Here is a 54,763-nt window from a genome sequence, read left to right as displayed (position 1 = left end):
TTCCTCAAAGAGTACGAGCTCGGCGAATTGCTCTCCTGCAAGGGCATCGCGGAAGGCGTCGAGAACTCGAACTTCTTCCTGCACACCAGCACGGGCAACTACATTCTCACCCTCTACGAGAAGCGGGTGAGCGAAGCGGACCTGCCATTCTTCATCAACCTGATGGGCCATCTGGCGCGGGCCGGTCTCGCCTGCCCGCAGCCGGTGCGCAACCGCTCAGGCACTGCCCTCGGACGCCTCTGCGGCCGGCCGGCGGCGATCGTCACCTTCCTCGAAGGCGTGTCGTTGAGCCGTCCGAACGCGGAGCATTGCCGGGCGCTCGGCGCGGCGCTGGCCGGCCTCCACGCGGCCGGCCGCGACTTCCCGATGGTGCGCGAGAACAACCTTTCGGTCGGGGCGTGGCGGCCGCTCTTCGTCCAGGCCGAGGCGCAGGCCGATACGGTGGCGCCGGGGCTCGCCGCCCGCACCCGCGTCGATCTCGACTTCCTCGAGGCGTCCTGGCCTCAGGGCCTGCCCGGCGGCGTGATCCACGCCGACCTGTTCACCGACAACGTCTTCTTCATCGGCGACGCGGTGTCGGGCCTGATCGACTTCTACTTTGCCTGCACCGACGCCCTCGCCTACGATCTGGCGATCAGCCTCAACGCGTGGTGTTTCGACGCCGACGGCACCTTCCACCGCGACAAGGCAGGGGCGATGATCGCGGGCTACAACGCGGTGCGGAAGCTGGACTCCGCCGAAATCGGCGCGTTGCCGGTTCTGGCACGGGGCGCGGCGATGCGGTTCATGCTGACCCGGCTCGTGGACTGGCTCAACGTCCCGCCCGGCGCCCTGGTACAGCCCAAGGACCCGCTTGAATACGACCGGCGGCTGAGCTTCCACCGCACCGCGCACGATGCGCGGGACTATGGCTGGCAGGGGTAGTGCGAGAAGCCCTCTCCCGGTCCGGGAGAGGGCTCGGAACGCTCCGTCAGAGCACCTTCAACAGCGCTTCGGCGCCCGACACCTCGGCCTTCGACGGCGTATCCTCGACGTTGAGGATCCGCACGACGCCGTCATCCACCAGCATCGCGTAGCGCTGCGACCGCGGGCCGAGACCGAAGCCGGACCCGTCCATCTCGAGACCGATCGCCTTGGCGAACTCGGCATTGCCGTCGGCCAGGAACTCGATGCCCTCGGCGCCGCTCTGCTGCTGCCACGCGTTGAGCACGAAGATGTCGTTGACCGAGGTCACAGCGATCGCGTCGACGCCCCGGGCCATGATCTCCTCGCGCTTGGCGACGAAGCCCGGCAGGTGGTTGCGGTGGCAGGCCGGTGTGAAGGCGCCGGGCACGCCGACCAGCACGACACGCCGCCCCTTGAACACGTCGTCGGTCGTCTTGGCCTGCGGACCCTCCGGCCCGCTCACCCGGAAGGTGACCTGGGGCAGGTGATCGCCAACCTGAATCGTCATCCGCGCACTCCTCGGGAAAAAGCCATGAACCGTTAGACGCGCGACAGGCACCTGTCGAGGCACCGGCATCCCGCACACGCGTTTGGCTTATGGATCAATGACGGCCGCCGCATTAGCATAGCCCGATGCAGAGACCCGACCCCGCTCTCAAAGACCCGGCCTATCTCGACGGCCAATTCCTCGTGGCCATGCCGGGGATCGGCGACGAGCGATTCGCGCGCTCGGTGATCTATCTCTGCGCCCACTCGGCGGACGGGGCGATGGGCATCATCGTCAACAAGCCCGTGGCGGATCTCAGCATGCCGGATCTGCTGATCCAGCTCGACATCGCCAGCGAGGCCGACGCGATCCGTCTGCGCGAGCGGGTCGGGCACATGCCGGTTTTGATGGGCGGCCCCGTGGATGCCAAGCGCGGTTTCGTGCTGCACACCGCCGACTTTCACATCGATCAATCGACCCTGCAGATCGACGAGGGGGTGTGTCTCACGGCCACGGTGGAAATCCTGCGCGCCATCGCCGACGGACGCGGCCCCTCGAACGCCGTGCTGGCGCTCGGCTATGCCGGCTGGCAGGCGGGCCAGCTCGAGAACGAGATTCTCGCGAACGGCTGGTTGAACTGCCCCGCCGATCCGGAGCTGATCTTCGATCCCGGGCTCGGCACCAAGTACGATCAGGTTCTCAAGGCGATCGGCATCGACCCGGCCATGCTCTCGGCGGAGGCCGGGCGGGCCTGATGCCGGGCCCGGCCCTCCCGCGTTCGGACGGACGCGGTCTCACACCCGCCCGTGAACGAGGTCGTGGATGAAGCCGAGCTTTCGCACCACCGGCGGAGCGAGCACGAACGGGTAGAGGTCGCCTTCGCCCATGGCCCGGCTGACGCTGTTCATGGCGAAGACGAAGGGCAGCCACGCATCGACGATCTGCTCGATCGTGTCGGCACGATAGGGGTCGAAATCGACCCGCGCGGCGAGCTCACCGGCGATATCGGCCTTCGGCTTCACCTGCATGCCGAAGGCACTCGCCATCTCCAGCGTATCGACGATGTGCAGGTAGTGCGCCCAGGTCTCGGCGAAATCTTCCCAGGGGTGGGTCGTGGCGTAGGCTGAGACGAAGGTCTCCTGCCAGTTCGGCGGCGGGCCCTGCTCGTAGTGGCGCTGGAGGGCCGCGCCGTAATCCTGCGAGTCGTCCCCGAACACCGCCCGGCACGGCTCCAGCTTGCCGGGGTCGCGCACGAGGATGTCCCAGTAGTGGTGGCCGACCTCGTGACGGAAATGGCCCAGCAGTGTGCGGTAGGGCTCGCCCATGGACGCACGGCGCTTCTCGCGCTCGGCCGGATCGGCCTCGACCAGGGCGATGGTGATGATCCCGTTCTCGTGGCCGGTCATCACCTTGGGGCCGCTCGCATCCGGCGGATCGGCCAGGAAGTTGAAGATGAGACCGTGCTCGGGATCCTCGGCGCGGGTCTTCAGCGGCAGGTTCCAGCGCAGCAGGGTGTAGAACAGCCGGTGCTTGGCGTGCTCCATCTCGCGCCAGCGCTCCAGGTTCACCGGGTCGTTCACATCCGGCACGATGCCGTTGTGGCGACAGGCGAGGCAGAAGGCGTCGGTCGTGCCCGGAGGCACCATCCAGTTGCAGGTGTCGTGCGCGGCGTTGGTGCAGAGGAAGCTCGGGCGATCGGGCACCGCGAGCGGCGTCCAGGCGTTGTTGTCACCGATCGGTTCCAGGGCCGAAATTCGGCCGAGCTGCGGCAGGTAGGCGAGCCGGTGGCCGCACCGCCCGCAGACGCGGTTCTCGAAGTACAGGACGTTGTCGCAGGATTGGCAGCGGAAGAGTTTCATCGGCTCACGGGGACGTTGACGCCCGTTCCACGATCCGGCTCGGGACCGGTCGGAGAGCGGGTCGCACCGGGCTCGAGGCCCGGAGGCGGGGGGGTCGCGGCCAACCAAGACGCGAACCCTCTCACCGTTCCGTGATCGTCCCGGAATTTGTTCGACCGCCTTCCGCGCGTCGGCGCTGCCGCGTCAGGCGGCCGCCAGTGCCTCGGTGATGGCTGCGAGCGCGGCGTCCGCACCGGCACCGTTCGGACCGCCGGCCTGAGCCATGTCACGGCGCCCGCCACCGCCCTTGCCGCCGAGATGCCCGGCACCGGCGCGCACGAGGTTCACGGCGTCGTAGCGGTCGGTGAGATCCTCGGTGACGCCGACGACGAGACCCGCCTTGCCGTCGGCCGAGACGCCGACGATGGCGACGATCCCGGAGCCGAGGCGGCTCTTGCCCTCGTCGGCCAGACCCTTGAGGTCGCGCATCTCGACGCCCTCGACCACGCGGGCCATCACCTTCACGCCGTTGACCTCGCGGGCCTCGTCGCCGCCGCCCGCCGCACCGCCCATGGCGATCTTCTTCCGCGCGTCGGTCAGCTCCTTCTCCAGCCGGCGACGCTCCTCGATCAGGGCGGAGAGCCGGTCCGGGACGTCGCCCACGGGCGCCTTGAGCAGCCCGGCGAGCTGGTTCAGCGTGCGGCTCTCGGCGGCGCGGTGACGGCGCGCGGCCGTGCCGGTCATCGCCTCGATCCGGCGAACGCCGGCACCGACCGCGCTCTCGCCGATCACGGTGATCTGTCCGATCTCGCCGAGCTGCGAGACGTGGGTGCCGCCGCACAGTTCGATCGAGAAGTTCGGCAGGCGGCCCTCGACCTCGCGGCCGGCGTCATCGACCGGCCGGCCCATGGAGACGACACGGACCTCGTCACCGTACTTCTCGCCGAACAGCGCGCGCGCACCCGACTCGATCGCCTCGTCCACCGCCATCAGCTTGGTCACCACCGGCGCGTTCTGAAGCAGCACCGCGTTGGCGATTTCTTCGACGCGGGAGAGCTCGGCCTCGTCGATCGGCTTCGGGTGGCTGATGTCGAAGCGCAGGCGCTCGGGCGCGACGAGCGAGCCCTTCTGCGCGACGTGATCGCCGAGCACCTGACGCAGGGCCTCGTGCAGCAGGTGGGTGGCCGAATGGTTGGCGCGGATCGCGGCGCGCCGGGCGTGATCGACCTTCATCTCGACCGCCGCGCCGACGGCGAGTGTCCCCTCTTCGACCATGACGTGATGCACGAACAGGTCGCCGAGCTTCTTCTCGGTGTTGGTCACGCGCGCCTTGAGGCCGGGCCCGCAGATCGTGCCGGTATCGCCGACCTGACCGCCGGATTCGCCGTAGAACGGCGTCTGGTTGACGACGGCGATCCCGCTCTCGCCGGCCTTCAGCGCCTCGACCTCGCCGCCCTCGCGCAGGAGCGCGCCGACGACGGCCTCGGCGGCCTCGGCCTCGTAGCCCAGGAATTCGGTGGCGCCGGTGCGCTCCTTGATGCCGAACCAGACGGTCTCGGTGGCGGCCTCGCCCGAGCCCTGCCATGCCGCCCGCGCCGCCTGCTTCTGGCGCTGCATCGCGGCGTCGAAAGCCTGCGTGTCGACGCCGATACCGCGGGCCTTCAGGGCGTCCTGGGTCAGGTCGAGGGGGAAGCCGTAGGTGTCGTAGAGGGTGAAGGCGGTCTCGCCCGACAGGTTCTGGCCTTGGCTCAGATCACGGCTCTCCGCGTCGAGAATCGCGAGGCCGCGCTCCAGCGTCTTGCGGAAGCGGCCTTCCTCCAGCCGCAGGGTCTCGGAGATCAACGCCTCGCTGCGGGCGAGTTCCGGGAACGCCTGACCCATCTCGCGCACCAGGGTGGGCACGAGGCGGTACATCACCGGATCGCGGGCGCCGAGCAGTTCGAGATGGCGCATGGCGCGGCGCATGATCCGGCGCAGCACGTAGCCGCGACCCTCGTTCGAGGGCAGCACGCCGTCGGCGATGAGGAACGAGGTCGAGCGCAGGTGGTCGGCGATGACCCGGTAGGACGCGCGGGTCGCGGGCTCGGGCGCCCGGGACACGGCGTGGGCCACCGCATCGATCAGGGCGCGGAACAGGTCGGTGTCGTAGTTCGAATGGACGCCCTGGAGGATCGCGGCCATCCGCTCCAGTCCCATGCCGGTGTCGATTGAGGGCCGGGGCAGGGGATTGCGCACCCCGGGCTCGACCTGCTCGTACTGCATGAAGACGAGGTTCCAGAATTCGAGGAAGCGGTCGCCGTCCTCGTCCGGGGAACCGGGCGGGCCGCCGGCGAGCGCCGGGCCCTGGTCGATGAAGATCTCCGAGCAGGGGCCGCAGGGGCCGGTATCGCCCATCTGCCAGAAATTGTCGGAGGTGCCGATGCGGATGATCTTGTCGTCGCCGAACCCGGCGATCTTCTTCCAGAGGCCCGCCGCCTCGTCGTCATCGGCATAGACGGTGACGAGCAGCCGCTCCGGCGTCAGCCCAAATTCCTTCGTGATCAGCGTCCAGGCCAGCTCGATCGCATCGGCCTTGAAGTAATCGCCGAAGGAGAAATTGCCGAGCATCTCGAAGAAGGTGTGATGCCGGGCGGTATAGCCGACATTGTCGAGATCGTTGTGCTTGCCGCCCGCCCGAACGCACTTCTGCGACGAGGTCGCCTTGACGTAGGGCCGCTTCTCGACGCCGGTGAAGACGTTCTTGAACTGCACCATGCCGGCGTTCGTGAACATCAGCGTCGGATCGTTCTTCGGCACCAGCGAGGACGAAGGCACGACCGCGTGCCCGGCATCCCGGAAATAGTCCAGGAAGGTCGATCGGATCTCGTTGACGCCGCTCATCGGATAGGCTCGGAAATCAAGTCGCGTCGGGAGCCGGCTGGCAGGCAGCGCGGCAGCATTGTCGGGCCCTCATACGGGCCGAAGCTGTGCAAGTCACGTCGGCTCGTTCCGCCCGAGCGCGGGCGGCTCCGCGATTGGACGTCCGCTCCGCAATTCGGCGAGGTAGCCGCGTAGCAGCGCCACCCGTCGCGGCCGGAAACTGGCCCCGGCCGGACGCGCCTCCCGGATGCGATCCAAGCGGAACATGCGGAACGCCTCGCGCAGGGCGCACCACGCCAGCAGCGTCATCTTGCTGTCGAGGTAGACCACGGAGAGCGGCAGGATCGTCCGCTCGGTGACCGTGCCGTCCTTGTCGCCGTAGCGGAGCCGCAGCGCCTCCTCGCGCCAGCACGCGGATCGGATCGTTTCCATGTCGGGGATCGCGGGAAAACGCGCCTCGGCACGGCGGACCTGCGAGACAGCGTGGAGGAGATGCTGCTCGGCCTCGCTGGGCAGGGTCGCCGCGACCTTCGCCAGCACCGAGGCAGCGGCCTTCTCCAGTGCCGGATCGCCCATGTGGCGCACTTCGGCGAGCCCGAGCACCAGCGCCTCGATCTCGAGCCGGTCGAAGGTCTGCGGCGGCAGGGCGACATCCTCGATCAGCCGGTAGCCGTAGCCCCGCTCGCCCTCGATGCGGGCGCCCGCCGCGCGCAGGCTGTCGATATCGCGATAGAGCGAGCGCAGCGACACGCCTGTCTCCTCCGCGAGGCGCGACGCGGTGACCGGGGACGGCAGGATGCGCATCGCGTGCAGCAGACGGAAAAGGCGATCGGTGCGCGCCATCGCTCAACTGACGGAAACTGACAGGTGACCCTGGCTACAACGTCCCCCGTCACCCCGCCAGCCGGAGACCGTCGATGATCACCCTGTTCCACTCGCCCCGCAGCCGCTCGACCCGTATCGTCGCGCTTCTCCAGGAACTTGACGCCCTGGAGGCGGTCGGCATCGAAATCGTCACCATCCCGCGCATGGACGGCTCGGGCGGCCGCGACCCGCGCAACCCCCATCCGGACGGCAAGGTGCCGCTTCTCGTCCATGACGGCGTACAAGTGTGGGAATCGAGCGCGATCATCGCTTATCTCGCCGATCTGTTCCCGCAAGCAGGGCTGGGCATTCCTGCGGGTGACCCGCAGCGGGGTCCCTACCTGAGCTGGCTTGCTTGGTATGCAGGCGTCGTCGAGCCGGTGCTGACGCTCAAGGCCGTCGGCGTCGATCATCCAGCGCTCGCCCGAACCTTCCGAACCGAGGCCGAGATCGAGGCGCGGCTCTCCGAGGCGTTGACGGACCGGCCTACCTCCTCGGCGACCGCTTCACCGCCGCCGACCTCCTGCTGCACTCGCCCTATGCGTGGTTCGGCAAGCCCGGCAGGCCCGTGATCGACGCGTGGGTGGAGCGCTGCATGGACCGGCCCGGTGCACGCTTCGCGGCGGAGTTCGACGCCCGTCACCCGGCGGACTGATCGCCGGGCTCTGACCCGGGCGGGTTCAACCGAAGAAAAGCCCGCCGCGATTGCTCGCGGCGAGCCTTTCGATGCCGACGGATCGGGCGATGCGCTTACGCCTCGCCCTCGTCCAGATCCTCTGCCGTCGGCTTGGCATTCTCGAGGATGCGGTCGGCGACGAGCCCCGAATTCTGCCGGATCGAGGCTTCGATCTTGTTGGCGATATCCGGATTATCGCGCAGGAAGCCTTTGGCGTTCTCGCGGCCCTGGCCGAGTCGCTGGCTGTCGTAGGAGAACCACGCGCCCGACTTCTCGACGATGCCGGCCTTCACGCCGAGATCGACCAACTCGCCGACCTTCGATACGCCCTCGCCGAACATGATGTCGAACTCGACCTGCTTGAAGGGCGGAGCGACCTTGTTCTTGACGACCTTGACGCGGACTGAGTTTCCGATCGCCTCGTCGCGATCCTTGAGCGTCGAGACGCGGCGGATGTCGAGACGCACCGAGGCGTAGAACTTGAGCGCGTTGCCGCCAGTGGTCGTCTCGGGGCTTCCGTACATCACGCCGATCTTCATGCGGATCTGGTTGATGAAGATCACCATGCAGTTCGAGCGCGAGATCGAGCCGGTCAGCTTGCGCAGCGCCTGGCTCATCAGGCGGGCCTGAAGGCCCGGCTGGCTCTCGCCCATCTCGCCCTCGATCTCGGCACGCGGTGTCAGCGCGGCGACCGAATCGACCACGAGCACGTCGATCGCGCCGGAGCGCACCAGCGTGTCGGTGATTTCGAGCGCCTGCTCACCGGTATCCGGCTGCGAGATCAGCAGGTCGTCGAGGTTGACGCCGAGCTTCCGCGCATAGACCGGGTCGAGGGCGTGCTCCGCATCGACGAAGGCGCAGACGCCGCCCTTCTTCTGGGCCTCGGCAATGGTGTGGAGCGCCAGCGTCGTCTTGCCCGACGATTCCGGGCCGTAGATCTCGATCACCCGGCCGCGCGGCAAGCCGCCGACTCCGAGCGCGATATCGAGGCCCAGCGAGCCGGTCGAGACGGTCTCGACCTCCTGCACCTTGTCGGTCTTGCCGAGGCGCATGATCGAGCCTTTGCCGAACGCGCGCTCGATCTGCGTCAACGCAGCCTCGATCGCCTTCGACTTGTCCTTGTCCGCTGCTGCCATAGTCGAGGATTCCACCATCTTCAGCGCAGGCTGGGCCATCGCTCGGCATCCTTATGCATGGGAGGGGCACGGCGCTCAATCCGCCGGAGCTGATCCATTTCGTACTTGTTTTGTTCTCGTGGCGCAAGGGCCAGGTTCAAGTTCCGTCATGGCCGACACACTGTGTCTCCCCCAGGCACAATACGGGGGAAGCCCGAGCTGAGCGAATGACGCGATTTGATGGATTGGTGCGTAGAGGATATGTCGGCGGAATCGATGCTGAGAGGGAGTGATGAGCGTATCTGAGTCCTCAACGCGTCGCGAACTCTCGTTCCGACCGCGCATTCCGGTCACATATCTGGATGACGCTTTGCCGAAGTATGTGACCGTATTCGCACTGTCGATTGATAAGCGGAAAATAACCTTTGGTGAAAATTATATACTCAGAAATGATGCGATTGGATCGATGATTGATTGAGGAATGCGGATCGGATTGTCTTGTTTGGCGCTCCACCAAAGGCCTTTAGGAACTCATGTGTCTCATAACTGAGGCTCGTTTCTTCTGAGCCGAGCGCGAATACAGGAACCCTCGCTCAACTAAATCGGGTGCACGACAAGGCCGTCTTCATGTCGAGAGACTTCAACGAACTTCGCGAGATTGAACAGCTTCTTCGGGAGGCGGAGGAGCGTTTGGGACCCGATGCGACCTTCCGGCAGCGGACATTGTTGCAGATGAGCCTGTTCGAGCTGCGGCGCGGATTGCGGACGGAGCAGGACAATTCCGAGGAGGCTCCGGCCGGGATCCCGGTCGATAATCCAGGGGAGTGAGTCGATCTCCGCTCGATCGAAGCAGGGGACGTCTCGGCGGCCTCGCGAGACGCTCGAGGCAAGTCGAGCTTCAGAATCCCGGAGCGACCAGCGGGACATCGCCTATTATCCTCCGCTCCGGCCCATCTTTTCGCAGCCGGCCTCCTGCCGGAAGACTGACGGCCGTAGGACTTCGTTTGCGGGAGGCACGAGCCCGCGAAGGCCGTTCGAGGCTGCATCCTTCCGCCTCGACCGCGGGAGCGAAGCCGGGAAGGCCTCGCAGGAGCTCTCCCATCGAGAGCCGACGCCGTAGCCTCCGCGAAAGTCAGCTCGCCATGGTGCGCTTCACCATCTCGACGAGTTGCTTCAGGCTGAAGGGCTTCGGTAGGAAATTGAAGGTTTCGCCCTCGGGCAGATTCTTGCGGAAGGCATCCTCTGCATAGCCGGAAACGAAGATCACCTTCAGGTCGGGATAATGTTTGCGCAGTTCGCGCAGCAAGGTCGGACCGTCCATTTCCGGCATGACGACGTCTGACACCACGACATCGATGCCGTCGGCATGCTCCTCGATCAGGCGCAGGGCCTCGATGCCGGAGGCGGCTTCGAGCACCGTGTAACCGCGAGCCGACAGGGCGCGGGAGTTGACGGCACGAACCGGATCCTCGTCCTCGACCAGAAGGACGGTGCCCTGACCTGTGTGGTCGGTCGCCGGCTTCGGTGGCGGTTCCGGCGCGCGCGGGACGGAAGGCTTGGCATCCGCTTCCGGCTCCGCCGGATTCGCGAGGGTCGTCTCGACCGATGCCGGCTTCGGCTCGGTATCGTCGGGAACGGCAGGCCTTGCCGGGGCGGCCACGTCCCGCTCGGAGACCGTCCGAGGCGGCGGCAGCGGCTCGGGCAGGGGCTCGATACCGGGCTCGTGGCGCGGCAGGTAGATGCGGAAGGTGGTGCCTTCGCCCACCGTCGACTGCACGTCGATGGCGCCGCCCGACTGGTTGACGATGCCGAACACCGTCGAGAGACCAAGCCCAGTGCCCTTGCCGATCTCCTTGGTCGTGAAGAACGGCTCGAAAATCTTCTGGCGCACCTCGGGCGGGATGCCCTCGCCGGTATCGGTCACCTCGATCATCACGTGGTCACCCGCCGGGATGCCGGCCGGCCGCTCGCCTTCCACGGGGCAGTTGGCGGTGCGGATCGTCAGGCTGCCGCCGCCCGGCATCGCGTCGCGGGCATTGACCGCGAGGTTCACGATCACCTGCTCGAACTGGTTCACGTCGGCCTTGATCGGCCAGATTTCACGGCCGTGACGGAAATCGAGCTGCACGCGCTCGCCGAGGAGACGCTTGAGCAGCAGCGTGAGATCGGACAGCGCCTCGCCGACATCCATCACTTCCGGCCGCAGGGTCTGGCGGCGGGAGAAGGCCAGCAGCTGGCGCACCAGGGATGCCGCCCGGTTCGCATTCTGCTTGATCTGCATGATGTCTTGGAAGGCATGGTCCGTCGGCCGGTGGCTGGCGAGCAGCAGGTCCGAGTAGCCGATGATCGCCTGAAGGACGTTGTTGAAGTCGTGCGCGATGCCGCCGGCGAGCTGGCCCACCGTGTCCATCTTCTGGGTCTGGGCGATCTGCTGTTCGAGCTGGCGCTGAGCGGTCGTGTCGAGGGCGTAGAGGATCACCCGCTCCCGGTCGCCGTCGCTTCCGGCCTTGCTGCCCTCGGCGTCCTGACCCTGCGTTCCGTCGGCATCCGCCGGGCTCATCCAGACGCGGGCCGAGCGATCGCCGGGACCGGACAGGCCGACCTCGATCGGTTCGAGACCGCCGAACCCGTTGGCGGCACGGGCCAGCGCCCCCTCCATGGCGCCGCGGTCGCGCTCGAGCACGGCGTCGCGCATCATCGGGTCGGGCGCGTCGCGGCCGGCCTCCGCCGCCGGCTGGCGCGGCATCCCGGCGAACAGGCGCACGAACGAGGCGTTGGCGCGGATCACGCGGCCGTCGCGGTCGAGGGTGGCGATGGCGATCGGGCTGTTGTTGAGGAAGCGCGCCAGTCGCACCTCCGCCGCCCGCTGCGGCTCGTCGGCATCCGAGCCGGCGGAGCGGTTGAGCACGAAGGTGCGCGAAGGGCCGGGCGCCCCGTCCTGCCCATAGGCGACGCGGTGGTAGAGCCGGGTCGGCAGCGGCTGACCGTTCCGACGGCGCAGATCGATGTCGTAGCGGTCGGTGCGCACCTCGCCGGGCAGACCGGGCGCTGTGGTTAGCATGTCGGCGCCGGGCGCGATTTCCAAGAGCTTCAGGCCGCCGGAGCCGACGGTGGCGAGGTCGTAGCCGAGCCAGGAGGCGAGCGTCGCATTCATGTAGACGATCGAGCCGGCGGCATCGATCGACAGGAAGCCGGCCGGCGCATGATCGAGATAGTCGATCGCGTGCTGGAGTTCTTGGAAGACGTTTTCCTGGCGCTCACGCTCGTGGGTGATGTCGCTCACCGTCCAGAGGGCGGCGGACCCGCGATGGCGCTGGATCGGCCGCACCGCGATGCGGTACCAGGCGAAGTCGCGATCCGGCGCGCCGCCCGGCGGCGGCGACATCCGGATCTCTTCCGCATAGGCGCGATCGTCGCGAGAGGCCTGCGCGAGCCGGTAGACCGCCTCCGATACCTCCGGGGCCCCGACGAAAATCCGCTCGATGGAGCGCAGGTTCGAAAAGCTGTCGCCGCCGGCCAGCCGCATATAGGCTTCGTTGGCGTAGATCATCCGGCCATTGTCTTCGACGACGAGCTTGCCCTCGGGCGCGGCGTCGACGATGGCGCGGGTGATGTCGTCGCGCGCGGCCGGGCCGGCGAGCTGCAGCGCGCCGATGGCCAGGGCGAACAGGAAGAACACGCCCGCCATCGCGAGCAGCGCCAGCAGAGCGAGGATGAGCGGCTGCGCCTGCTCGTTGGCGACGAAGGACAGCCCGACCGCGGCGCCGACGAGCAGCCCCGCCAGCATCAGCAGCAGGCCGACCCGACCGGGCCGTTCCGAACGATCGATCGAACCGGACGCCGGCACCGCTGGTCCGCTGACCTCAGCCATCAGGCCCTACCCATCCCTCGCACATGGCCGCCGCACCGAGCCCTGTGGATCGTCAAACGCCGCGCCTCTTGCCGGAGCATTGCCGGACAATGGTGCATAAACCGTGGCGCCTGAACGACTTCGCCGTCCCATGCGGAAGCGGATCGAGCCTCAGGCGGCCCGTCGGCGCAGGCGAAGCACGAAACCAATGACCTCCGCAACTGCGCGATAGTGCTCGGCGGGAATCTCCTGGTCGACCTCCACCGTCGCGTGCAGGGCGCGGGCGAGCGGCGGATTCTCCATCACCGGCACGTCGTGCTCGGCGGCGACCGAACGGATGCGCAGCGCCAGCGAGTCGACACCCTTGGCGACGCAGACGGGGGCGGCCATGCCGGTCTCGTAGCGGAGCGCCACGGCGAAGTGCGTAGGGTTCGTCACCACCACGGTCGCGGTGGGCACGGCGGCCATCATCCGCTTCTTCACCCGGGCCTGGCGCAGCTGACGGATCCGAGCCTTGACCTCGGGGCTGCCCTCGCTCTCCTTGTGCTCCTGCTTCATCTCTTCCTTGGTCATGCGCAGGCGCACGTGCCAGCGGTGACGCTGGTACAGGGCATCGCCGAGCGCGATGGCGGCGTAGGCCGCGAGCATGCCGCCCATCATCTTCAGCGCGAGCGCGAGCGTCCCCTGGAGTGCCGCGCCCGGGTCGAGCTGGGCGAAGGATTCCGCCCGGTCGTGCTCGTTCCAAAGGATCGCCCCCGCGATCGTACCGACCACCGCGATCTTGGCGAGCCCCTTGCCGAAATTGACCCAGGCATCGACGCCGAGCAGGCGCTTGGCGCCGGCCATGGGCGAGATGCGCGCGAATTTCGGCATCAGGCTCTCGGCGGTGAAGATCGGCCGGTGCTGGATCAGGCCGGCGGCGATGGCCGCGAGCATCGCGATGCCGAGCGGCACCGCGAGGGCCTTGGCGCAGACCCATGAGGCGCGCAGGGCGACCCCGAGATAAGTGCCTCCATCCGAGGACAGGCTGCCGGCATGTTCGAGAAAGCCGCGCATGTCGCGGGTCAATCCCTCGGCCACGGGGCGGGCCGAGAGCATCAGGACGAGGGTGAAGGCCGCCAGGATGAAGAAGGTGTTGATCTCGGGGGAGTTCGGAACGTCGCCGCGCTCGATCGCCTGCTCGATGCGCCGCGGCGTCGGGTCTTCGGTCTTGTCCTCGTCGTCGCTCTCGTCGGACACCGGCTCAGGCTCCCGTGTTCCGGATCAGCGCGAGGGCGATCAGCGCGATGGCGATCAGCGCCCGAGGAACGCGCCGAGATAACGGCCGAGATCGTCCAGGAACAGTCCCATGACGAGACCCAGGGCTCCGACGAGCAGCATCATGCCGATCAGCACGGAGGCCGGAACCGCGAGGAAGAACACCTGTAGCTGCGGCATCAGCCGGGAGAGGACGCCGAGCCCGAGATTGAACAGGATGCCGAACACGATGAACGGTCCGGAAATCCTCACTGCCAGGGCGAAGCCGCGGCTGAACGCGTCGAGCGCCAGCTTGGCGGCATCCGCCATGGCCGGGACGCCGCTCGGCGGCAGCAGGAGGTAACTGCGCCCGATCGCTTCCAGGGCGACGTGGTGCAGGTCGGTCGCCATGATGAGGGTGACGCCGAGCAGGGCCAGAAAGTTGCCGAGCGCCGCCTGCTGCCCGCCCATCGTCGGGTCGACGGTCATGGCGTAGGACAGGCCGAGCTGCTGCGAGATCACCACGCCCGCGGTCTGGAGCGCGGCCAGGATCATGCGCACGCACAGGCCCAGCATCAGCCCGATCAGGATCTCGCCGAACAGGAGCCCGATCAGGGCGGGCGATGCCAGGGCGGCGTTGCCCGTCGGCAGCATCGGCCGCACGGTGGGGAACAGCACCAGCGTCACGAGGAGCGCGAGGGCGAGCCGGACGCGGCCGGCGATGAGCTGCTCGCCGAGGCCCGGCATCAGCATGATCAGCGTACCGACCCGGGCGAAGGTGATGAGGAAGGCCGCCGCGAGGCCGGGCAGCAGCAGGTCGAGCGGCGTGGTCATGCCCGCCCATCCTACACGCTCGGCCGTGCCCGCGCTGCGGCTTCATCATCCGCCCGCGGCGATCCGGGCGGCGATCCGCGCCATGTAGGCGGCCATGGCGTCGCCGATGAAGGGGAGCATCAGCAGCATCACCCCGAACACCGCGACGATCTTCGGTACGTAGATCAGCGTCTGCTCCTGAATCTGCGTCAGCGCCTGGAACAGCGAGACGATCAGACCGACGACGAGGGCGACGATCATCAGCGGTCCGGCCACCTTCAGGAAGACGAAGATGCCGTCGCGGGCGATGTCGAGGATGGCGAGGCCGGTCATTGTCTCAAGTTTCTCGCCTGCTCGTCGGGTGTTTGGTGAGGTGTTCTCTCTCCGTTGTCGGGAGAGGGGAGAATCGGAAAAGTATCAGATCGGCATCCTCATGATCTCCTCGTAGGCGGAGATCACGCGGTCGCGCACCGCGACCAGGGTCTGGAGGGCGGTTTCGCTCTCGGCGACGGCGGTGACGACATCCACCACGTTGGCCTTGCCCGCCGCCGCCGAGAGGGCGGCCCGGTCGGCCTGCGCGCCGGACTGGGCGACGCTGTCGAGGCTTTGCTGCAGGAACCCGGTGAAACCGCCCGGGGCCGTCGGCCCCTGGGCGATGCCCTGCGCAGGTTTCGGGATGCCCGGGCGGGCGAGGCCCTGGGCGGCACCGTAGGCGCCGGCGGCGAAGGCGGAGGTCGTCATCGGGGCTACGCCTTCAGGATCTCGAGGGTGCGGGAGATCATCCGCCGCGTGGCGGTCACCATGTTGAGGTTGGCCTCGTAGGAGCGCTGGGCCTCGCGCATGTCCATGTTCTCGATCAGCCCGTTGACGTTGGGCATGCGCACCTCGCCGCGGGCATCCGCGGCCGGGTTGCCGGGGTCGTGCTTGGTGCGGAACGGCGTGGGGTCGCGCCGCACCCGGCCGGCTTCGATGACACTGGCGTTCAACTCGCGGTCGAAGCGGCTCGCGAAGGTCGGGATCTTGCGCCGATAGGGATCACCGCCGGGCGTCTGCGCCGTCGAATCGGCGTTGGCGATGTTCTCGGCGATGATGCGCATCCGGCCGGACTGCGCCTTGAGGCCGGAAGCAGCGATGCCGAGGCTCTTCAGGAAATCCATGACGGTCTCCGTTTACGGATCTCAGCGCTTGCCGACGGCGATCTTCAGGGCGTCGAGGCTCTTCTGGTAGAGCGAGGCGACGAGCTGATAGTCGGCTTGGTTGTCACCGGCCTTCATCATCTCCTCCTCCAGGTTCACCCCGTTGCCGGAGGGGCGGACCTCGAAGCCCTTGAAACGGCGTGGGTCGGCGTTCGGCCCGGCACTGGCCGGCATCCCGATATGCGCGGAATCGGTGCGGGCGAGCCCGTCGCCGCCGACGGAGGCGCCGACGGGGGCAGCGAGGCCGGTGGAGGCGGCCGAAGGCTCAGCCAGGTCGCGCGGGCGAAAACCCGCCATGTCGGCATTGGCGACGTTCTCGGCGAGCAGGGCTTGGCGGGCCTGATGCCAGTGCATCCGGGTGCGCAGCATGCCGAGCAAGGGCAGGTCGGTGAGCGACATGGTGCCTCGGATCCGGTGCGGAAGGCGACGGGACTCGTGAGGAGCCGCACCTCCGGACCCGGCAGAATCTGCCGCCGACATGGTTAAGGAGCCGTTAACCGGGCAAATCCTGCCGGGTGCCCATTCGTCCGCCCCGACGAACGGGGTGAAAAATCGGCGAGTTGCGACGCACCGAGTTGTTAACGAAGTGTCAGCCTTTGTTGCCGGGCGGCTGGGCGGCGGCGATAATCAGGCATTGTATTGCGTGGGGCCGAGATCGCGTCGCCCGCCGGCTCCAGTCACCGCTGGACGCCGCGCACCGACACCGAAGCTCCGACTACGAAAGACGCGGGTCTTGCAAGCGTTCTTCAGTTCCGACGGTCCTCTCGCCCTGCAGTTCCTGGTGATCTTCGTCGTCATCCTGGTGCTGCTCCTGATTGCGGCGCTGCTGTTCATGCGGCTGTCCGGGCGCGGCCTCACCCTTTCGGCGGGGGCGGGCCAGCGCGGCCGCCAGCCGCGGCTCGGCATCGTCGACATCTACGAGCTCGATCGTCAGCGGCAGCTGATCCTGCTGCGGCGGGACAACGTGGAGCATCTGCTTCTCGTCGGCGGTCCCAACGATGTCGTGGTCGAGCGGCACATCCAGCGCGGGGCGGGGAGCCGCTATGCGGCGGAGGGTCACGCGCGTTCGGGCGAGATCGGCGCCGCCGACGCCGGTGGCCTGGAGCCGCCGCGCACCGATCCTTTCTTCGATTCGCCCATGCCTCCGACCTTCGCGATGCCGGAGGTGGTGCCGCCCGCCATCTCCGGCGCTCCGCCCGCCGGCGACCGGGCGCCCCCCCTCGATCCCGGCCTGTTCGAGCCCGAGATCTCGCCTGCCGATGCCCCGGCGCGACCGGTCACGCCGGTCAGCCGCCTGATGCGGCGTACCGCGCCGCCCGTCGTCAGCCCGCGGCCAGAGCCCGCGTCCGAGCGTCCCCCCCGCCCCGAAGGCGCAGCGGCACCGGATTCCGCGCCTGACCCTGCACCGGTCATGGCCAGCCGCGAGCCGAGGGCGGTCGATCCGGCCGTCCTCTCCGACATGGCACGGCAGCTTCAGGTCGCGCTGAAGCGTCCCTCGTCCGCCGTCACGCCGCCGCCCGGAGGCGCCAGCGAAGCACCTCCGCCGCCCGAGCCGGTGACGCCCCGCGCCGATCCGATCGCGGCGGCGATGGCGGGGGCACGGCCGGCCGAACCGGTCCGCCCGTCTCCCGCGACGGCCGTGCCGCCGCCGGCCGTCCCGGTCAGTCCGGAGCCCGCACCGGCCGCCGTGCCGAGCTCGCCCCAATCCGAGCCGAAGCCCGAACCCAGGTCCGAACCGAAGCCGAAGGTGGCCGCCAAGCCCGTTGCCCCGCCCCAATTCGTGGCCCCGTCCCGACCTGAATCCGCCAAGCCGGACCTGCCGAAGCCCGAAGCTGCCAGATCCGAGGCAGCCAGACCCGAGGCGGCCAAAGCTGAGCCGGCCTTATCCCAACCCTCCAGGCCCGAACCGGCGCGGTCCGAGCCGCCGAAGCCGGAAGCGTCGAAGACCGAGGCTTCGGAGGCGGCTGCTCAGGGCCAAAACCCATTCTCGGTCGAGGAGATCGAAGCGGAATTCGCCCGTCTCCTCGGCCGACCGCTCGACAGCAAGACCTGATCGTAGGGTCCCGGTCGGCACGGCGCTCGAGCGAGACCCTGATCCGATCCGATAGGGAAGCGGCGGAATCGAAAGGGCACCGGAGGGGTCATCCGATCGACGACCCCGCCGTCCGATTCCTCCAGACCCCGCCCGATCCTCGCGGTCGGGCCGGAAACAGCCTGTGTCGCGAGATGAGTGAGGCCGGCGAGGCATGGAGGCGCTCGTTGTCGGAGCGGGGGTGGTCGGGCTCGCGATCGCGCGGGCTCTCGCCCTGCGCGGTGCATCGGTCATCCTCGCGGAGGCGTCCGAGGCGATCGGGACCGGCGTCTCCGCGCGCAGCTCGGAGGTGATTCACGGCGGAATGTACTATCCGCCGGGCTCCCTCCGCGCCCATCATTGCGTGGAGGGACGCCACCGTCTCGTCGACTTTTGCGAGAGCCACGGCGTGCCCCACCGCCTCTGTGGCAAACTCATCGTGGCAACGTCCGACGCGGAACGCCCGACGCTCGAAGCGATCTATTCGCGCGGGATCGAGAACGGGGTCGAGGGCCTCGACCTGCTCGAACGCGCCGAAGCCGTCGCGCTCGAGCCGGCCTTGTCCTGCGTAGCCGCGCTTCACTCCCCCGCAACCGGGATCGTCGACAGCCACGCTCTGATGCTCGCCTTCCTCGGGGATGTCGAAGATGCCGGCGGCGTGCTGGCTCTGCGCACTCCGATCGAGGCCGCCGAGCGGCGGGAGGGGCGCTGGCACGTCCGCTTCGGCGGCGCGGCGGCGGGCGACGTGACGGTCGACGGTCTCGTCAACGCGGCCGGCCTCGGCGCGCAATCCCTTGCCCGTCGGATCGAGGGGGCTGTGCCGGGCAGCGTACCCCGGCAGGTCCTGGCCAAGGGCAGCTATTTCGGGTGCGTCGGACGACCGGCCTTCTCGCGGCTGATCTATCCGGCACCGGTCGAGGGCGGCCTGGGCATTCACCTAACCCTGGATCTCGCTGGACGTATGCGGTTCGGACCCGATGTCGAGTGGGTCGACACACCCGACTATAGCGTCGATGCCGCGCGCGCCGATCGCTTCGCGGCACCGATCCGGCGTTACTGGCCCGGCCTGCCGGAGCTAGGCCTGACGCCGGACTATGCCGGCATTCGTCCGAAGCTCACGGGTCCCGGCGAGCCGGCGGCGGACTTCCGCATCGACGGACCAGCCGAGCACGGCCTGCCCGGACTCGTCCAGCTGTTCGGGATCGAGAGCCCGGGCCTGACGTCCTCACTCTCGCTGGCCGAGGCCGTGGCCGATCGGCTGATGGCATGACGCCGGCGCCATGCCCGAGACGATCGTATCAGGCCGGCCCATTCCGATCCCCGTTGCAAGGAGCGGTCTGATGACGAGCCGACACCCACTCGGTCGGGAAGCGTCCTAGGCGGCCCGCATCAGATCGACCGCCGTCTCGTCCGACACCGCGTCGGTGTGAACCTCGAACCGGACCAGCCGCGCCGTGCCGAAGCTCGTCGAGATCGCACAATCCGTGGCGTCGCGACCGCGCGCCATCACGATCCGGCCGATCCGCGGCGTGTTGTGGCGGGCATCGAAAGTGTACCAGCGGCCGCCGAGATAGACCTCGAACCACGCGGAGAAATCCATCGGATCGGGCACGGGTGGAACGCCGATATCGCCGAGATAGCCCGTGCAGTAGCGCGCCGGGATGTTCATGCAGCGGCAGAACGCGATGGCGAGATGGGCGAAGTCGCGACAAACGCCGACCTGCTGGTGATAGCCGTCGGAGGCGGTTCGGGTGGCATCCGCGCGCTGGTAGTCGAAGCGGATGCGTGCATGCACGTAGTCGACGATGGCCTGAACCCGCGCCCAGCCCTCCGGCGTCTGGCCGAAGAGCTGCCATGCGATCCCGCATAGGTTGTCGGTGTCGCAGTAGCGGCTCGCCATCAGGTAGACCATCACCTCGTCCGGCAAGGCGTCCACCGGCGCCTGGCTGGCCTCCGGCACCACTGCATCGGGCAGACCCGAATCGGCCACGAGGAAATCCGCCGCGATCGAGAGGCGGCCGGATGGGGCGACGATGCGGGTGCAGACATTGCCGAAGGCATCGAGCGTCTGCCGCTGCGGAATCGGGGGATCGAACGTGATCGTCTCGGGGCTGCGCAGGTCGCCCTGGCGCGAGGGGTGAACACTGAGCAGCAGCGACATCGGCGTTGCCGCATCGGTTTCGAAAGTGATGTGGTAACCGGTCTTGATCAGCATGGGTCAGCCTGCAACATCGCCCTCAGGCCTCGAACAGTAGATTTCGAGCGGGACAAGCCGGTAAGTTTTTAATCTACGGGCCGTTCCGTTCATGCGCTGCACAAATATTCCGCAGCCGGCTGACTTGGGCGGCATCGGCCGGGGACACGCTGGCCGGGACGTTGACGCGCATTGCTGCTGCAGCGCACTCGGCGGTATGGAAGCGGCCATGTGGACCGCTCTCTGGAACCGTCTCGCCCATCCGGGCCACTTCCTGCGCTGGTCGGGTGCGGCCTTGCCATGGCTCGCCGCGAGCTCGGCCGCGCTGCTGGCGACCGGGCTGTATCTGACCTTTTTCGTCGTGCCGCCCGACTACCAGCAGGGCGACACCGTGCGGATCATGTACGTCCACGTGCCCGCCGCGATCCTCGGCATGGGCTTCTACGGGGCGATGACCCTGTCGGCGATCGGCACCCTGGTCTGGCGTCATCCCCTCGCCGACGTCTCGCAGCGTGCCGCAGCACCGATCGGCGCGGCCTTCACCCTGATCTGCCTCGTCACCGGCTCGCTCTGGGGCAAGCCGATGTGGGGGACCTACTGGGTGTGGGATGCGCGCCTGACCTCGATGCTGGTGCTGTTCCTGATCTATTGCGGCATCATCGCGCTGTGGCGGACCATCGAGGATCCGAGCCGTGCCGCCCGCGCGGTCGCAATTCTGACGCTGGTCGGCGCGGTGAACCTGCCGATCATCAAGTTCTCGGTGAACTGGTGGTCGACGCTGCACCAGCCCGCCTCGATCCTGCGCATGGGCGGTTCGTCGATCGACTCCTCGATGCTCTACCCGCTGCTCGAGATGGTGCTGGCGATGACCCTGCTCGGCGTCACCCTGCACTTGCAGGCGATGCGGACCGAGATCTACCGCCGCCGGGTGCGCACGCTGCTGATCCGGCAGGCCGAGCGGCTCGATTCCGGCGCGCAGGAGGCCGTCGCGGTTCCCCGCGCCGCCGCGACCCTTCCCGTCGGACAGGCGATCTGAGACCAAGCATGGACTTTGGACCCTACGCCCCCTTCATCGCCGGCTCCTACGGCTTCGCCGCCCTGGTGCTCGGTGCCCTGATCCTCAATGGCTGGTGGGACGGGCGGACCCAGCGCCGTGCGCTCGCCGAGCTTCAGGACGACCGGGGAGGGCGGCCGTGAGTGCGCAGGCTCCAGGCGCGATGCCGCCCGGCGGCGAGCGTCCCCGCCGCTCGCTCCTCGTCTTGCTGCCGGTGCTCGTCTTCGCCGTGCTGGCGGTCGCGTTCTTCGTGCGGCTGCGCTCGGGCGCCGATCCGCAGGCTCTGCCCTCGGCACTGATCGGCAAGCCCGTGCCGGCCTTCTCGCTCGCGCCGGTGAACGGCCTGCAGGCCGAAGGCAAGCCGGTGCCCGGACTGTCGAGCGCGGACCTGAAGGGACAGGTCACCGTTCTCAACGTCTTCGCCTCGTGGTGCGCCCCGTGCCAGGTCGAGCATCCGATGCTGATGCGGCTCGCGCAGGAGCCCGGCATCCGCCTGGTCGGCATCGACTACAAGGATCCGGGTGATGCCGGGCGGCGCTGGCTGGAGCGCAACGGTCTCCCCTTCGCCGCCGTCGGTGCCGATACGAGCGGCCGGGCCGGCATCGATCTCGGCGTCTACGGCGTGCCGGAAACGTTCATCATCGGGCCCGACGGTGTGATCCGCGACAAGCTCGTCGGGATTCTGACACCGGAGAACTACGCCAGCGTCCTGGGCCGTATCCGCGCCGCCGGGCGGTCCGCGCCCGTGACCAACTGATCGAAGCGCGCGGCCCGCGCTTGGAAACGCGGGATCGGAGGCGTATGCAGCCCTTGCCGGCTTGAAACCGTTCCAAGGTGGACGGGCCGCGCACTCGGCTGAAATCGCGATCAAAGAGCGCCATGCGGATCGGGCTTTTCGTCCCCTGCTACGTCGATGCCTTCGAGCCGGAGGTCGGCATTGCCACGCTGGAGCTGCTGGAGCGCTTCGGCCTGTCTGTCGAATATCCCTACGATCAGACCTGTTGCGGCCAGCCGATGACGAATACCGGCTGCCACCAGGAGGCGGCCGCGACCGAGGCTCTGTTCGTCAAGAATTTCTCAGGGTTCGATTATGTCGTCGCCCCGTCTGGCTCCTGCGTGCATCAGGTGCGCGAGCACCTCACCGCCATCCCGCAGACCGATGAGGTCAAGGCGGTGCGGGCCAAGACCTTCGAACTGGTCGAGTTCCTGCACGATGTCCTGAAGATCGAGGAGCTGCCCTGGGCAGAGTTTCCGCACAAGGTCGCCTACCACTCGAACTGCAACGCCCTGCGCGGCATCGGCCATGCCCGGCCGACCGAGCTGAACAGGCCGTTCTTCTCGAAGCCCCTCAACCTTCTGAAGAAGGTGAAGGGGCTGGAGGTCGTCGATCTGACGCGCCCCGACGAATGCTGCGGCTTCGGCGGCACCTTCTCGGTGTTCGAGCCGGCGGTCTCTGCCAAGATGGGCTACGACAAGGTGACGGATCAGGCCCGGGCCGGCGCCGAGTACGTCGTTTCGGCCGATTCCTCCTGCCTGATGCATCAGAAGGGCTGCGCCGAGCGTCTCGGCGTGCCGCTGCGATACATCCACATCGCCCAGGTGCTGAACGGAGCCGCCGCATGAGCAGCGACGACCTGACCCCGCGCCAGACCGAGGACGTGCTCCACCGCGAGGTGCGCGCCCCCTCCGACGAGAGCGAGCGGGGACCCGGCGGCGACCGGCTCCAGCACGCCGAGGCCGCCTCGAAGCCGATCCGTGCCGATGCCCCGCGCGAGCCGCAGCCCCGGGGTGCGAAGATCCGCGGCAACCGGCCGATCGATCAGGCGGAAGCCGCCGAGCGCTTCCTCGCCGCGCCGCTGCACCAGAAGGCCCATGACGAGCGCCTGTGGGATGTCCGCCGCAAGCGCGACGTGGCTGCCCACGGCATCCCCGAATGGGAGGAGCTTCGCGAACTCGCCTCGCAGATCAAGACCCATACGCTCACCCATCTCGACCGCTACCTCGAACAGTTCGAGGCGGCGGCCAAGGCCAACGGCGTCCACGTCCACTGGGCCGAGGACGGGGCGGCGCATAACCGGATCGTGCTCGACATCCTGAGGAAGCACGGCGCCAAATCTCTGGTGAAATCGAAGTCGATGCTGACCGAGGAGTGCGGCTTCCGTCACTTCATGGCAGCCCACGACATCGACGTGATCGAGACCGATCTCGGCGAGCGCATCCAGCAACTCGACGAGGAGGAGCCGAGCCACGTGGTGATGCCGGCGGTCCATAAGACCCGCCTCGACGTCGCCGACGTGTTCGCCCGGACCCTCGGGACCGACCCCGACAACGACGACGCCCACTACCTCGCCGAGAGCCAGCGCGAGACCACTCGTCCGCTGATCCTCAAGGCCGATGCGGGGCTGACCGGCTGCAACTTCGCCATCGCCGAGACCGGCACGGTCGTCACCTGCACCAACGAGGGCAATGCCGACCTGTCCGGCAACGTGCCGCCGCTGCAGATTCACTCGATCGGCATCGAGAAGCTGATCCCGCGCGTCGAGCATCTCGGCGTGTTCATCCGGCTGCTCTCGCGCTCGGCGCTCGGCTCGCCGATCACCCAGTACACCTCGCATTTCCGCGCGCCGCGACCGGGAACCGAGATGCACATGGTGCTGGTCGATAACGGCCGCTCCGAGCGGCTGGCGATGGAGGAATTCTGGACTTCGCTCAAATGCATCCGCTGCGGCGCCTGCATGAACACCTGCCCGGTCTACCGGCGCTCGGGCGGCCTCTCCTACGGCGCGACCTATTCCGGCCCGATCGGGCTCATCATCGACCCGACCTTCAACAAGCGGAAATACTCGACCCTGCCGTTCTCCTCGACCATGAACGGCTCCTGCACCAACGTCTGCCCGGTGAAGATCAACATCCACGAGCAGATCTTCGCCTGGCGCAAGGTGCTGGCCGAGGAGCATCAGATCCCGCTGCTGAAGCAGGGGATGATGAAGGCGGCCGGTGCCGTGCTCAGCCGCCCCGCTGCCTATCGCGCAGCGATCCAGACCGCCGATTCGGCGCTTCGCGTGCTGCCGCGCTTCGCCGTCTACAACCCGGCCAACACGTGGGGGAAGAAGCGCGAGATGCCCCACGCCCCGCGCCAGAGCTTCCACGCATGGTACCGGCAGAACCGCATGAAGAAGGGAGGCGACGCGTGAGCCCCCGTGACGCGATCCTCGAACGGCTGCGGACGAACCGCCCGGCCGGCGACTTTCCGCTGCCCGAGGTGCCGACCTTCGCGCCCCTCGTAGGCGACGACCTCGTGGCCGAATTCGCCGAGCGCCTGGGCAAGATGGGTGGCCGGGTCGAGCGGGCCGGTCCGGCCTCCGATCCGTTCGCGACGGTGCGGTCGCGCTTCGATGGGGCGCGGGTGATCGCCTCCGCCGTGCCGGAATTCGTCGGAAACCGCGATCTCGGCGCCGTCCGTAAGCCGGGCGATCTGGCCGACGTGGACGTTGCGGTGGTGCGCGCCCGCTTCGGCGTGGCCGAAACCGGCTCGGTGCTGTTCACGGAAAGCGACCTGATCGTGAACTCGGTCGCCTATCTCGCCCAGCACCTGATCGTCCTGCTCGATCCCGGCGACATCGTCGTGAACATCCAGGCGGCCTACAAGCGACCCGACTTCGCCCAGGCAGCCTACGCCGTGCTCCACACGGGTCCGTCGGCTACCGCCGACATCGAGGGCGTCCTGATCCACGGAGCGCAGGGTGTCCGCTCTCTGACGGTTCTTCTGTTGCAGCGCAAAAAACAGGCAGCCTGAAAACGGAGCCGACGGATCCTCCGCGCGTTTGCGACCAAATGCCTCGCTTGGCGAGGCGGCAACCCCCGCGAAGATCCGGAGACGACCCGTGCGGTTCAAGCTCGGCTGCAGCCTCGCCTACGAGGTCAAGAGCCCCACCACCTTCATCTTCAACGTCGAGGTCGCACAATTGCGCAGCCTCGATATCATCAGCGAAGCCCTGACCTTGACGCCTGATCCGGGGCGTCGGGTCTACGTTCATCCCGACCTCAAGAACCGCTACCTCGGCGTCACCGCGCAGGAGGGTGCGCTCTCGCTCGAGTACAACGCCGAGGTCGCGCTGAGCGTGACCCGGGCCGACCCGGCGACGATCCGCGAGACGCCGGTCGCGGAGCTTCCTCTCGACATCCTGCCCTTCCTCCTGCCGAGCCGTTTTGTCTCCTCGGACCGCCTGACGCCGTTCGCTCAGGCCGAATTCGGGGCGCTGCCCCAGGGTCATGAGCGGGTCAACGCGATCTGTAACTGGATCCACGATCACATCGCCTATCAGCGCGGCGCCAGCGACAGCGAGACGACCGCCGACGAGACGCTTCTCAAGCGGGCGGGCGTCTGCCGCGATTTCGCGCATCTCGGCACGGCCTTCTGCCGGGCGCTCGGCATCCCGGCCCGCTTCGTCAGTTGCTACGCCTACGGCCTCGTACCGCGCGACTTCCACGCCGTGTTCGAGGCCTATCTCGATGGGCGCTGGTGGCTGTTCGACGCGACCCGCCAAGCCCATCTCGACGGTCTCGTGCGCATCGGGGTCGGCCGGGACGCCGCCGAGATCGCCTTCTCGACGCCGTTCGGGACGATGGAGCCCACCGGCATGGAGATCCGCATCGACCGGGCCGATGGAGGCCCCGAGCCGGCACAACGGACGGTCGATGCAATCTCGACCGAAACACCGGCCCCAAATGCTGGCGCCGTGTGATTGCGATTGCCTCACCGCTTCTGCCGAGCCGTCGGCAAAAAATTTGAAATTTTTTCGTCCGAGCCGGATTACCCGGCGCGATCACCCGTCTGCCTTTATGTTCGGGTTATCCGGACGAATCTCCAACTCAACCCGCCCGGTCCAATCCGCGGCGGGTTTTTCTTGTCCTCACATCGACCGCTCGGGAGCGTGCGGATCCGGCCCAGACCCCAAGAGAGATGCGGTATCTTGATACCGTAGTGTCAAGAGCCTTCGTTTCATTGCGGTTTTCTGGCTTAGGCGTCCGTGTCGCGCCTTGACGCGGCCGCGAATCCTCCGTAGTGACCCTCCCGCACGCCGCTGCGTCCTCACCCGACGCGGCGGCGCCTTGTTTCCAACGTCACCGGCACGGGAATCGGCCATGAAGACCACTTCGCTGAAGCCCGCCGACGTCGACAAGAAGTGGGTCGTGATCGACGCCGAGGGCCTCGTCGTGGGCCGTCTCGCTTCGATCGTGGCGATGCGCCTGCGCGGCAAGCACAAGGCCGCCTACACGCCCCACGTCGATTGCGGCGACAACGTCATCGTCATCAACGCGGACAAGGTGAAGTTCACCGGCCGCAAGTACGACCAGAAGGTCTACTACCACCACACGGGCTATCCGGGCGGCATCAAGGAGCGCTCGGCCAAGTTCATCCTCGAGGGCCGGTTCCCCGAGCGCGTGGTCGAGAAGGCTGTCGAGCGCATGCTGCCCCGCGGCCCGCTCTTCCGCCAGATCCTCGGCAACCTGCGCGTCTACAAGGGCGCCGAGCACCCCCACGAGGCCCAGCAGCCGCAGGCGCTCGACGTCGGCTCCCTCAACCGTAAGAACGTGAGCGCTTGATCATGGCGACCCTTCAGTCCCTCGCCGATCTCAATCGGGCGAACACCCAGACGAGCAACTCGGAGAACGAGGCGCCCGTCCACGTCCAGAAGCTGGACGCCCAGGGCCGCGCCTACGCCACCGGCAAGCGCAAGGACGCGGTCGCCCGCGTCTGGATCAAGCCCGGCAACGGCACCGTGGTCGTCAACGGCCGCCCGGTCGAGACCTACTTCGCCCGTCCGGTGCTGCGCATGATCCTGCGCCAGCCGCTGGAGATCGTCAGCCGCGTCGACCAGTACGACATCACCGTCACGGTGAAGGGTGGCGGTCTCTCCGGTCAGGCGGGCGCCGTGCGCCACGGCCTGTCCAAGGCTCTGACCTACTACGAGCCGGAACTGCGTTCGCCGCTCAAGCGCGAGGGCTTCCTGACCCGCGACCCGCGCGTCGTGGAGCGCAAGAAGTACGGCCGCAAGAAGGCCCGCCGCAGCTTCCAGTTCTCGAAGCGCTAAGGCGCTTCATCTTCGACGTTGTCAGGGGCGGGGCCGCGAGGCTCCGCCCTTTTTCGTGTCGCGCAACGAGGCGAGGTCGTCGCATGAAGAAGGGAGTGAGCCCGGACCGTCCGGCTGGCGTTGCCCCGTTGGCGGATCGGCGCACGTTGGTGACGGAGGCGCTGATGCGGCTGGCCCCGCGGCTGCCGGAGTTCGAAGCGGAGGCGGTGGTGGATCGGGCGCTGCGCAGCCCCGGTCTGCGAGGCGCCGTGCCGGAAAATGCGGCCTGGCTCGCCCTCACGGCTTTCGCCCGCCATGCCTTCACCGAGTACGACGACCTCCTCGACGAGGGCTACGACCGCGACAGCGCCCGTCACTTCGTGCTCGACGACATGAACGCGATGCTGGCCGAGTGGGGCTGCCGCCGGCGCGTCTCGGAAGAGGCCGATGCCGATCTGGGCGAGGACGATCTCCCTGACGTGTGAGGGACAAGCGGATGGCTGCCGCTTGCCGGCCCGCGACGGCTGGGGCAGGGAGGGCCATCCCAGCAACGGAGAAAGCCATCCATGAAGCTCAGCGCGCGAAACGTCCTCAAGGGCAAGGTCGTTTCGGTCGAGAAGGGCGCGACCACGGCGCATGTGAAGATCGAGATCGCCAGCGGCCAGGTCGTCACCTCGGCCATCACCAACGAGTCGGTCGATGCGCTCGGGCTCAAGGTCGGCGGTGACGCCTACGCCGTGATCAAGAGCTCCGACGTCATCATCGCCGTCGATTGACGATCGGACTCAGTCTTCGATCGCCAGTACGATCCCGTGCCGGGCGGTCGCGCCCGGCGCCAGCTGGCGCTGCGAGTCCCTCTCCGCCAGCTCGCCATCGAAGCCGGCCCAATCGGCGTGGCCGGTCCAGGCTTCGAGCGACAGGAACGGCGCTGTTGGTTTCGTCCAGACCGCGAGATGAGGGAAATCCTCCATCCGCATGGCGATGGCCCGGCCGTTCGGCGCCGCGAACCGCATTGTCCGGCTATGCGCGTTCAGGAAAACGAGGGCCTCGGTGAACATGTTCGGATCCAGATCGAGCCGCGCCCCGTCGAGGGCGAGCGCGCGCTCGCTGCGCACCAAAAGCCCACCCGCACCGACCTCGGGCACGAACGGCCGCTCCGCCCGCTCGAACAGAACCGCGTAACCGCCGCCGGCGCGACGCTCGCCGCCCGCGAAGGGCCACGGAAAGGCGGGGTGGAAGCCGAGGGCGTAGGGCAGGGGAGACGCGCCCGGATTCTCGATGCGAATCTCGAAGGCGAGCGTTTTGGGCCTGATGCGGGCCTCGATCGTCAGCTGGAACGGGAAGGGATACTGCGCCCGCGTCTCCTCATCGTCGCTCAGGCTCAGGGAGACCGCCTCTTCGCTTCGATCGATGACCGCGAAGGGCTGGTCGCGGGCAAAGCCGTGCTGAGCCATCGGGTAGCGCCGGCCCTCCACCTGCACGGCGCCTCCGGCGGAGGCGCCGACGACCGGGAAGAGCCAGGGCGCGCTTCGATTCCAGTGTGCGGGATCGCCGTTCCAGAGATATTCTCGCTCCTCCACCTGCCAGGAGACCGGCTCGGCTCCGCGGAGCGCGATCCGCGCCGTGCTGCCGTCGCCGGCTCGGATCTCGATCGTCTCGCCCATCACCACCGTCCCCGCTTTAACGCTCCGCTTGGAAGCGATAGAGCATCGCCGCGAATGGTGGCCATTGCCTTTCGGAGAAAAGAGGCCGCATCCGCTGTGCCGAAACGGAGCCCTTATCGGCTCTGCGCCGTGACGGTGCCGCCGGGCGGCGTCGACGTGGCCGGATCCGCGATTACCTGCGAGGGCGGCCCGGAGGCGACGATCCGCCCATCCTCGACGACGTGGACCGTGTCGGCCCGTCGCAGAGAGGTCAGGCGATGGGCGATCATGATGATGGTGCGTGTGCCGCCGAGCGCGCCGAGCGCTTCCATCACCGCCGCCTCTGTCTCGCCGTCGAGGGCGCTCGTCGCCTCGTCGAACACGATGACGTCGGGGTCGTGATAGAGCGCGCGGGCGATGCCGATGCGCTGGCGCTGGCCGCCGCTGAGCCTCGCCCCGCGCTCGCCGACGCCGGTCTCGTAGCCGTTGCTTAGGGCGGTGACGAAGTCGTGCGCGCCGGCAAGCCGCGCGGCGCGTTCCACGGCCGCCCGGTCGAGCCGGTCCGGCTCGATGCCGAGGGCGATGTTCTGCGCGATGCTGCCGTCGATGAGAAAGACGTCCTGCGGCACGTAACCGATCCGGTTCTGCCACGCCGGAAGGCTGTCTGGATCGAGGGGCCGGCCATCGATCAGGACGCGGCCCCGATTGGGTGTGAGAATGCCCAGGATCAGGCCCACCAGGGTCGACTTGCCCGAGCCGGTGCGGCCGATGAGTCCGATTGTGGTGTGGGCGGGAATCGTCAGGTCGATGCCGCGCAGGGTGGGCCGGCCGGGCTCGTAATCGAAGGCGACGTCCTCCAGGCGGATCGCTTTGGTGAAGGGCAGACGCTCGGCGGTGCGAGGACGCGGCTCGCGCTCGCCCGCCAGCGCATCAACGACGAGACGCACGCCGGGCAGGTGGAAACGCAGCTGCGAGACGGAGGTGAAGATGTTCTGGAAGGCCGGCAGCATGCGGTAGCCGGCGAAGGCGAACAGGCCGAGCAGCGGCAGCATCCCGGCGGTGTCGATGCCCTGCGTCAGCGCGAAGAGCACGACCGCGATCACGCCGCCGAAGGCGAGTGATTCGATGACGAAACGCGGCAGTTGTCCGGTGACCAGACTGGAGGCGAGCGCGTGGGCGTAGGAGCGGGCCGGCGCATCGAACCTGGCCGTGAAGGTCTCGGCGCGACCGTAGAGCTTGAGTTCGGTCAGAGCTCCGAAGGTCTCCTGCACGACCCGGTAGCGCCCCTCGTTACCCGCCACCGCCCGCGCGCCGAGCCGGGCCAGGCGGGCTCGCATGACGAGGTAGATCGCGACGTAGAGCCCGCCGAAGCCGCCGCCGAGAATCAGCGCGAGCCGTGGCTGATAGGCGATCAGGAAAATGACCACCGCGAGGGCCGAGGCGCCGCGCGAGGCGATCACCATGGCTGGAGTGAACACGCCGACGACGAGGCGGTCCGTCTCGCTCAGCACGTTCTTGGCGAGCTCGGCGCTGTTGGCATGGGCGAAGAAGAGCCTCTCGCGACCGACGTAGCGAGCGAGCAGGCGCCGCGCGAAGTCGTATCCGACAAGGTGCGCGAACAGGAGCTGAGCGTAGGCGAAGGCGGCGTTGACCGCGCTGGTGACCAGAATCGCGGCGAGGGCGGCGAACCCCGTAGCGAGGAGGAAGGCGCGGTCATCGCCGAGGCCGAAGGCGCTGCGAAGGCTGGCGAGGTAGGGGATGCGTGCGGCCGCGCCGGGATCGCCCACCAGCGTGAGGAACGGGAGCACCGACGCGACGCCGACCACTTCGAGAAGGGCGGCAAACCCCAGTCCCAGCCCGAGCCATGACAGCCGCTGCCGGTCGCGCCGCCGCATCACCCGCAGGAGATCGAGGAGGGTCCTCAAACGGTCACCGGGGCGAGAGGGGCGCTAGGTTCGAGAGCGCGGGCATGAACCGCGACCGCCTTCGAACACGATACGTGCGCTCCATGCCGGGCAGGTTCGAAGCGCCGCTTAAGTGATTGATGACAAACGCACCCTTGAGCCCGCCTGCTTCTCGACCGGGTCTCTAGCACGGCGGGCGCGGGGGCCGTCAAGCCGAGGCGGCGTCCGCGCCCGTGACGTGCGGCAGAACTCGGGCACCGACCGCCGCGTTGACGACGCTCAGGGCCTCTCTGCACTGCGGAATTCTCGCCTGCCGCGGGATCAGATCCGGCGCGCGGCGACCACTCCGGGATCAGAGTTCGCCCGCGGAACCGGAACCTTGACGGTACGTTCTGCAAGTATGGAACACTATAGATCCGTCCTTGCCACCACCGCCGTCATGGTTTTCGGCCTGGTCGCGTCTTCTCCGCTCATTCGTGAGCAGAATTCGGCTGCCCCGCCTCTGCAGAGGGGCGCCGTGGAGGCGAGTTCGAGCGGCGGTAGCGAGGGATGGACCGATCCTCCTCGACAGAAGGTGGGACTATCCATCGTAACGGAGGCGGCGGCGTCGAGCCGAGGTCAGGCCGGCTCCCAGGCCGGCGAGCTTCACCCTTCTGCCTCCTGAAACCGCGGCCCTTCTCGCCTCCGACGACTTCGCGAGAGGGGAGTTCGCGAAAGGGGAGGCGGGACAGCGGGTTCAGGCTGTGCGCCGCCATCGCGCCGCGAAGGTGGCCGCCCGGCCGCGTCCGGCCGGGGTCGAGCCCCTCGCCACCGACACGCCGCCTCCCGCACCGGAGGCAGCGGCGACGCCGCCGCAGAAGGCGGCCCGGATCGATCCGATCGGCGACATTCTGAGAGGGCTTGGCATCGGACGGGATAGCTAAGGGCTGAGATGGTTGTCCGGTGAGGGCCAATCTGCCGCACGGCACGCGCCACAGTTCTCGCTCGTTGGTCTCAGGTCATTCCTGGACCCGCGCCGTGGAGCAACCGTCATGATCCTTGCCGCCGCCATCATGCTGATCGGCGCCATCGGCGCGATCGCCATCACCATCGCTGCGCGTCCGAGTGCGGATCGTTTCTTGAAGTGGTGAATCGACAACTCCCGTCCTGCCTTCTCGACCACTTGAAACTTGCCGAGCCCGTTCTGCGTTGAGGCCGCGAAGAGATGACGCGGAGACCCGGCTGTGGCGGCAATTGTGATGGTGGCGGGTGTGTTTGGCGCGGCGGGAACTCTCATCTGCCTGATGCCCCGACTCGACTCATTCTTCGAGTGGTGACCTAATACAGGGCTTCGACAGTGAGGACTTCGTCCTGCAGAATCAGCCCGGTGTTGCATATCGCTCAAATAGAACCGAAATGCGTCGACCTCGCATGACGGGCGCAGACAGCGTGTCTATTCGCTGCATATGAGGATGAAGACTTTCAGCTGAACTGCAACATCCGCCACCGATGGCTGACGCTTGTCTCTGTCACATTCGGTGATGATGTCGAGCATCGATTGCTGCCCGATGCGAAGCCGAGACACCGTCGCGGCACAGACCATCGATGCATCGACGGGTGGCGCCGCACAGATCAGGTCGACGACGGAGAAAAACTTCCGAGCCGCCAACCGAGCGGCTAAAATATCTTCACGGATCAGGTGAGCCGGTGACAGCTCCACGATCCGCTAGGCTTCGAATTCTTCGGAGATGCTCTTGTCTGAGAGCACAGCGACTCTTCAGAGAGATGGTGCCCAGGGGCGGAATCGAACCACCGACACTGCGATTTTCAGTCGCATGCTCTACCAACTGAGCTACCTGGGCAACCGCCGCGTCGCGCTGCGTCGTCGGCTGGCGGGGGTATAGTGAAGGGTTTCGGGCCTGTCCAGCCTCTCTTGCACCTGAGGCGAAGCTTTTTTGCCGAGCACCGAACTCCGCGTCAGAGAGAGTGATCGCCGTCATCGGATCGGGGCGGACGGGGTAGTTCCTCGTGCTCCGGTCCAGGGATAACGTAGCGCTCCCCGAGCCAGCGGCCGAGGTCAATATCAGCACAGCGGGATGAGCAGAACGGCTTCGTCTCGGGACTTGCCGGCTTGCCGCAGATCGGACAGGGCGCGGCCCCCGGGTTCACGGCCTGCTTCACGACGCTGAACCCCAAGCAGCACGCACCGGAAAGCCCTCGCCTTCGAGCAGGCTCAGCGTTTCATAGAGCGGCAGCCCGACCACCGCGCTGTGCGAGCCGACGAGCTTCACGACGAAGGCGGCGGCGAGACCCTGGATGGCGTAGCCGCCGGCCTTTCCACGCCACTCCCCCGAGGAGAGGTAGCCTTCGATCTCGCGGTTCGAGAGGCGCTTGAAGCGCACCCGGGTCTCGACCATGCGTTCGCGGCGACGGTCCTTCGGCGAAAGCACGCAGACGGCGGTATAGACGCGGTGCGCACGCCCAGAGAGCAGGCGCAGACAGTCCGCCGCTTCATCGAGCAGATCAGCCTTCGGCAGCACGCGCCGTCCCACCGCCACCACGGTATCGGCCGATACGAGATAGGCGTCCCGGAACTCGTCCCGGCGTCGCGCCGCGGCGCCGGCCGCTTCCAGCTTCTCACGGGCGAGACGGCGGGCCAGATCGCGGGGAGATTCCGACTTGCGCGGGGTTTCATCGAGGTCGGCCGGCAGGAGGGCATCCGGCTCGATGCCGACCTGCTGGAGCAGCGCCAGCCGGCGCGGCGAGGCTGAGGCCAGTACGAGAGGCGGCCGGCGTGGACCCACAGGACCCTGCGGCTTCAAGGCGTCGGTGGTGAGGAGCTCGTTCATCGCCGTGGTCTTACGCACAAGGCCCCCGACACCGCAACGCGATGTCGATGTCAGACCCGCTCCGAGGCTTGCCAAGGGCGGAGGGTCCGTCTAAGACCCCGCACATTCCGTCAGGCTTCGATGCGTCGGGCCGGATGCGACGCCGCAATAGCTCAGCTGGTAGAGCACCTCATTCGTAATGAGGGGGTCGGGGGTTCGAATCCCTCTTGCGGCACCACTGCTCAATGCCAATTGTCGTCGCTTATCGAAGCTCACGTGCCGGGGCACTCCATGGCTCGGCAAGCATCTGCGACGCTTCCGAATCGGCCGCCTTGCGGCAAGACGCAGGCTCTGACCGGGCCGCTCAGCCCGCAGTTTTTGCCCTCGATATCTCGGCGACCGCTTCCTTCCTGCGTAGAGATCACCGCTGTCGGGAGCGGGCGAATGTGCGCATATCGACCTGCCGACGCGGTTGGTGAAGCCGATCTCATCGCTCGATCCCATACCTGCCCGGCGGATGCCTGGGACGTCCATCGTCAGCGATCCTGCCGCCGCCGGACGAATCCGGCGGCGACGTGGACCGGGTCGGTCTAACGGGAACTCCCGCCACCATTGCCGCCGCCGGCGCTGCCCTGCGGAATCGCACGCTCCGGCTGGCCGGCATTGCCGCCCGCTGCCGAGTTGGTGGTGATGGTATCGGCCCCCGTGGGCCCGGGCGCGATGATATAATCGACAGTGTTGCCGGTCGTGTTGGTCTGACGCTGGATGATCGTGCCCGGCGGGAACTGACCTCCGGGCAGGCCCGGCGGCTGGACCTGGGCGACGGCTGCGCTCGAGCCGAGGCAGCCCAGGGCGGCGAGGGTGAGGGCGATGCGACGCATGACGGAACTCCTGAACAAGGGCCTCCCGAGCCTTTGAAGGAGGTGGAGAGGACCACTATCCGCAGTGAAATCCCTGGGCGAGCGCTCGGTTGCCGGACGGCCCTGCGGCGTGATGACGGTGTCTGTTCGTCGAAAATGCCGGCAGCGGCTCCCGTGGCACCAGCTTCATACGCTCGATCACCGTTTCGGCGACGGTGTAGGACAGCGCGAAGATCGGTGGCGACAGGAAGAGCAGGTCCTGCGCAGGGGGGCGGTATGAGCCCTTGGGAAAACACGAACGAAAGCGAAAACAAAAAAGGCCGCCCCGAAGGACGGCCCGAAGTCTAGGGAGGAAACGCCCAAGAAGGGCTGCGGGACCGCGACGCCATCGCGATCCGGCATGTCCTTGTCTCTCACGTTGCACTGCACAATGCAATCGACGGCGGATCGGACGGGGCATGCACCGGTCGCATATGTTGTCGGCGCGACGTCCAGCGGAGCCAAACGACCGCCGAAGGGGTTCCGGTCGTTCAGATCTCGCCTTTGGATGCTCGAGATGCCTCGTTGGATGCTTGCGTTCCCGATCGTCCTACTTGTGATGGCGGCACTCATCGTCTTTGCGTTCACGCGCACGGGTCCGACCGACAGCCAGAACACCCATGCACCGCAAAGCGGACAGACACAGTGACCCTCGAGAGAGGATGATGCCCTCCGGTCGCGCGGCGCACTCAGCGAGTTCGATCGTCCTGCGGACCTATTCGGCCTCGAAATTGCAAAACCGCCGACGGGATCGTTCGAGGAGGCCGTCATGCGGATCGGATGCGCCGTGTTGCTGGGCGGATTGCTGTGTCCGTCCGCATCGAGGGCTGTCGAGGCCCACGCCGATGTGGTCGCCTTCGTCGGAGCAGCCAGGCACCATATCGGTCAGCGCGTTACGATCGATCACTGCCACCTCGTCTATACGACCGAAGAGGAGATCACCTGTGTCGGCCTGCTGCCGAGGGATTCGGCAGGCGATGTCCGGATGGCGGGCAAGTTGCTGATCCGCGTCGGTGCGGCCGAGAGCGCCGGCCACAGACGGGCGCTTTCGCAGTGCGCAGGGGGCAGCCTCCATCAGTCCTGTGAGGTCAGCGTTTCGGGCGAGGTGTTCGATGCTTCCCGCTCCTTCGGACTGGATGAGGCGCGCGTGATGGGTTTACGCGAAGCGGCGATTCACTGGCCTGATTGACGGTGAAACGCCGCTCTCGATGGCCGAGCCGCGGGGCGCGGTGGCGGTCGGCAAGAGATCGAGACGCATGAGGGGCGGGGAAGTGAACCGTCTGAGGGCTACCGCGTTGGAACTCTTAGGGAGTTCACCGATGATCGCACATCTCGCCTCCGCAGCTTTCCTCACAGCCGCCCTTGCGGTCCCGGCCGTCGCGCAGCGGCCGGCCCAGACCGGGACCGGCGGTGATCCGGCTTCGACCATCTACGCGCCCAATACGTCTCCCGTAGGCCGGACCATGCCGCCAGCCGCGGGCGGAGGCGCGCGTCGGGACTCGAACAATCTCGACCGCGAAACCGCCATGGAACGGAAGGACGACAAGATCGATACCGGGATCTGTATCGGCTGCGATAAGTAGTCCGGCAATCGCGATTGGCCGCTTGAAACGCGCGATGCTCGGCGATGGTCGCGGTTACTCGGACCAGCGCAGGGCAGCCGCGGCGGCCAAAGTGCCGACCACCGCCGCGATCAGGCTCAGGGCGGTCAGCACCGTGAGCGGGGTTGTGAAGGGCACCGTCCCGCCGAGAGCTGACTCCGCTGCGGAGACTCCGAAGATCAGGGTCGGGATCATCAGCGGCAGCACAACGATCGCCAGGATCAGGCCGCCTCGGCGAATGGTGGCCGTCAGCGCCGCACCAACCGCCCCGATGAAGGCGAGGGCCGGCGTGCCGAGCGCAAGCGTCAGCGCCGTTGCACCCATGGCCTTCGGTGAGAGGGCCACCAGCAATCCGAAAAGCGGCGAGGCAAGCGCCAGGGGCAGGCCGGTGGTGAGCCAGGCGGCGAGTACCTTGGCCAGCACCACCAATTCCAGCGGCAGGGCGGCGCCGGTCATTAGGTCGAGGGACCCGTCCTCCTCGTCCGATTGAAACAGCCGGTCAAGGCCGATCAGGGTGGCGAGCACGGCCGCGAGCCACAGGATCGCCGGACCGATCCGCGAGAGAAGGTTCAGGTCGGGCCCGAGGGCGAAGGGCACGAGTACCACGATCATCAGGAAGAAGACGAGCGACAGCGCGCCCGAACCGCCGACACGGGCGGCGAGCTTCAGGTCGCGCGCGAGCAGGGCGGAGAACGCGCGAATCATAGCCACTCTTCCGCTTGGAGCGCTTCATCCGGTCGGGAGGGCGGCGGCGACGGTTCGATGCGCAGCTCGCGGGCATCCTCGAGGCCGAGGGCTTGGTGCGTCGCAGCAATGACGAGCCCGCCCTCGGACCGGTGATGCTTCATCAAACCGGCGAGCACGCCTTGCGATGCGAGGTCGAGGGCGGCGGTCGGCTCGTCGAGGAGCCAGAGCGGGCGGCGACAGACGAGGAGCCGCGCTAGCGCGACCCGGCGCCGTTGCCCGGCGGACAGGTAGCCGACCGGCAGCCGCGCCACATGCGGCAGGCCCAGCGCCTCCAGTGCCGCCTTCGGGTGGGCAGCGGGATTTCCAAGCAGGTCGCGGGCGAATCCGAGATTCTCCTCGGCAGTCAGCGCCGATTTCAGCCCGTCCCGATGCCCGATCACGTGAAGGCATTCCGGCAGGCTGGCCTCGCCGATGCCCTCGGCACGGATCGAGCCGCCATCGGGCTTGAGGCGCCCGGCAAGCATCGTCAGCAAAGTCGACTTGCCCGCGCCGTTGCGCCCGGTCACCATCAGCCCCTCGCCGCGACCGACGGTGAAGGAGAGACCGGAGAAGATCCTGCGCCCGGAGCGGCGGCAGGCAAGATTTTCGACGATCAACCGCACGGATCGGCCTTGGATGAGGAGGAAATCCGCACGTCTCGTCTTCGTCCCGAGGAAAGCTGATGCGTCCCTCGCGACGCGAGGGCCGGTTGCCGCGGCCGGAGCTGGTCGGCGAGCCGGTCGCCGGCGGCCTATAGCCGATCGTGCCGCTTGGCGCGAACCGCGAGAGCCTCCGGCGCATCACTCCCGCGACGTTGATCGACGATTTCGCAGCACGCACCGCCATGGATGGCGAGCGGCTCTCGTGGATTCCGCTCCGCTCTGACGAGGACGAGGTCGCGCCGCGCTCTTGCTGTTCCACCGGATCGACATTTCCGGGCGGCGGTGCGCCGCTGCCGCGGCTCGTCCGGCGCAGGCTGATCGTGGGACATTTGCACGACGTTCGGAGCAGGAATGTCAGTCGCACGCCTGTGTCATCGGGCCAGTAGCGGGCAATTTCGAAACGTTCTATAGACCGGCTCAGGCTGCGCCGCGCGATCATTCAAGGGCGTCCAAACCGCCCCTCGCGCACCATCCTGAGTGTCATACGCGGGCCTCCCGGCGCCGGGAGTCCACCGAGGGCACTCGCTACCCGGGCACCCCCGGGGCGGCGCGCGCTCCTTGGAGCGCATCCGGCCGAACACCTCTCGTGGCGCAGGTTATGCCTGCTCCGTGTTCGCTAACGCCAGCTCAGGACGCGACTCGCCGTGGCATCGCTCGACAGTTTCAAGGCCCGCCAGACACTCGAGGCAGGGGGCAAGACCTACACTTACTACTCAATTCCCGAAGCACAGAAGAACGGCCTGGCCGACGCGACCGCGCTGCCGTTCTCGATGAAGGTGATCCTAGAGAACCTGCTGCGCTTCGAGGACGATCGTTCGGTCCGCAAGGGCGACATCGAGGCCGCCGTGGCGTGGCTCGGCAACAAGGGCACGGCCGAGACCGAGATCGCCTTCCGTCCCTCCCGCGTGCTGATGCAGGATTTCACCGGCGTGCCGGCCGTCGTCGATCTCGCTGCGATGCGTGACGCCATGGCCTCGCTGGGCGGCGACCCGCAGAAGATCAACCCGCTGGTGCCGGTCGACCTCGTGATCGACCACTCGGTGATCGTCGACGAGTTCGGCACTCCGAAGGCGCTGGGCGACAACGTCGCCCTCGAATATGCCCGCAACGGCGAGCGCTACACGTTCCTGAAATGGGGCCAGTCGGCCTTCCGCAACTTCTCCGTCGTCCCTCCAGGTACCGGTATCTGCCATCAGGTGAACCTCGAATACCTGTCGCAGACGGTGTGGACGCGCAACGAGGACGGCGCGGAAGTCGCCTATCCGGACAGCCTCGTGGGCACCGACTCGCACACGACCATGGTCAACGGCCTGGCGGTGCTCGGCTGGGGTGTCGGCGGCATCGAGGCCGAGGCGGCCATGCTCGGCCAGCCGTTGTCGATGCTGATTCCCGAGGTCATCGGCTTCAAGCTGTCGGGCAAGCTGCCGGAAGGCACGACGGCGACCGACCTCGTGCTCACCGTCACGCAGATGCTGCGCAAGAAGGGCGTGGTCGGCAAGTTCGTGGAGTTCTATGGCCCCGGCCTCGACGACATGCCGGTGGCCGACCGCGCGACCATCTCGAACATGGCGCCCGAATACGGCGCGACCTGCGGCTTCTTCCCGGTCGACCAGAAGACCATCGACTTCCTGAAGGTCACCGGTCGTCAGGACGACCGCATCGCGCTCGTCGAGGCCTATGCCAAGGCGCAGGGCATGTGGCGCGATGCGCAGACCCCTGATCCGGTCTTCACCGACACGCTCGAGCTCGACATGGGCACCGTGCGCCCGTCGCTCGCCGGCCCGAAGCGTCCGCAGGACCGCGTGTTGCTCGACGCCGCCAAGGCCGGCTTTGCCGACGCCATGGAGAAGGAGTTCAAGAAGGCCGCCGACATCGCCAGCCGTTTTCCGGTCGAGGGCACAAACTTCGACATCGGCCACGGCGACGTGGTGATCGCGGCGATCACCTCCTGCACCAACACCTCGAACCCGAGCGTGATGATCGGCGCCGGGCTGCTGGCCCGCAATGCGGTCGCCAAAGGCCTCTCCTCGAAGCCTTGGGTGAAGACCTCGCTCGCCCCCGGCAGCCAAGTCGTCGGTGAGTATCTCGAGAAGTCCGGCCTGCAGACGAGCCTCGACGCGCTCGGTTTCAACCTCGTCGGCTTCGGCTGCACCACCTGCATCGGCAATTCGGGTCCGCTCCCGGCCCCGATCTCGAAGGCGATCAACGACAACGACGTGGTCGCGGCGGCCGTCCTCTCGGGCAACCGTAACTTCGAGGGACGCGTGAATCCCGACGTGCGGGCGAATTACCTCGCCTCACCGCCGCTCGTGGTGGCCTATGCGCTGGCCGGCTCGCTCCAGATCGACATCACCAAGGAGCCGCTGGGACAGGGCTCGGACGGCAAGCCTGTCTTCCTGAAGGACATTTGGCCGTCGTCCGAGGAGGTGAACCGGTTCATCGAGGAGAACATCACCTCAGAACTGTTCAAGAGCCGCTACGCCGACGTGTTCGGTGGCGACGCGAACTGGAAGGGCGTCGAGGTCACGGAGGCCGAAACGTTCGCCTGGGACGCGGGCTCCACCTACGTGCAGAACCCGCCCTATTTCGAGGGCATGACCAAGACGCCCGACCCGATCACCGACATCGAGGGCGCGCGCATCCTCGGCCTGTTCCTCGACTCGATCACGACGGATCACATCTCGCCCGCCGGCAACATCCGCGCGGCCTCGCCCGCCGGCGAGTACCTCCAGGCGCATCAGGTTCGGGTGCAAGATTTCAACCAGTACGGCACCCGCCGCGGCAACCACGAAGTCATGATGCGGGGCACGTTCGCCAACATCCGCATCAAGAACCAGATGGTGCGGGACGAGAGCGGCAACGTGGTGGAGGGCGGCTGGACGCTGCACCAACCCGATGGCGAGCGGATGTACATCTACGACGCCGCACAGAAGTACGCCGAAGAGGGCACGCCGCTCGTGGTGTTCGCCGGCAAGGAGTACGGCACCGGCTCGTCCCGCGACTGGGCGGCCAAGGGCACCAAGCTCCTGGGCGTGCGCGCCGTGATCGCCGAGAGCTTTGAGCGCATCCACCGCTCGAATCTCGTCGGCATGGGCGTGGTCCCGCTGGTTTTCCAGGGAGACACCTCCTGGCAGTCGCTCGGGCTGAAGGGCGACGAGACGGTGACGATCAAGGGGCTGGCGAGCGAGTTGAAGCCGCGTCAGACGCTGACCGCCGAGATCACCTCGGCCGACGGCTCGAAGAAGGAGGTGCCTCTGACCTGCCGGATCGATACCCTCGACGAGCTGGAATACTTCCGCAACGGCGGCATCCTCCCCTACGTGCTGCGCTCGCTGGCGGCGTAAGGATCGGCGACCGACGATGGAAAAGCCTCTCCCGCAAGGGAGGGGCTTTTTTGATTTGGCGCTTGGCTGCGCAAGGGGACGAACGATGAGGGGAGGCTTGAGACTCATCCTCCTCTGGATCGGCTTCACCATCGTCGATCGCGCTTCGTCCAGCAGACCTTCCCGAGCCAGCTCATCTGGAGCATCGATTGGAGTGCGGATGATCACGGTCGGATCACCGAGATAAGGGCGATCTTTGACTCGGTCTGTCTCTGAGGTGTTCGGCACACTCGTACGCCTTGCCGGTCCCGGCGCAGCCGCTATAGCGGAGCGATCGAACACTCCGCCCGTCTCCGATGCGGGCAGGCTTGGAAGCGACGGCTATGATCCTGGAAATCGCGCAGATCGACGTGAAGCCCGGCTCGGAGGCTGCCTTCGAGGCCAACATCGCCCGGGCCGCCGAGATCTTCCGCGCCGCCGCCGGTTGCCGCAGCTTCGCCGTCCGGCGATCGGTCGAGAAGCCGCAGCGCTACCGCCTTCTGATCGAGTGGGACACGCTGGAGGCGCACACGCGCGACTTCACCGGTTCGGAAGCCTGGAAGACCTACCGGGCCATGGTCTCCGACACGTTCGAGAGCCCGCCTCAGGTCGAACATACCGAGCTGACGCTTCGTGCATTCTGAGCGGCCGCGGCGAGAGGGAGCGTCCCCATGAAGATGTACGGTAACTGGCGCTCGGCAGCGGCGTTCCGCGTGCGCATCGCGATGAACCTCAAGGGGATCGCCTACGAGGAGATCTTCCTGGACCTCGACGCCGGGGATCAGTTCCAGCCCGACTTTCTGGAGATCAATCCGCAGGGTGCGGTGCCCGCACTCTTCGACGGCGACGGGCCGCCGCTGACGCAATCGCTGGCGATCCTCGACTACCTCGACGAGACCCGTCCGCAGGTGCCGCTGCTGCCTGCCGAGCCGCGGGCGAGGGCGAGGGCGCGCTCCTTGGCTCAGGTCGTCGCCTGCGACACCCATCCGCTCTACGTGCCGCGGGTGCGCAGCTTCCTAATGGAGAATTACGGTCTTCCGCGGGAGCGGATGCTTGAGTTCCTGCGCCATGCCTTCACCACCGGCCTGAAGACGCTGGAGGTGCGGCTGTCGAACGAACCGGGTACCGGCCGCTTCTGCCAGGGCGATGCCGTGAGCCACGCCGATCTGTGCCTAATCAGCCTCTGGGTCGGGACCGGCATCTTTGGAATCGACACCGCCGCCTATCCGACGGTCGGGCGGATCGCTGCCGAGCTTCTCGCCCTCGACGCCGTCGTCCGAGCCCATCCGCTTCGCCAGCCCGGCGCACCCGCGTCATAGGCTCGAAAATTTTTTTTTAGGACATTACCGTTGCAGCGATACCGGATTTGCGTCCCAGGTCCGCTGCGAACGTGTGGGTCCTTGCTCGGTTACTGATGTAAGATCATTCCAAACTGGAGGGTCGCTCAATGAGGCGGCCCGCGAGGCGAGTGGGGCGAGGATGGTTCCGAGCGAAACGGTCACGGATCTGCACAAGATTGTCGTGGTGGGGGGAGGGGCCGCCGGACTCGAGCTGGTGACGAAGCTCGGCAACAAGTACGGCAAGCGCGGCAAGGCTCACGTGACCCTGGTGGATCGGGCGCGGACGCACATCTGGAAGCCGTTGCTGCACGAAGTCGCCGCCGGTTCGCTCGATGTCGGCCACCACGCGGTCGACTACCTGCATCACGCCCACGCCAACCACTTCCGCTACCGTATCGGCGAGATGACCGGCCTCGACCGTGAGAAGCGGGTAATCCACCTCGCCGCCAGCCGCGATAGCGAGGGGCGTGAGGTGACGCCGATGCGGGCCGTTCCCTACGACACGCTGATCATGGCGGTGGGCTCCACCACCAACGATTTCGGCACGCCGGGCGTGGCCGAGCACGCCATCGCCCTGGACACCAAGGAGCAGGCGATGCGCTTTCACCAGCGCCTCGTCAACGGCATGCTGCGGGCCCACACCCAGGAAGGCCCGGTGCGCCCCGGCCAGCTCCACGTGACGGTGATCGGCGCCGGCGCGACCGGAACGGAGCTGGCGGCGGAACTGCATCGGACCACCCGCGAGGTCGCCCGCACCGGCCTCGACCGGATCGACCCGGCCAAGGATCTCAAGATCACGCTGGTGGAGGCGGCCGACCGCATTCTGCCCGCCGTGCCGCAGCGCCTGGCGGCCGAGGTGATGGGGCAACTCGCCAAGATCGGCGTCGAGGTCCGGGTCCAGGCCCGCGTCACCGAGGTGCGGGCGGACGGGGTCCAGCTCGCCGACGGCGGCTTCATCCCCTCCGAGCTGGTGGTCTGGGCCGCGGGCGTGAAGGGGCCGACCTTCCTCAAGGATCTCGGCGGCCTGGAGACCACACGCAACAACCAGCTCGTCATTACGCCGACCTTGCAGACGTCACGCGACCCCGACGTCTTCGCCATCGGCGACTGTGCCTACCTCGTTGAGGAGGGCTCGCAGACGCCGATCCCGCCGCGGGCCCAGGCCGCCCACCAGCAGGCCTCGCACCTCTACGGGCAGATGGCCAACCGCCTCGCGGGCCGGCCGCTGAAGCCGTTCAAGTACCGCGACTTCGGTTCGCTCGTTTCGCTCGGCGAGTACACCGCGGTCGGCAACCTGATGGGCTTCATCCAGGGAAGGAACATGTTCATCGCCGGCCTCTTCGCCCGGCTGATGTACCGTTCGCTCTACAAGATGCACGAGACGGCTGTGAACGGCTGGTGGAAGACGAGCCTCGATGCCCTGGCCCGGGCGCTGACGCGGCGCACCGAGCCGCGCGTGAAGCTGCACTGACGCACGCTCCGGCTTGAACCGGCGGTCTGGTGCGTCATCTTTCCGTTCCGCCGGCTCGAGTAGAAGCCGGCGGAAGGAGACGCCATGATTCTCGTCAGCGTGATGTATCCGAGCGGCGCCGGCACCCGCTTCGACATGGACTACTATCTGAAGAAGCACATGCCGCTTGTCAGCCAACGCTGGACCTCCAAGGGCCTCCACGACTACACGGTCGTGAAGGGCACCGGCACGCCGGATGGCGGCGCTCCGCCCTTTCAGGTCATGGCGCTGTTGCGCTTCGAATCCGCCGACGCCTTCAAGGCGGCGGCGACCGCGGACGGCTCGGAGATCTTCGGGGACATCCCGAACTTCACCGACACGCAGCCGACGGTCCAGCTCAGCGACTTCGAGGCGTCGGAAGTGAGAGGCTGATGATCGACATCATCAAGCAGATTCAGGAGGCCAATCCGGCGCTCGGCACGACGATCATCGTGCTGCGCCCGGATTCACGGGCGCTTGCCGATCCGGCGACGCTGACGCCGGAAGCGAAGGCGTGGCTCGATGCGCACGCATCCGATGCACGGCTGTCGCAGGAGACGGTGATGCTCGCGCCCTATCCCGGTGGCGCGCCGACGCAGCGCACCGTGACGGTGCTCGCCTTCTCCGACGCGCGACACCTGGCCGCCTTCGCCACCGCGTGGACCGGCGACCCGACGCTTGATGACGACGAGGCCGCCTGAACGCGGCTGGGGCCGCGCCTGCCGTCCGGCAGGGGCGGCCTCACCACCGCGGCGTGGACGGAGTCCCGCCGTTCAGAGGGCCTCGACGATCTGGGCAGCGGCTTTGGCCATGTCCTTCATCGCCGCGCTCGCGGCCTGATAGGCCGGCGTTCCGACGTCCCAGTTGTTCTGGGCAATCGCCTTGACCATCCGCTCGGCCTCCTCGTGGGCGGCAGCCTCGGCCCTGAGGAACGCCTCTGCCGCGGGTCGGCGCGCCGGATCACCGGTCAGGACCTGCACGGCCTGCCGGGCGGCACGGTTGCGCAGCACGGCCGTGGCCGGATCGGCGGGCGCGGCGCCGAGCAGGATCGTCGCGAGACCCCGCTTCCACAGGCCGAGATCGGCGGGCAGACGCACCAACTCGTAGAGATCGAGGTCGCCGGTTTCGGCGAGCGCGGCCTGCGCCAGCGTTTCCGCCTTGACGAGGCGCTTGGTGATGCTGTCGATCTCGGTGCGGGTCTTGGCCGCTTTGGCGGCGATGTTCTGGACGCTACTGGAAATCTCGGCCGTCGCACTGCTCTGCTGCGTGATCGCCGCAGCCAGAGCCGCGTTCATCTCGCTCGTGCGCGCGATCCGCTCGGCTGCCCCTTCGACACGGGTGCCGAGGCTGTCGACGACGGAGCTGCCGGTCGAGACGGCGGAACGGCTCTCTTCGACGGCCCGGGCGATCTGGCTCATCTCACCCTGAAGCGTGTGGAGCCAGGTGCGGATCTGTTCGGTCGAGCGGGCGGTCTGCCCTGAGAGCGACTTCACCTCGGCCGCGACGACGGAGAAGCCGCGGCCCGCCTCGCCGGCCCGCGCCGCCTCGATCGTGGCGTTGAGCGCCAGCAGGTTGGTTTGGCTGGAGATCGTGGCGATGGTACCCGCCATCGTACCGATCTCGGCGATGGCGTTCTGGAGCAGCTGAAGCCGCTCGTCGATCTGGTGCGTGCGATCACGGATTGAATCCATGGCCGCGCGCGCATTGCCGACGTCGGACATGCAGGCCGTCATCGCCTCGCGAGCCTGCGCCGCGCTGGAGCCGGCGGCCTCCGAGGTCTCGGCGACTTCGGCGATGGACGCGCCCATCTCTTCGATGGCGCTCGCGATTGTCTGCGTGGCCTGCGCGACCTCGCCGACGTCGTACGTCGTCCAGCCGATGTTGATCGCGCCTTCCGAGGCTTCCCTTGCGATGGCAGCGATGTTTCGCCGCTCGGTGCGCAAGTCGTGACGCTGAGCACGCTCAAGCTCGCTCAGGGCCGTGCTCACGGCGCTATCCGGCAGGGCGGAGGCATCGAGCGCGGCCCGGTCCGCCAAGCGCTTGAGCGCGCCGATCAGGCGGGCCTCGTCGGATGGTTGGGAAGCCGGAAGATCGGACGCCGCCGATGCGGACGATCCGGTATTGCGGCCGAGCTTGAGCGACAGCATGGTGTTGGAAGCCCCCGATCCTTCTCTGCCGCTTATTCTCGAGAGCCACGCCCAGGACAGTCATGTTCGAGCTCGTTTGCTCGCTTTCTGGTTGACCGGTGATTGGGCAGAAACTCTCCACAACGGCGCCGACGATGATCACCATGCGCGAGTTAAAATTAGCTTTAGATCATCGTTTCGATGCTTATCGCACTTCACTTACGTAACAATTGATAACTCAAGCAATATTTGGAGTATGGGTGACCGGCGGCTCGGGCGCTGCGCTGTCACGCACGGTGTGCAACCGCAGCAAAAGATTTGCGTCGCAAAAACGTTATGCTCAGTCTCAGCATATCTGGACAATGCGGATCGCGCCGCCTAAGTTAGGTGGCACAATGCTCACTTTGAGCATAAAGGAGACCGCGATGTCCCAGGCAGGATCCGCCCTTCGCGACCCGGCCGGACGGGCCTTCCCGTTGCCCGAGCTGTACGAGCGCGTGAGCCGCCACGTGCCTGCCATCGAGTGGCCGGCGCTCGCACCCGACGTCGAGGCGATCCTGCGCCTGAAACGCGAACGGAACGCGGTGGTTCTGGCCCACAACTACCAGGCACCCGAGATCTTCCACACCGTCGCGGACATCGTCGGCGACAGCCTGGCCCTGGCGCGCGAGGCGGCGCGGGTGGATGCGGACGTGATCGTGCTGGCCGGCGTCCACTTCATGGCCGAAACCGCCAAGCTCCTGAACCCTGGCAAGACTGTGCTGATGCCCGATATGGGCGCCGGCTGCTCGCTCGCGGACTCGATCACCGCCGCCGACGTGCGGGCTCTGCGGGCCCGGTATCCCGGCGTGCCGGTCGTGACCTACGTCAACACCTCCGCTGCGGTGAAGGCGGAGTCGGATGTGTGCTGCACCTCCGGCAACGCCGCCGACGTCGTGCGCGCGCTCGGCGTGAAGCGGGTTCTGATGATTCCCGACGAGTTCCTGGCCCGCAACGTTCAGCAGCAGGTGCCGGAGGTCGAACTGCTGACCTGGGCAGGCCACTGCGAGGTGCACGAGCGCTTTACGCCGGCCGACATCGCCGAGGTGCGCGACAGCTATCCCGGCATCACCGTCATCGCCCACCCGGAATGCCCGCCGGAGGTGGTCGAGGCGTCGGATTTTTCCGGCTCGACGGCGATGATGATGAACTACGTCACCGAGAAGCGGCCGTCTCAGGTCGTGCTCGTGACCGAATGCTCGATGGCCGACAACATCGCGGTGGCCAACCCCGATATCGAGTTCATCAAGCCCTGCAATCTCTGCCCGCACATGAAGCGGATCTCCCTGCGCAACATCCGCCAGTCGCTCGAAACCATGACGCACGAGATCGTCGTCGAGGAGGGCCTGGCCGAACGGGCGCGCCGGGCCGTCGAGCGGATGCTCGCGGTCAAGCCGACCCAGACCGTCTCACCGCGGCAGGCCGCCTGATGAGCATCTTCGCCCGGAGCCCCTCCGACCGGGTGATCGTCGTCGGCGCCGGGGTGGCGGGGCTCGCCACCGCCCTGCGGCTCGCGCCGCGTGCGGTCACGCTGGTCACCGCCGCGCCGCTCGGGATAGGTACGGCCACCGGCTGGGCCCAGGGCGGCATCGCCGCCGCAATGGGGTCGGATGATGCACCCTCGCTGCACGCGGACGATACGCTTGCCGCGGGCGCCGGGCTCACCGAGCCGGACGTGGCGCTTCGCGTTGCGGAGGCGGGTCCGGGTCTGATCGAGTGGCTCGTCGCCCTCGGCACCGGTTTCGACCGTGAGCCGGACGGCGCGCTGGCCCTCGGGCTGGAGGCCGCCCACAGCCGTCGCCGCATCGTCCGCGCGCGGGGCGACTCGACGGGCCGCACGGTTCTCGACGCACTGGTGCGCGCCGTGCAGGCGACGCCGTCGATCGAGACCCTCGTCGCCGGACTCCACGGCTTGATGCAGGATGCCGATGGCAGCGTGCGCGGCGTCGTATGCGAGCGGGACGGCGTCGCCTTCCGCCTGCCCGCCCGCGCGGTCGTGCTGGCGACCGGCGGCGTCGGGGCGCTCTATGCGTCGACCACCAATCCACGCGGCGCCCTGGGGCGCGGTCTGCTCGCCGGCGCACGGGCCGGCGCGGCGTTGCGCGATCTCGAATTCGTGCAGTTCCACCCCACAGCCATCGCGGCCGGCCGCGATCCGATGCCGCTCGCGACCGAGGCGTTGCGCGGCGAGGGCGCGACCCTGATCGACGAGTTGGGCGCACCCGTGATGGCCGGGATCGAAGGCGGCGACCTCGCTCCGCGCGACGTGGTGGCGCGCGGCATCTTCCAGGCGCTCGCCCGCGGACGCACGGTCTATCTCGATGCCCGAGGCCGTCTCGGCGAGCGCATGCCTCGGCGCTTTCCCACGGTTGCCGCGCTCTGCGCCGAGGCCGGCATCGATCCGGCGGTGCAGCCGATCCCGGTTCGGCCGGCGGCGCACTACCACATGGGCGGAATCCTCGTGGACGAGGCCGGCCGCAGCACCGTCCCCGGTCTGTGGGCTTGCGGTGAGGTGTCCTCGTCCGGGCTGCACGGCGCCAACCGCCTCGCCAGCAACTCCCTGCTCGAAGCCTTGGCCTTCGCGCCCCGAATCGCCGAGTCGATCGGGGATGCGCCGGCGCCTGCCGGTGCCGACCGCCCGGCGCCTCTGCCCGAAATCCGGCCGGAGGACGCAGCGGTGCTGGCCGATATTCGCGGCATCATGGAACGCTGCGTCGGCGTCGTGCGCGACGCAGCGAGCCTGTCGCAGGCCGTGGCGCAGCTCACCGACCTGTCCGCACGCGGTTCCGAGGCGGCCGCCACCGGCCTGATGATCGCCCGCGCCGCACTCGACCGACGCGAGAGCCGCGGCGCCCATTGGCGCAGCGATTTCCCCGGCCAGCTTCCGGCCCGGCACGCCGTGGTCACGCCCGCTCTGGCGGACGCCCCTGCGCTTCAGGAATTGACCGATGCCTGACGACGTCCTGCTGCCGCTGCCGCGCCTCCTCGTGGAGCCCGTGGTGCGGGCCGCCCTTCTCGAAGATCTCGGCCGCGCCGGGGACATCACGACGGATGCCATCATCCCGGCGGGCGAGCGCATGGACGCGGTCATCGCGTCCCGACAGGACGGAGTGATCGCTGGTACCGACGCCGCCGCCATCGCCTTCGAGCTGATCGACCCGAGCCTTTCCGTCTCGGTCGAACGGCCCGACGGCACCCGCGTCACGCCGGGCGATACGGTGATCCGGCTCTCCGGCCCGGCTCGCGCCGTACTGACCGCCGAACGCGTCGCCTTGAATCTGCTCTGCCGCCTGAGCGGCGTTGCCACGGCGACGGCCTCCCTGGTCGAGGCGGCCCAACCGCACGGCAATGCGCGAATCGTCTGCACCCGCAAGACCACACCGGGCCTGCGGGCGCTGGAGAAGCACGCAGTGCGCGCGGGCGGCGGCTCGAATCATCGCTTCGGCCTCGACGACGCCGTGCTGATCAAGGACAATCACGTCGCGGTGGCGGGCGGCATCATCCCGGCCATCGAGCGGGCGCGGGCGAGGACCGGTCATCTCGTCAAGATCGAAGTCGAGGTCGATACCCTGGCGCAGCTGGAAGAGGCCCTTTCCGTCGGTGCCGATGCGGTCCTGCTCGACAACATGAGCCCCGATACCCTGCGTCAGGCCGTGGCCATGGTCGATGGACGCGCCGTCACCGAGGCCTCGGGCCGGATCAATCGGGACACGGTCGGGGCGGTGGCGGCCTCGGGCGTCGATCTGATCTCGGTCGGCTGGATCACGCATAGTTCGGCGATCATCGACTTGGGACTCGACGCGGCGTAGCGGCCGTCAGGGGGCGAGCCCGTCCTTTTGCATTCGGTGACGGCGGAACGCCTGTCCGTTCCGCATCACCGTTTCCTCCTCGACGACGCGAAAGCCGGCCGCTTCGAAGAACGGCCGAGCGGTCAGGCTCGCTTCGGTCCGCAGCGTGCGGAGGCCGATGCCAACGGCCGTCGACTCAACGGTCCGAAGCAGCGCGCGGGCGACGCCTCTGCGCCCATGCGCGGACTGGACGTAGAGCATATCGAGACGGCCGCACGGTTCGAGATCCGCAAACCCGGCCGCCTTCGGGCCGATCCACGCGACCCGACAATATCCCCGCAGACGCCGTGCAGCCCACCGCGCCCGGTCGATCCGCGCCCATGCTTCGATCTGCGCCGGATCGTAGTCGATCGACGCGGTATCGCGCACGGCTGACTCGAAGATGCCGATCACGGCATCCAGATCCTCCGGGCGATACGGGCGAACTTCGACTCGTTCCGACAGCGGTAGCTCGACCGGTTCCATCCGACAGTGAACATCCTTGTCCTTAGGGCCAAGCTGCCACAGTGTGGCCACCTGGTCACGAGCGCGCCCGAAGCGGCACTGCAGTGCAAATCAAGCTTGGCTTTGAACGGTGAGCGTTTACGCGTTGGCGAGGGTCCGCACGGCATCGTGCGGCGGTTCTTCCACCGCGTCCCCTGTTCTTCGCCTGCCCCGAGAGGCCCTGATGCGCCGTTTCGTCGTTGCCCTGGGCGGGCTTGCCTGCGCGGCGGTCGCGCTGGCAAGCCCCGCCGCTGCCTATGAGATCGACCCGCTCACCCGTCAGCCCCTGACCGACGTCCTGACGGTGCGTGTGCGCCCGCAGAACACGCTGCCGACGGCCAACGCGACCCTGCCGGCCGATGTCCCCGGCGCACCGGGCGCGGCTGCCGATCCGCTCGCCTCCGCGGTGCCGCAGATGACAGCGATCCCGCGCCAGACGGTTCCCTATGCTGGTCCCTATGCACCCGGCACCATCGTCGTCTCGACCACCGAACGTCGGCTCTACCTGATCCAGCCCGGCGGCGAGGCCCTGCGCTACGGTGTCGGCGTCGGCCGGCCCGGCTTCACCTGGGGTGGTACCCAGACCGTCACGATGAAGCGCGAATGGCCCGATTGGCGTCCGCCGGCCGAGATGCTGCGCCGCCGCCCCGATCTGCCGCGCTACATGAAGGGCGGCATCGAGAACCCGCTCGGCGCCCGCGCCATGTATCTCGGCAACACGATCTACCGCATCCACGGCTCCAACGAGCCGGAAACGATCGGGACCGCGGTTTCCTCCGGCTGCATCCGCATGACCAACGAGGATGTGACGGACCTCTACAGCCGCGTGAAGGTCGGCGCCCGGGTCGTCGTCCAGCGCTGATCGTCTCCACGACACGCAACGAGAAAGGGCCGGCAGCGATGCCGGCCCTTTTCGTTTTCTACGGATTGGAGGACCCCCGCCTCAGCCGATGAGGAGCAAGCTGAGCACGATGGCGGCGGCCCCGCCGGCAACGGCGAGGCCCAGGATGACGACGCTGCTGAGCTGATCGACCGTATTCACGTCCTGGCCGATGCGGTGCTGGGTATCGGTGGCCGCCATGCGCTGCTGTCCATTGCTTCCGTTGATCTCGCACGGAAACGGCGGTGCGCGCCGATGGTTCAATGCCGGTCCGTCGCATGCCGTCTCCCACAAGCGGACGGACCGGACGCGCGGAACCTGCATCGGCGCAGCCGGTTGGCTCCGCTCAACAGGGAGAGCAGCCATGGTCGATGCCAGCCAGATTCGCGAGCACGCCACCGTCGTCGGTTCGGACGGCGGCCATGTCGGCACGGTCGATCACGTCGCGAAGGGCGAGATCAAGCTGACGAAGAGTGATTCCGAAGCCGGCGGGCTTCACCACTACATCCCACTCGATTTCGTGATCGGCGTCGAGGGCGATCAGGTCCGGCTCAACCGGAGTGCCGACGAGGTAAAGCGAGAGTGGAGCACGTCGGGCGCAGCCTGACGCCAGGATCCGCGATCTTTCGGGCCACCCGGAGGACATCCCAGCCCGATTTTCTCAGGTCCCGGCTCGTGCGCGAGAGCGCCGGCCTTATGATCCATCCAGGGAGCACGACGTGACGCAACAGAGCGAGCGGCCGCAATCCGAGACCGAGCCGAAGCCGAACGGCGATTCGCACCCTTCGCCGCAGCCGCCGGCCGGGGATCCACCGCCGCCACGGCCGGACGCCATCCCCGACGAGGACCTCGACGAGGTCGAGGAACAGCCGAGCTAGGACAGCCTGCGGGTCGTCACAGAGACGGCCCGCACGGGTTCAGGATCATCAGTGGCAGCCGCAGCCGCCGCTCCCGCAGCCAGCGCTGCCATGGCTCCCTTTGGCGGAGGCGCTGGCGGCGCGGTCGCGCGACAGACCACGCTCCTCCAGCTCGCGCAGATAGGTCGACCAGCGGTTCCGGTACTCCCGGCCGAGGTCGAACAGATAATCCCATCCGTAGATGCCGGTGTCGTGCATGTCGTCGAAGAACAGCTTCACGGCATAGTTGCCGACCGGTTCCACCGAGAGGATTGCGACGTCGCGCTTGCCGCCCAGGACCTTGCGTTCCGCCGGAGAATGGCCTTGAACCTCCGCGGAAGGACTCGAGACACGCAAGTACTCGGCAGGCAGTTCGAAGCGACCGCCTCCGTCGAAAGCAACGGTCAGGATGCGCTTGTCGCCGGACAGGCGTATTTCTGTGGGCCAGCGCTCACTCATGACGGTCCGTTCCACGCTCTCATGCCGGCGTTGCGCTCATGCGCTTGCCGGAAAATGCCACCGCCCTCATATGGATGGCGATGTTGGATCTGTCAGCCGACAAAACCACCAACGCTGGTCACGTGTCGAGTTCAAAGGCGCGCATGTGGGGTAGCGCCGAAGACGCGCCTGCGCCCGTGCGCCCTGCGCCGTTGATCGACCCGTTCCAGCGGGCGATTACCTATCTGCGCATCTCGGTGACGGATCGCTGCGATTTCCGCTGTGCCTATTGCATGGCGGAGGACATGCAATTCCTGCCCAAGCGCGATCTTCTGACCCTCGAAGAGCTCGATCGGCTCTGTGGTGTCTTCATCGACCGCGGCGTGCGCAAGCTCCGGATCACCGGGGGCGAGCCTCTGGTCCGTCGCGACATCATGCACCTCTTCCGCCGGCTTTCGCGTCACCTGCGGAGCGGCGCACTGGACGAGTTGACGCTGACGACGAACGGCTCGCAGCTCGCCCGCTTCGCGCCCGAGCTGTCTGATCTCGGGGTGCGCCGGATCAACGTCTCGCTCGATACGCTCGACCCGCGCAAGTTCCGGGAGATCACCCGGCGCGGCGACCTGTCTGTGGTGCTCGCCGGCATCGAGGCGGCGCGGGCCGCCGGCATCAAGGTCAAAATCAATGCGGTGGCGCTCAAGGGCGTCAACGAGGACGAGATCGCCGACATGATCGCCTGGGCCCACGGCCTCGGCATGGACATGACGCTGATCGAGGTGATGCCCTTGGGCGAAATCGAGGGCGACCGCACCGATCAGTTCCTGCCGCTCTCGGTCGCGCGCGAGCGCCTGGAGCAGCGCTTCACGTTGACCCCGCTTCCAGACCGCACCGGCGGCCCGGCCCGCTACGTGCGGATCGAGGAGACTGGCGGCCGACTCGGCTTCATCACGCCGCTGACGCATAATTTCTGCGAGAGCTGCAACCGCGTGCGGCTGACCTGCACCGGCAAGCTCTACATGTGCCTCGGCCAGGAGGACGCGGCGGATCTGCGGGCCGCCCTGCGCGCGTCGCCCGACGACGCGCTGGTGACGCAGGCCGTCGTCGAGGCGATCTCCCGCAAGCCCAAGGGCCACGACTTCGTCATCGAGCGGGCCCGCCCAGCCGCCGTGCCGCGGCACATGAGCGTGACCGGCGGCTGAGCGGCCTTACCCCGCCGCCGGGATCAAAGTGTCCCGGATCTCCGGAGCCGCCAGCCAACTTTGAACGCGATCGCAGTGTCCGGCGATCTTCGGGGTATGCGCATAGATCGCCAGCGATCCCTCGACCATTGCTCGCAAGTCGATGCAGCGGCCGGCATCCACCAGGAAGTTGAGCCCGCCGAGCGGCGGCTTGAAGGTCGAGCTCCCGATGACGCCCAGCCGTGCCGCGATTTCCGGATAAACCGGCCAGACGCACCCGCTGAGCGGATCAGGCAGGTAATCCTCGCAGGCCGCCGTCCGCGCTGGAATCTCGGCGCGCCGGAGCGCGTCGCGGGCGAGATCCGCGAGGACGAACAGCTTCGGATGATTGATCGTGTGCATGAAGCAGTCGCGGCGCATCCAACCGGCGAAGAGGCGGTCGAGGTTGCAGCCGTGCGCGTGGCTCATCGCCAACAGGGCGTCGCGACTGGCGAACCAGCCGTCGAGATATCCGACCCGTGAGAACACCTCCGCCCGGAACAGCGATACGATCTCGTCGACCGAGTAGCCGCGGGCGAAGCCGTAGACGATCAGCGCCGAGTGGTAGTCGCCCATCGGCGAGCCGAACAGGCCGGCCTTGTGGCCGATATAGACGATGTCCGGGTGGAAGGCCGGGAAGACGATCGTTGGGACAGGCACCACGAACCGGGCCGTCTCGAGGATCCGTGCCGGCGTCACATCGCCGAACGGGCCGGCGTCGAAAGGAAAGCACACGGTCAGGTCGGCGCTCCTCACCGCGTCGAGCAGCCGCCGGGGGCTGGAGTCGAATTGCGAGAAGGTTGCCGGCTCTACCGACGCGATCTCAGCATCCGGCGCAAGGAATCCCAGACACCCCGCGAGGACGGCGACTTGGCAGTTGTTGCCGATGACGACGATTCGCCTAGCCACGGCCGCGTGCCCCCCGCTGCCAGCAATTCTTCGTCGCAGACCACGGCGGCCTGCTGGGCGAACTCGCGGCGCGCCTCGTGCAGGCTTCGACTGGAGGCCGGCAGAGCGTCCTGGTCCCCGCCCTCGGTGAGATGGCGGAAGAAGACCCGCATGACATGATCGACACCGTCCTTGCTGACGGACCTGAGATCGCTCTCGAGATAACGGAAGGCGCCCTCGGGC

At 67.6% G+C, this 54,763-nt stretch carries 58 protein-coding genes, 2 tRNA genes and 1 pseudogene (2 of these 61 running past the window's edge); 33 read left to right on the top strand and 28 right to left on the bottom strand.

Annotation, left to right across the window (positions count from 1 at the left end):
• Positions 1–924 carry the 3' portion of a homoserine kinase gene (thrB, locus tag HNR01_RS04575; RefSeq protein ID WP_183666879.1) on the top strand. It extends 42 nt beyond the left edge of the window, so 924 of the gene's 966 nt are visible here — the last part of the coding sequence; its start codon lies beyond the left edge, outside the window; it ends in the stop codon at positions 922–924.
• A gap of 46 nt (positions 925–970) precedes the next feature.
• Here the strand turns inward: thrB and HNR01_RS04570 are convergent, their stop codons facing one another.
• Positions 971–1,453: a peroxiredoxin gene (locus tag HNR01_RS04570; protein WP_017485866.1), complete on the bottom strand. Its 483-nt coding sequence runs from the start codon at positions 1,451–1,453 to the stop codon at positions 971–973.
• Positions 1,454–1,578: 125 nt separating this feature from the next.
• Between HNR01_RS04570 and HNR01_RS04565 the strand changes: the two genes are divergently transcribed.
• On the top strand, positions 1,579–2,187 hold the full coding sequence (locus tag HNR01_RS04565) for a YqgE/AlgH family protein (protein ID WP_153876090.1): 609 nt from the start codon (positions 1,579–1,581) through the stop codon (positions 2,185–2,187).
• A gap of 39 nt (positions 2,188–2,226) precedes the next feature.
• Here the strand turns inward: HNR01_RS04565 and HNR01_RS04560 are convergent, their stop codons facing one another.
• From HNR01_RS04560 to HNR01_RS04550, 3 genes are all read right to left on the bottom strand, one after another.
• Positions 2,227–3,291, bottom strand: a complete 1,065-nt coding sequence (locus tag HNR01_RS04560) for a zinc-binding metallopeptidase family protein (protein WP_183666877.1) — start codon at positions 3,289–3,291, stop codon at positions 2,227–2,229.
• A gap of 183 nt (positions 3,292–3,474) precedes the next feature.
• Positions 3,475–6,150, bottom strand: a complete 2,676-nt coding sequence (alaS, locus tag HNR01_RS04555) for an alanine--tRNA ligase (protein WP_183666875.1) — start codon at positions 6,148–6,150, stop codon at positions 3,475–3,477.
• Between the two features lie 93 nt (positions 6,151–6,243).
• Positions 6,244–6,972 carry a helix-turn-helix transcriptional regulator gene (locus tag HNR01_RS04550; protein ID WP_183666873.1) on the bottom strand — a complete coding sequence of 243 codons (729 nt, stop codon included), beginning with the start codon at positions 6,970–6,972 and terminating at the stop codon, positions 6,244–6,246.
• A 74-nt stretch (positions 6,973–7,046) separates the two neighbouring features.
• On the opposite strand from HNR01_RS04550, the pseudogene HNR01_RS04545 reads away from it, so the two are divergent.
• A pseudogene (locus tag HNR01_RS04545) lies at positions 7,047–7,648 on the top strand (glutathione S-transferase family protein).
• A 95-nt stretch (positions 7,649–7,743) separates the two neighbouring features.
• Here the strand turns inward: HNR01_RS04545 and recA are convergent.
• Entirely contained in the window at positions 7,744–8,844 is a 1,101-nt protein-coding gene (recA, locus tag HNR01_RS04540; RefSeq protein ID WP_017485872.1) for a recombinase RecA, read from the bottom strand.
• A gap of 546 nt (positions 8,845–9,390) precedes the next feature.
• On the opposite strand from recA, the gene HNR01_RS04535 reads away from it, so the two are divergent.
• Positions 9,391–9,612 carry a hypothetical protein gene (locus HNR01_RS04535; protein WP_183666871.1) on the top strand — a complete coding sequence of 74 codons (222 nt, stop codon included), beginning with the start codon at positions 9,391–9,393 and terminating at the stop codon, positions 9,610–9,612.
• Between the two features lie 304 nt (positions 9,613–9,916).
• Here the strand turns inward: HNR01_RS04535 and HNR01_RS04530 are convergent, their stop codons facing one another.
• From HNR01_RS04530 to flgB, 7 genes are all read right to left on the bottom strand, one after another.
• Positions 9,917–12,655 (bottom strand): hybrid sensor histidine kinase/response regulator, encoded by a 2,739-nt coding sequence (locus HNR01_RS04530; protein ID WP_183666869.1) that lies wholly within the window; start codon positions 12,653–12,655, stop codon positions 9,917–9,919.
• 150 nt (positions 12,656–12,805) lie between these two features.
• Positions 12,806–13,873 (bottom strand): flagellar biosynthesis protein FlhB, encoded by a 1,068-nt coding sequence (flhB, locus tag HNR01_RS04525; protein WP_183666867.1) that lies wholly within the window; start codon positions 13,871–13,873, stop codon positions 12,806–12,808.
• A 54-nt stretch (positions 13,874–13,927) separates the two neighbouring features.
• Entirely contained in the window at positions 13,928–14,704 is a 777-nt protein-coding gene (gene fliR, locus HNR01_RS04520) for a flagellar biosynthetic protein FliR (protein ID WP_017485876.1), read from the bottom strand.
• 45 nt (positions 14,705–14,749) lie between these two features.
• Entirely contained in the window at positions 14,750–15,016 is a 267-nt protein-coding gene (gene fliQ / locus HNR01_RS04515; RefSeq protein ID WP_012454514.1) for a flagellar biosynthesis protein FliQ, read from the bottom strand.
• Between the two features lie 84 nt (positions 15,017–15,100).
• A complete protein-coding gene (gene fliE / locus HNR01_RS04510) occupies positions 15,101–15,424 on the bottom strand; it encodes a flagellar hook-basal body complex protein FliE (protein WP_017485877.1) in 324 nt (107 codons plus the stop codon).
• Positions 15,425–15,429: 5 nt separating this feature from the next.
• Entirely contained in the window at positions 15,430–15,840 is a 411-nt protein-coding gene (gene flgC / locus HNR01_RS04505) for a flagellar basal body rod protein FlgC (protein WP_017485878.1), read from the bottom strand.
• A 21-nt stretch (positions 15,841–15,861) separates the two neighbouring features.
• A complete protein-coding gene (gene flgB / locus HNR01_RS04500) occupies positions 15,862–16,278 on the bottom strand; it encodes a flagellar basal body rod protein FlgB (RefSeq protein ID WP_017485879.1) in 417 nt (138 codons plus the stop codon).
• Positions 16,279–16,612: 334 nt separating this feature from the next.
• Between flgB and HNR01_RS04495 the strand changes: the two genes are divergently transcribed.
• Together HNR01_RS04495 and HNR01_RS04490 are read left to right on the top strand one after the other, a co-directional pair.
• Positions 16,613–17,932: a hypothetical protein gene (locus HNR01_RS04495; protein ID WP_183666865.1), complete on the top strand. Its 1,320-nt coding sequence runs from the start codon at positions 16,613–16,615 to the stop codon at positions 17,930–17,932.
• Between the two features lie 193 nt (positions 17,933–18,125).
• Positions 18,126–19,220, top strand: coding sequence for an NAD(P)/FAD-dependent oxidoreductase (locus tag HNR01_RS04490; protein ID WP_183666863.1), 1,095 nt, complete (start codon positions 18,126–18,128; stop codon positions 19,218–19,220).
• Between the two features lie 105 nt (positions 19,221–19,325).
• On the opposite strand, the gene HNR01_RS04485 is transcribed toward HNR01_RS04490, so the two are convergent.
• The gene (locus HNR01_RS04485) at positions 19,326–20,165 is read right to left on the bottom strand and encodes a transglutaminase-like domain-containing protein (RefSeq protein WP_183666861.1); all 840 of its coding nucleotides are present in this window, start codon (positions 20,163–20,165) and stop codon (positions 19,326–19,328) included.
• 208 nt (positions 20,166–20,373) lie between these two features.
• Between HNR01_RS04485 and HNR01_RS04480 the strand changes: the two genes are divergently transcribed.
• The 11 genes from HNR01_RS04480 to HNR01_RS04430 all read left to right on the top strand — a co-directional run bounded on the left by HNR01_RS04480 (position 20,374) and on the right by HNR01_RS04430 (position 28,048).
• Positions 20,374–21,180, top strand: coding sequence for a heme ABC transporter permease (locus tag HNR01_RS04480; protein ID WP_017485884.1), 807 nt, complete (start codon positions 20,374–20,376; stop codon positions 21,178–21,180).
• Positions 21,181–21,188: 8 nt separating this feature from the next.
• Positions 21,189–21,341, top strand: coding sequence for a heme exporter protein CcmD (gene ccmD / locus HNR01_RS04475; protein WP_017485885.1), 153 nt, complete (start codon positions 21,189–21,191; stop codon positions 21,339–21,341).
• On the top strand, positions 21,338–21,955 hold the full coding sequence (locus HNR01_RS04470) for a DsbE family thiol:disulfide interchange protein (RefSeq protein WP_026105728.1): 618 nt from the start codon (positions 21,338–21,340) through the stop codon (positions 21,953–21,955). Before ccmD ends, HNR01_RS04470 begins: the two co-directional genes overlap by 4 nt.
• Positions 21,956–22,077: 122 nt before the next feature.
• Positions 22,078–22,821: a (Fe-S)-binding protein gene (locus HNR01_RS04465; protein ID WP_017485887.1), complete on the top strand. Its 744-nt coding sequence runs from the start codon at positions 22,078–22,080 to the stop codon at positions 22,819–22,821.
• Positions 22,818–24,392, top strand: coding sequence for a lactate utilization protein B (locus HNR01_RS04460; RefSeq protein ID WP_017485888.1), 1,575 nt, complete (start codon positions 22,818–22,820; stop codon positions 24,390–24,392). Before HNR01_RS04465 ends, HNR01_RS04460 begins: the two co-directional genes overlap by 4 nt.
• Positions 24,389–24,994 carry a LutC/YkgG family protein gene (locus HNR01_RS04455; RefSeq protein ID WP_183666859.1) on the top strand — a complete coding sequence of 202 codons (606 nt, stop codon included), beginning with the start codon at positions 24,389–24,391 and terminating at the stop codon, positions 24,992–24,994. The genes HNR01_RS04460 and HNR01_RS04455 overlap by 4 nt, the downstream gene beginning before the upstream one ends.
• 88 nt (positions 24,995–25,082) lie before the next feature.
• Positions 25,083–25,943 (top strand): transglutaminase-like domain-containing protein, encoded by an 861-nt coding sequence (locus HNR01_RS04450; protein ID WP_183666857.1) that lies wholly within the window; start codon positions 25,083–25,085, stop codon positions 25,941–25,943.
• A gap of 400 nt (positions 25,944–26,343) precedes the next feature.
• Positions 26,344–26,805 carry a 50S ribosomal protein L13 gene (gene rplM / locus HNR01_RS04445; RefSeq protein WP_017485891.1) on the top strand — a complete coding sequence of 154 codons (462 nt, stop codon included), beginning with the start codon at positions 26,344–26,346 and terminating at the stop codon, positions 26,803–26,805.
• A gap of 2 nt (positions 26,806–26,807) precedes the next feature.
• Positions 26,808–27,293 carry a 30S ribosomal protein S9 gene (rpsI, locus tag HNR01_RS04440; protein ID WP_153876104.1) on the top strand — a complete coding sequence of 162 codons (486 nt, stop codon included), beginning with the start codon at positions 26,808–26,810 and terminating at the stop codon, positions 27,291–27,293.
• An 83-nt stretch (positions 27,294–27,376) separates the two neighbouring features.
• Positions 27,377–27,757 carry a DUF2293 domain-containing protein gene (locus HNR01_RS04435; protein WP_153876105.1) on the top strand — a complete coding sequence of 127 codons (381 nt, stop codon included), beginning with the start codon at positions 27,377–27,379 and terminating at the stop codon, positions 27,755–27,757.
• 81 nt (positions 27,758–27,838) lie between these two features.
• Positions 27,839–28,048 (top strand): TOBE domain-containing protein, encoded by a 210-nt coding sequence (locus HNR01_RS04430; RefSeq protein WP_017485894.1) that lies wholly within the window; start codon positions 27,839–27,841, stop codon positions 28,046–28,048.
• A gap of 9 nt (positions 28,049–28,057) precedes the next feature.
• On the opposite strand, the gene HNR01_RS04425 is transcribed toward HNR01_RS04430, so the two are convergent.
• The 6 genes from HNR01_RS04425 to HNR01_RS04400 all read right to left on the bottom strand — a co-directional run bounded on the left by HNR01_RS04425 (position 28,058) and on the right by HNR01_RS04400 (position 33,647).
• Positions 28,058–28,936, bottom strand: a complete 879-nt coding sequence (locus HNR01_RS04425) for an aldose 1-epimerase family protein (protein WP_183666855.1) — start codon at positions 28,934–28,936, stop codon at positions 28,058–28,060.
• A 113-nt stretch (positions 28,937–29,049) separates the two neighbouring features.
• Positions 29,050–30,840 (bottom strand): ABC transporter ATP-binding protein, encoded by a 1,791-nt coding sequence (locus HNR01_RS04420; protein ID WP_183666853.1) that lies wholly within the window; start codon positions 30,838–30,840, stop codon positions 29,050–29,052.
• Positions 30,841–32,251: 1,411 nt separating this feature from the next.
• Entirely contained in the window at positions 32,252–32,518 is a 267-nt protein-coding gene (locus HNR01_RS04415) for a hypothetical protein (RefSeq protein WP_183666851.1), read from the bottom strand.
• Positions 32,519–32,584: 66 nt separating this feature from the next.
• Positions 32,585–32,660, bottom strand: a tRNA-Phe gene (locus HNR01_RS04410).
• Positions 32,661–32,775: 115 nt separating this feature from the next.
• On the bottom strand, positions 32,776–32,994 hold the full coding sequence (locus tag HNR01_RS04405; protein ID WP_183666849.1) for a DNA gyrase inhibitor YacG: 219 nt from the start codon (positions 32,992–32,994) through the stop codon (positions 32,776–32,778).
• Positions 32,976–33,647 (bottom strand): Maf-like protein, encoded by a 672-nt coding sequence (locus HNR01_RS04400; protein ID WP_153876110.1) that lies wholly within the window; start codon positions 33,645–33,647, stop codon positions 32,976–32,978. Before HNR01_RS04400 ends, HNR01_RS04405 begins: the two co-directional genes overlap by 19 nt.
• Before the next feature lie 141 nt (positions 33,648–33,788).
• Here HNR01_RS04400 and HNR01_RS04395 point away from each other — a divergent pair.
• Positions 33,789–33,864 (top strand) — tRNA-Thr (locus HNR01_RS04395).
• Positions 33,865–34,216: 352 nt separating this feature from the next.
• On the opposite strand, the gene HNR01_RS04390 is transcribed toward HNR01_RS04395, so the two are convergent.
• The gene (locus tag HNR01_RS04390) at positions 34,217–34,507 is read right to left on the bottom strand and encodes a hypothetical protein (protein ID WP_017485901.1); all 291 of its coding nucleotides are present in this window, start codon (positions 34,505–34,507) and stop codon (positions 34,217–34,219) included.
• A gap of 787 nt (positions 34,508–35,294) precedes the next feature.
• Here HNR01_RS04390 and HNR01_RS04385 point away from each other — a divergent pair.
• Together HNR01_RS04385 and HNR01_RS28130 are read left to right on the top strand one after the other, a co-directional pair.
• A complete protein-coding gene (locus HNR01_RS04385) occupies positions 35,295–35,714 on the top strand; it encodes a hypothetical protein (protein ID WP_183666847.1) in 420 nt (139 codons plus the stop codon).
• Between the two features lie 130 nt (positions 35,715–35,844).
• Positions 35,845–36,108, top strand: coding sequence for a hypothetical protein (locus HNR01_RS28130; RefSeq protein ID WP_375373185.1), 264 nt, complete (start codon positions 35,845–35,847; stop codon positions 36,106–36,108).
• Between the two features lie 54 nt (positions 36,109–36,162).
• Here HNR01_RS28130 and ccmB read toward each other — a convergent pair whose 3' ends face one another.
• Complete coding sequence (gene ccmB / locus HNR01_RS04380; protein WP_183666845.1) at positions 36,163–36,831, bottom strand: heme exporter protein CcmB; 669 nt, start codon at positions 36,829–36,831, stop codon at positions 36,163–36,165.
• Positions 36,828–37,475, bottom strand: a complete 648-nt coding sequence (ccmA, locus tag HNR01_RS04375) for a heme ABC exporter ATP-binding protein CcmA (protein ID WP_026105731.1) — start codon at positions 37,473–37,475, stop codon at positions 36,828–36,830. Before ccmA ends, ccmB begins: the two co-directional genes overlap by 4 nt.
• 683 nt (positions 37,476–38,158) lie before the next feature.
• On the opposite strand from ccmA, the gene acnA reads away from it, so the two are divergent.
• The 6 genes from acnA to HNR01_RS04345 all read left to right on the top strand — a co-directional run bounded on the left by acnA (position 38,159) and on the right by HNR01_RS04345 (position 44,406).
• The gene (gene acnA / locus HNR01_RS04370; protein ID WP_183666843.1) at positions 38,159–40,858 is read left to right on the top strand and encodes an aconitate hydratase AcnA; all 2,700 of its coding nucleotides are present in this window, start codon (positions 38,159–38,161) and stop codon (positions 40,856–40,858) included.
• A gap of 362 nt (positions 40,859–41,220) precedes the next feature.
• On the top strand, positions 41,221–41,520 hold the full coding sequence (locus tag HNR01_RS04365) for an antibiotic biosynthesis monooxygenase family protein (RefSeq protein WP_017485908.1): 300 nt from the start codon (positions 41,221–41,223) through the stop codon (positions 41,518–41,520).
• Between the two features lie 27 nt (positions 41,521–41,547).
• The gene (gene maiA / locus HNR01_RS04360; protein WP_183666841.1) at positions 41,548–42,195 is read left to right on the top strand and encodes a maleylacetoacetate isomerase; all 648 of its coding nucleotides are present in this window, start codon (positions 41,548–41,550) and stop codon (positions 42,193–42,195) included.
• A gap of 160 nt (positions 42,196–42,355) precedes the next feature.
• Complete coding sequence (locus HNR01_RS04355) at positions 42,356–43,687, top strand: NAD(P)/FAD-dependent oxidoreductase (RefSeq protein ID WP_017485910.1); 1,332 nt, start codon at positions 42,356–42,358, stop codon at positions 43,685–43,687.
• 84 nt (positions 43,688–43,771) lie between these two features.
• Positions 43,772–44,098: an EthD family reductase gene (locus HNR01_RS04350; protein WP_017485911.1), complete on the top strand. Its 327-nt coding sequence runs from the start codon at positions 43,772–43,774 to the stop codon at positions 44,096–44,098.
• Positions 44,098–44,406, top strand: a complete 309-nt coding sequence (locus tag HNR01_RS04345; protein ID WP_183666839.1) for a hypothetical protein — start codon at positions 44,098–44,100, stop codon at positions 44,404–44,406. The genes HNR01_RS04350 and HNR01_RS04345 overlap by 1 nt, the downstream gene beginning before the upstream one ends.
• Positions 44,407–44,478: 72 nt before the next feature.
• Here HNR01_RS04345 and HNR01_RS04340 read toward each other — a convergent pair whose 3' ends face one another.
• Entirely contained in the window at positions 44,479–45,852 is a 1,374-nt protein-coding gene (locus HNR01_RS04340; RefSeq protein ID WP_183666837.1) for a methyl-accepting chemotaxis protein, read from the bottom strand.
• Positions 45,853–46,256: 404 nt separating this feature from the next.
• Here HNR01_RS04340 and nadA point away from each other — a divergent pair, with 404 nt between their 5' ends.
• From nadA to nadC, 3 genes are read left to right on the top strand one after another with little or no spacing between them, the layout of a single operon-like run.
• Positions 46,257–47,300 (top strand): quinolinate synthase NadA, encoded by a 1,044-nt coding sequence (gene nadA, locus HNR01_RS04335; protein WP_017485914.1) that lies wholly within the window; start codon positions 46,257–46,259, stop codon positions 47,298–47,300.
• On the top strand, positions 47,300–48,826 hold the full coding sequence (locus HNR01_RS04330) for an L-aspartate oxidase (RefSeq protein ID WP_183666836.1): 1,527 nt from the start codon (positions 47,300–47,302) through the stop codon (positions 48,824–48,826). The genes nadA and HNR01_RS04330 overlap by 1 nt, the downstream gene beginning before the upstream one ends.
• Positions 48,819–49,679, top strand: coding sequence for a carboxylating nicotinate-nucleotide diphosphorylase (nadC, locus tag HNR01_RS04325; protein WP_183666834.1), 861 nt, complete (start codon positions 48,819–48,821; stop codon positions 49,677–49,679). Before HNR01_RS04330 ends, nadC begins: the two co-directional genes overlap by 8 nt.
• Before the next feature lie 6 nt (positions 49,680–49,685).
• Here the strand turns inward: nadC and HNR01_RS04320 are convergent, their stop codons facing one another.
• Positions 49,686–50,183 carry a GNAT family N-acetyltransferase gene (locus HNR01_RS04320; protein WP_246417377.1) on the bottom strand — a complete coding sequence of 166 codons (498 nt, stop codon included), beginning with the start codon at positions 50,181–50,183 and terminating at the stop codon, positions 49,686–49,688.
• A gap of 202 nt (positions 50,184–50,385) precedes the next feature.
• Here HNR01_RS04320 and HNR01_RS04315 point away from each other — a divergent pair, with 202 nt between their 5' ends.
• Positions 50,386–51,063, top strand: coding sequence for a L,D-transpeptidase (locus HNR01_RS04315; protein ID WP_017485918.1), 678 nt, complete (start codon positions 50,386–50,388; stop codon positions 51,061–51,063).
• Between the two features lie 81 nt (positions 51,064–51,144).
• Here the strand turns inward: HNR01_RS04315 and HNR01_RS04310 are convergent, their stop codons facing one another.
• The gene (locus tag HNR01_RS04310) at positions 51,145–51,282 is read right to left on the bottom strand and encodes a hypothetical protein (RefSeq protein ID WP_017485919.1); all 138 of its coding nucleotides are present in this window, start codon (positions 51,280–51,282) and stop codon (positions 51,145–51,147) included.
• Positions 51,283–51,445: 163 nt separating this feature from the next.
• Here HNR01_RS04310 and HNR01_RS04305 point away from each other — a divergent pair, with 163 nt between their 5' ends.
• Both HNR01_RS04305 and HNR01_RS04300 read left to right on the top strand, forming a co-directional pair.
• A complete protein-coding gene (locus HNR01_RS04305) occupies positions 51,446–51,688 on the top strand; it encodes a DUF2171 domain-containing protein (RefSeq protein ID WP_017485920.1) in 243 nt (80 codons plus the stop codon).
• 112 nt (positions 51,689–51,800) lie between these two features.
• The gene (locus tag HNR01_RS04300; RefSeq protein ID WP_017485921.1) at positions 51,801–51,959 is read left to right on the top strand and encodes a hypothetical protein; all 159 of its coding nucleotides are present in this window, start codon (positions 51,801–51,803) and stop codon (positions 51,957–51,959) included.
• A gap of 48 nt (positions 51,960–52,007) precedes the next feature.
• Here HNR01_RS04300 and HNR01_RS04295 read toward each other — a convergent pair whose 3' ends face one another.
• Positions 52,008–52,436, bottom strand: a complete 429-nt coding sequence (locus HNR01_RS04295; protein WP_017485922.1) for a gamma-butyrobetaine hydroxylase family protein — start codon at positions 52,434–52,436, stop codon at positions 52,008–52,010.
• A 143-nt stretch (positions 52,437–52,579) separates the two neighbouring features.
• Here HNR01_RS04295 and moaA point away from each other — a divergent pair, with 143 nt between their 5' ends.
• A complete protein-coding gene (gene moaA / locus HNR01_RS04290; RefSeq protein WP_183666832.1) occupies positions 52,580–53,614 on the top strand; it encodes a GTP 3',8-cyclase MoaA in 1,035 nt (344 codons plus the stop codon).
• Between the two features lie 6 nt (positions 53,615–53,620).
• Here the strand turns inward: moaA and HNR01_RS04285 are convergent, their stop codons facing one another.
• Together HNR01_RS04285 and HNR01_RS04280 are read right to left on the bottom strand one after the other, a co-directional pair.
• Positions 53,621–54,541 (bottom strand): WcbI family polysaccharide biosynthesis putative acetyltransferase, encoded by a 921-nt coding sequence (locus HNR01_RS04285; protein ID WP_183666830.1) that lies wholly within the window; start codon positions 54,539–54,541, stop codon positions 53,621–53,623.
• Positions 54,442–54,763: the final stretch of a GSCFA domain-containing protein gene (locus tag HNR01_RS04280; RefSeq protein ID WP_183666828.1), read on the bottom strand. The gene runs 875 nt beyond the window's last position; 322 of the gene's 1,197 nt are visible here — the last part of the coding sequence; its start codon lies off the right edge, out of view; its stop codon occupies positions 54,442–54,444. The genes HNR01_RS04285 and HNR01_RS04280 overlap by 100 nt, the downstream gene beginning before the upstream one ends.

The sequence above is a fragment of the Methylorubrum rhodesianum genome (genome assembly GCF_014199985.1).
GTDB classification, from domain to species: domain Bacteria; phylum Pseudomonadota; class Alphaproteobacteria; order Rhizobiales; family Beijerinckiaceae; genus Methylobacterium; species Methylobacterium rhodesianum.
Note: the sequence above shows the minus strand (reverse complement) of the source record. Positions and strands in the feature narration are given on the sequence as shown.

Excerpts from the sequence above, each read along its gene's own strand:
- HNR01_RS04570 (WP_017485866.1), bottom strand. The coding sequence starts at position 1,453 with ATGACGATTCAGGTTGGCGATCACCTGCCCCAGGTCACCTTCCGGGTG.
- HNR01_RS04565 (WP_153876090.1), top strand. The coding sequence starts at position 1,579 with ATGCAGAGACCCGACCCCGCTCTCAAAGACCCGGCCTATCTCGACGGC.
- HNR01_RS04560 (WP_183666877.1), bottom strand. The coding sequence starts at position 3,291 with ATGAAACTCTTCCGCTGCCAATCCTGCGACAACGTCCTGTACTTCGAG.
- alaS (WP_183666875.1), bottom strand. The coding sequence starts at position 6,150 with ATGAGCGGCGTCAACGAGATCCGATCGACCTTCCTGGACTATTTCCGG.
- HNR01_RS04550 (WP_183666873.1), bottom strand. The coding sequence starts at position 6,972 with ATGGCGCGCACCGATCGCCTTTTCCGTCTGCTGCACGCGATGCGCATC.
- recA (WP_017485872.1), bottom strand. The coding sequence starts at position 8,844 with ATGGCCCAGCCTGCGCTGAAGATGGTGGAATCCTCGACTATGGCAGCA.
- HNR01_RS04530 (WP_183666869.1), bottom strand. The coding sequence starts at position 12,655 with ATGGCTGAGGTCAGCGGACCAGCGGTGCCGGCGTCCGGTTCGATCGAT.
- fliR (WP_017485876.1), bottom strand. The coding sequence starts at position 14,704 with ATGACCACGCCGCTCGACCTGCTGCTGCCCGGCCTCGCGGCGGCCTTC.
- fliQ (WP_012454514.1), bottom strand. The coding sequence starts at position 15,016 with ATGACCGGCCTCGCCATCCTCGACATCGCCCGCGACGGCATCTTCGTC.
- fliE (WP_017485877.1), bottom strand. The coding sequence starts at position 15,424 with ATGACGACCTCCGCCTTCGCCGCCGGCGCCTACGGTGCCGCCCAGGGC.
- flgC (WP_017485878.1), bottom strand. The coding sequence starts at position 15,840 with ATGGATTTCCTGAAGAGCCTCGGCATCGCTGCTTCCGGCCTCAAGGCG.
- flgB (WP_017485879.1), bottom strand. The coding sequence starts at position 16,278 with ATGTCGCTCACCGACCTGCCCTTGCTCGGCATGCTGCGCACCCGGATG.
- HNR01_RS04490 (WP_183666863.1), top strand. The coding sequence starts at position 18,126 with ATGGAGGCGCTCGTTGTCGGAGCGGGGGTGGTCGGGCTCGCGATCGCG.
- HNR01_RS04485 (WP_183666861.1), bottom strand. The coding sequence starts at position 20,165 with ATGCTGATCAAGACCGGTTACCACATCACTTTCGAAACCGATGCGGCA.
- HNR01_RS04480 (WP_017485884.1), top strand. The coding sequence starts at position 20,374 with ATGTGGACCGCTCTCTGGAACCGTCTCGCCCATCCGGGCCACTTCCTG.
- ccmD (WP_017485885.1), top strand. The coding sequence starts at position 21,189 with ATGGACTTTGGACCCTACGCCCCCTTCATCGCCGGCTCCTACGGCTTC.
- HNR01_RS04465 (WP_017485887.1), top strand. The coding sequence starts at position 22,078 with ATGCGGATCGGGCTTTTCGTCCCCTGCTACGTCGATGCCTTCGAGCCG.
- HNR01_RS04460 (WP_017485888.1), top strand. The coding sequence starts at position 22,818 with ATGAGCAGCGACGACCTGACCCCGCGCCAGACCGAGGACGTGCTCCAC.
- rplM (WP_017485891.1), top strand. The coding sequence starts at position 26,344 with ATGAAGACCACTTCGCTGAAGCCCGCCGACGTCGACAAGAAGTGGGTC.
- rpsI (WP_153876104.1), top strand. The coding sequence starts at position 26,808 with ATGGCGACCCTTCAGTCCCTCGCCGATCTCAATCGGGCGAACACCCAG.
- HNR01_RS04435 (WP_153876105.1), top strand. The coding sequence starts at position 27,377 with ATGAAGAAGGGAGTGAGCCCGGACCGTCCGGCTGGCGTTGCCCCGTTG.
- HNR01_RS04430 (WP_017485894.1), top strand. The coding sequence starts at position 27,839 with ATGAAGCTCAGCGCGCGAAACGTCCTCAAGGGCAAGGTCGTTTCGGTC.
- HNR01_RS04425 (WP_183666855.1), bottom strand. The coding sequence starts at position 28,936 with ATGGGCGAGACGATCGAGATCCGAGCCGGCGACGGCAGCACGGCGCGG.
- HNR01_RS04400 (WP_153876110.1), bottom strand. The coding sequence starts at position 33,647 with ATGAACGAGCTCCTCACCACCGACGCCTTGAAGCCGCAGGGTCCTGTG.
- HNR01_RS04390 (WP_017485901.1), bottom strand. The coding sequence starts at position 34,507 with ATGCGTCGCATCGCCCTCACCCTCGCCGCCCTGGGCTGCCTCGGCTCG.
- HNR01_RS04385 (WP_183666847.1), top strand. The coding sequence starts at position 35,295 with ATGCGGATCGGATGCGCCGTGTTGCTGGGCGGATTGCTGTGTCCGTCC.
- HNR01_RS28130 (WP_375373185.1), top strand. The coding sequence starts at position 35,845 with ATGATCGCACATCTCGCCTCCGCAGCTTTCCTCACAGCCGCCCTTGCG.
- ccmB (WP_183666845.1), bottom strand. The coding sequence starts at position 36,831 with ATGATTCGCGCGTTCTCCGCCCTGCTCGCGCGCGACCTGAAGCTCGCC.
- HNR01_RS04365 (WP_017485908.1), top strand. The coding sequence starts at position 41,221 with ATGATCCTGGAAATCGCGCAGATCGACGTGAAGCCCGGCTCGGAGGCT.
- maiA (WP_183666841.1), top strand. The coding sequence starts at position 41,548 with ATGAAGATGTACGGTAACTGGCGCTCGGCAGCGGCGTTCCGCGTGCGC.
- HNR01_RS04355 (WP_017485910.1), top strand. The coding sequence starts at position 42,356 with ATGGTTCCGAGCGAAACGGTCACGGATCTGCACAAGATTGTCGTGGTG.
- HNR01_RS04350 (WP_017485911.1), top strand. The coding sequence starts at position 43,772 with ATGATTCTCGTCAGCGTGATGTATCCGAGCGGCGCCGGCACCCGCTTC.
- HNR01_RS04345 (WP_183666839.1), top strand. The coding sequence starts at position 44,098 with ATGATCGACATCATCAAGCAGATTCAGGAGGCCAATCCGGCGCTCGGC.
- HNR01_RS04340 (WP_183666837.1), bottom strand. The coding sequence starts at position 45,852 with ATGCTGTCGCTCAAGCTCGGCCGCAATACCGGATCGTCCGCATCGGCG.
- nadA (WP_017485914.1), top strand. The coding sequence starts at position 46,257 with ATGTCCCAGGCAGGATCCGCCCTTCGCGACCCGGCCGGACGGGCCTTC.
- HNR01_RS04330 (WP_183666836.1), top strand. The coding sequence starts at position 47,300 with ATGAGCATCTTCGCCCGGAGCCCCTCCGACCGGGTGATCGTCGTCGGC.
- nadC (WP_183666834.1), top strand. The coding sequence starts at position 48,819 with ATGCCTGACGACGTCCTGCTGCCGCTGCCGCGCCTCCTCGTGGAGCCC.
- HNR01_RS04320 (WP_246417377.1), bottom strand. The coding sequence starts at position 50,183 with ATGGAACCGGTCGAGCTACCGCTGTCGGAACGAGTCGAAGTTCGCCCG.
- HNR01_RS04315 (WP_017485918.1), top strand. The coding sequence starts at position 50,386 with ATGCGCCGTTTCGTCGTTGCCCTGGGCGGGCTTGCCTGCGCGGCGGTC.
- HNR01_RS04310 (WP_017485919.1), bottom strand. The coding sequence starts at position 51,282 with ATGGCGGCCACCGATACCCAGCACCGCATCGGCCAGGACGTGAATACG.
- HNR01_RS04305 (WP_017485920.1), top strand. The coding sequence starts at position 51,446 with ATGGTCGATGCCAGCCAGATTCGCGAGCACGCCACCGTCGTCGGTTCG.
- HNR01_RS04295 (WP_017485922.1), bottom strand. The coding sequence starts at position 52,436 with ATGAGTGAGCGCTGGCCCACAGAAATACGCCTGTCCGGCGACAAGCGC.
- moaA (WP_183666832.1), top strand. The coding sequence starts at position 52,580 with ATGTGGGGTAGCGCCGAAGACGCGCCTGCGCCCGTGCGCCCTGCGCCG.